The organism is Pseudomonas sp. Z003-0.4C(8344-21) (assembly GCF_900104975.1).
Taxonomy (GTDB): Bacteria; Pseudomonadota; Gammaproteobacteria; order Pseudomonadales; family Pseudomonadaceae; genus Aquipseudomonas; species Aquipseudomonas granadensis.
This window is the reverse complement of sequence record NZ_LT629756.1, coordinates 4613835-4669782: the sequence shown is the minus strand read 5'-3', so window position 1 is coordinate 4669782 and position 55948 is coordinate 4613835. Positions and strand designations below refer to the sequence as shown.

Annotated in this window: 59 protein-coding genes and 1 pseudogene (1 of these 60 running past the window's edge); 53 read left to right on the top strand and 7 right to left on the bottom strand. The window is 60.7% G+C overall.

Translation table 11 applies throughout. From position 1 onward, the window contains the following. The first annotated feature begins 38 nt into the window (after positions 1-38). The 27 genes from BLU24_RS21070 (at position 39) to BLU24_RS20940 (ending at position 27082) form a co-directional block, all read left to right on the top strand. Positions 39-890: a flagellin domain-containing protein gene (locus tag BLU24_RS21070; protein WP_073472782.1), complete on the top strand. Its 852-nt coding sequence runs from the start codon at positions 39-41 to the stop codon at positions 888-890. A gap of 72 nt (positions 891-962) precedes the next feature. Next, positions 963-1319, top strand: coding sequence for a flagellar protein FlaG (locus BLU24_RS21065; protein ID WP_041479011.1), 357 nt, complete (start codon positions 963-965; stop codon positions 1317-1319). Positions 1320-1401: 82 nt separating this feature from the next. Then, the gene (fliD, locus tag BLU24_RS21060; RefSeq protein ID WP_093103483.1) at positions 1402-2850 is read left to right on the top strand and encodes a flagellar filament capping protein FliD; all 1449 of its coding nucleotides are present in this window, start codon (positions 1402-1404) and stop codon (positions 2848-2850) included. Between the two features lie 130 nt (positions 2851-2980). After that, on the top strand, positions 2981-3379 hold the full coding sequence (gene fliS / locus BLU24_RS21055) for a flagellar export chaperone FliS (protein WP_090282350.1): 399 nt from the start codon (positions 2981-2983) through the stop codon (positions 3377-3379). Positions 3380-3390: 11 nt separating this feature from the next. Next, positions 3391-3687, top strand: coding sequence for a hypothetical protein (locus tag BLU24_RS21050; RefSeq protein ID WP_016771085.1), 297 nt, complete (start codon positions 3391-3393; stop codon positions 3685-3687). Between the two features lie 172 nt (positions 3688-3859). Beyond that, positions 3860-5335 (top strand): sigma-54 dependent transcriptional regulator, encoded by a 1476-nt coding sequence (locus BLU24_RS21045; RefSeq protein ID WP_090282351.1) that lies wholly within the window; start codon positions 3860-3862, stop codon positions 5333-5335. 110 nt (positions 5336-5445) lie between these two features. Further along, positions 5446-6657 carry a sensor histidine kinase gene (locus BLU24_RS21040; RefSeq protein ID WP_093103480.1) on the top strand — a complete coding sequence of 404 codons (1212 nt, stop codon included), beginning with the start codon at positions 5446-5448 and terminating at the stop codon, positions 6655-6657. Positions 6658-6662: 5 nt separating this feature from the next. Then, entirely contained in the window at positions 6663-8045 is a 1383-nt protein-coding gene (locus BLU24_RS21035; RefSeq protein WP_093103477.1) for a sigma-54-dependent transcriptional regulator, read from the top strand. Positions 8046-8173: 128 nt separating this feature from the next. Further along, on the top strand, positions 8174-8503 hold the full coding sequence (gene fliE, locus BLU24_RS21030) for a flagellar hook-basal body complex protein FliE (RefSeq protein WP_090282354.1): 330 nt from the start codon (positions 8174-8176) through the stop codon (positions 8501-8503). Between the two features lie 15 nt (positions 8504-8518). Beyond that, the gene (fliF, locus tag BLU24_RS21025) at positions 8519-10306 is read left to right on the top strand and encodes a flagellar basal-body MS-ring/collar protein FliF (protein WP_093103474.1); all 1788 of its coding nucleotides are present in this window, start codon (positions 8519-8521) and stop codon (positions 10304-10306) included. Beyond that, positions 10299-11318, top strand: a complete 1020-nt coding sequence (gene fliG / locus BLU24_RS21020; protein ID WP_016984305.1) for a flagellar motor switch protein FliG — start codon at positions 10299-10301, stop codon at positions 11316-11318. Before fliF ends, fliG begins: the two co-directional genes overlap by 8 nt. 4 nt (positions 11319-11322) lie before the next feature. Beyond that, positions 11323-12129: a flagellar assembly protein FliH gene (fliH, locus tag BLU24_RS21015; RefSeq protein ID WP_093103471.1), complete on the top strand. Its 807-nt coding sequence runs from the start codon at positions 11323-11325 to the stop codon at positions 12127-12129. Continuing rightward, on the top strand, positions 12119-13477 hold the full coding sequence (fliI, locus tag BLU24_RS21010; protein ID WP_093103468.1) for a flagellar protein export ATPase FliI: 1359 nt from the start codon (positions 12119-12121) through the stop codon (positions 13475-13477). The genes fliH and fliI overlap by 11 nt, the downstream gene beginning before the upstream one ends. A 6-nt stretch (positions 13478-13483) precedes the next feature. Continuing rightward, a complete protein-coding gene (gene fliJ, locus BLU24_RS21005) occupies positions 13484-13933 on the top strand; it encodes a flagellar export protein FliJ (RefSeq protein ID WP_090282358.1) in 450 nt (149 codons plus the stop codon). A 198-nt stretch (positions 13934-14131) separates the two neighbouring features. Beyond that, the gene (locus BLU24_RS21000) at positions 14132-14437 is read left to right on the top strand and encodes an STAS domain-containing protein (protein WP_093103465.1); all 306 of its coding nucleotides are present in this window, start codon (positions 14132-14134) and stop codon (positions 14435-14437) included. Positions 14438-14442: 5 nt separating this feature from the next. Further along, a complete protein-coding gene (locus BLU24_RS20995) occupies positions 14443-16146 on the top strand; it encodes an ATP-binding SpoIIE family protein phosphatase (protein ID WP_093103462.1) in 1704 nt (567 codons plus the stop codon). A 30-nt stretch (positions 16147-16176) separates the two neighbouring features. Further along, the gene (locus BLU24_RS20990; protein ID WP_093103459.1) at positions 16177-16524 is read left to right on the top strand and encodes an Hpt domain-containing protein; all 348 of its coding nucleotides are present in this window, start codon (positions 16177-16179) and stop codon (positions 16522-16524) included. 104 nt (positions 16525-16628) lie between these two features. After that, complete coding sequence (locus BLU24_RS20985) at positions 16629-17999, top strand: flagellar hook-length control protein FliK (protein ID WP_093103456.1); 1371 nt, start codon at positions 16629-16631, stop codon at positions 17997-17999. Positions 18000-18335: 336 nt separating this feature from the next. Beyond that, positions 18336-18839 carry a flagellar basal body-associated protein FliL gene (gene fliL, locus BLU24_RS20980; RefSeq protein WP_093103454.1) on the top strand — a complete coding sequence of 168 codons (504 nt, stop codon included), beginning with the start codon at positions 18336-18338 and terminating at the stop codon, positions 18837-18839. Between the two features lie 9 nt (positions 18840-18848). Beyond that, positions 18849-19817, top strand: a complete 969-nt coding sequence (gene fliM, locus BLU24_RS20975; RefSeq protein ID WP_003222890.1) for a flagellar motor switch protein FliM — start codon at positions 18849-18851, stop codon at positions 19815-19817. Positions 19818-19872: 55 nt separating this feature from the next. After that, on the top strand, positions 19873-20331 hold the full coding sequence (gene fliN / locus BLU24_RS20970; protein WP_016771070.1) for a flagellar motor switch protein FliN: 459 nt from the start codon (positions 19873-19875) through the stop codon (positions 20329-20331). Then, on the top strand, positions 20332-20784 hold the full coding sequence (fliO, locus tag BLU24_RS20965) for a flagellar biosynthetic protein FliO (protein WP_093103451.1): 453 nt from the start codon (positions 20332-20334) through the stop codon (positions 20782-20784). Continuing rightward, positions 20784-21542 (top strand): flagellar type III secretion system pore protein FliP, encoded by a 759-nt coding sequence (gene fliP, locus BLU24_RS20960; protein WP_093103448.1) that lies wholly within the window; start codon positions 20784-20786, stop codon positions 21540-21542. Before fliO ends, fliP begins: the two co-directional genes overlap by 1 nt. After that, a complete protein-coding gene (gene fliQ / locus BLU24_RS20955; RefSeq protein ID WP_016771067.1) occupies positions 21539-21808 on the top strand; it encodes a flagellar biosynthesis protein FliQ in 270 nt (89 codons plus the stop codon). Before fliP ends, fliQ begins: the two co-directional genes overlap by 4 nt. A 3-nt stretch (positions 21809-21811) precedes the next feature. Then, positions 21812-22597 carry a flagellar biosynthetic protein FliR gene (fliR, locus tag BLU24_RS20950; RefSeq protein WP_093103445.1) on the top strand — a complete coding sequence of 262 codons (786 nt, stop codon included), beginning with the start codon at positions 21812-21814 and terminating at the stop codon, positions 22595-22597. A 3-nt stretch (positions 22598-22600) separates the two neighbouring features. Beyond that, the gene (gene flhB, locus BLU24_RS20945) at positions 22601-23740 is read left to right on the top strand and encodes a flagellar biosynthesis protein FlhB (protein ID WP_093103443.1); all 1140 of its coding nucleotides are present in this window, start codon (positions 22601-22603) and stop codon (positions 23738-23740) included. Positions 23741-23956: 216 nt separating this feature from the next. Continuing rightward, positions 23957-27082 carry an Ig-like domain-containing protein gene (locus tag BLU24_RS20940; RefSeq protein ID WP_093103441.1) on the top strand — a complete coding sequence of 1042 codons (3126 nt, stop codon included), beginning with the start codon at positions 23957-23959 and terminating at the stop codon, positions 27080-27082. A 179-nt stretch (positions 27083-27261) separates the two neighbouring features. Here BLU24_RS20940 and BLU24_RS20935 read toward each other — a convergent pair whose 3' ends face one another. Next, positions 27262-27621 (bottom strand): DUF6124 family protein, encoded by a 360-nt coding sequence (locus tag BLU24_RS20935; protein ID WP_093103438.1) that lies wholly within the window; start codon positions 27619-27621, stop codon positions 27262-27264. Between the two features lie 520 nt (positions 27622-28141). Here BLU24_RS20935 and flhA point away from each other — a divergent pair. The 14 genes from flhA to BLU24_RS20865 all read left to right on the top strand — a co-directional run bounded on the left by flhA (position 28142) and on the right by BLU24_RS20865 (position 42641). Beyond that, complete coding sequence (gene flhA, locus BLU24_RS20930) at positions 28142-30271, top strand: flagellar biosynthesis protein FlhA (RefSeq protein ID WP_093103435.1); 2130 nt, start codon at positions 28142-28144, stop codon at positions 30269-30271. 11 nt (positions 30272-30282) lie between these two features. Next, on the top strand, positions 30283-31623 hold the full coding sequence (flhF, locus tag BLU24_RS20925; protein WP_090282373.1) for a flagellar biosynthesis protein FlhF: 1341 nt from the start codon (positions 30283-30285) through the stop codon (positions 31621-31623). 116 nt (positions 31624-31739) lie between these two features. After that, a complete protein-coding gene (gene fleN / locus BLU24_RS20920) occupies positions 31740-32570 on the top strand; it encodes a flagellar synthesis regulator FleN (RefSeq protein ID WP_016771060.1) in 831 nt (276 codons plus the stop codon). After that, the gene (gene fliA / locus BLU24_RS20915; RefSeq protein WP_090282374.1) at positions 32567-33307 is read left to right on the top strand and encodes an RNA polymerase sigma factor FliA; all 741 of its coding nucleotides are present in this window, start codon (positions 32567-32569) and stop codon (positions 33305-33307) included. The genes fleN and fliA overlap by 4 nt, the downstream gene beginning before the upstream one ends. Positions 33308-33474: 167 nt before the next feature. Then, positions 33475-33846: a chemotaxis response regulator CheY gene (locus BLU24_RS20910; RefSeq protein ID WP_024012118.1), complete on the top strand. Its 372-nt coding sequence runs from the start codon at positions 33475-33477 to the stop codon at positions 33844-33846. A gap of 17 nt (positions 33847-33863) precedes the next feature. Beyond that, positions 33864-34652, top strand: a complete 789-nt coding sequence (locus tag BLU24_RS20905; RefSeq protein ID WP_042607546.1) for a protein phosphatase CheZ — start codon at positions 33864-33866, stop codon at positions 34650-34652. A gap of 54 nt (positions 34653-34706) precedes the next feature. Next, on the top strand, positions 34707-36977 hold the full coding sequence (locus tag BLU24_RS20900) for a chemotaxis protein CheA (protein WP_093103432.1): 2271 nt from the start codon (positions 34707-34709) through the stop codon (positions 36975-36977). Between the two features lie 49 nt (positions 36978-37026). Next, the gene (locus BLU24_RS20895; RefSeq protein ID WP_093103429.1) at positions 37027-38160 is read left to right on the top strand and encodes a protein-glutamate methylesterase/protein-glutamine glutaminase; all 1134 of its coding nucleotides are present in this window, start codon (positions 37027-37029) and stop codon (positions 38158-38160) included. Beyond that, positions 38160-38900: a flagellar motor protein gene (locus BLU24_RS20890; RefSeq protein WP_090282377.1), complete on the top strand. Its 741-nt coding sequence runs from the start codon at positions 38160-38162 to the stop codon at positions 38898-38900. Before BLU24_RS20895 ends, BLU24_RS20890 begins: the two co-directional genes overlap by 1 nt. 15 nt (positions 38901-38915) lie before the next feature. Next, on the top strand, positions 38916-39806 hold the full coding sequence (gene motD, locus BLU24_RS20885) for a flagellar motor protein MotD (RefSeq protein ID WP_042607549.1): 891 nt from the start codon (positions 38916-38918) through the stop codon (positions 39804-39806). Positions 39807-39849: 43 nt separating this feature from the next. Continuing rightward, entirely contained in the window at positions 39850-40638 is a 789-nt protein-coding gene (locus BLU24_RS20880) for a ParA family protein (RefSeq protein ID WP_093103426.1), read from the top strand. Between the two features lie 91 nt (positions 40639-40729). Then, the gene (locus BLU24_RS20875; RefSeq protein ID WP_093103423.1) at positions 40730-41671 is read left to right on the top strand and encodes a CheW domain-containing protein; all 942 of its coding nucleotides are present in this window, start codon (positions 40730-40732) and stop codon (positions 41669-41671) included. Between the two features lie 90 nt (positions 41672-41761). After that, positions 41762-42247 (top strand): chemotaxis protein CheW, encoded by a 486-nt coding sequence (locus tag BLU24_RS20870; protein WP_090282380.1) that lies wholly within the window; start codon positions 41762-41764, stop codon positions 42245-42247. Position 42248: 1 nt separating this feature from the next. After that, positions 42249-42641, top strand: coding sequence for a DUF2802 domain-containing protein (locus BLU24_RS20865; protein WP_093103420.1), 393 nt, complete (start codon positions 42249-42251; stop codon positions 42639-42641). 433 nt (positions 42642-43074) lie between these two features. Here the strand turns inward: BLU24_RS20865 and BLU24_RS20860 are convergent, their stop codons facing one another. The 3 genes from BLU24_RS20860 to fliK all read right to left on the bottom strand — a co-directional run bounded on the left by BLU24_RS20860 (position 43075) and on the right by fliK (position 45463). Then, the gene (locus BLU24_RS20860) at positions 43075-43431 is read right to left on the bottom strand and encodes a hypothetical protein (RefSeq protein ID WP_093103418.1); all 357 of its coding nucleotides are present in this window, start codon (positions 43429-43431) and stop codon (positions 43075-43077) included. A gap of 131 nt (positions 43432-43562) precedes the next feature. Beyond that, complete coding sequence (locus BLU24_RS20855) at positions 43563-43892, bottom strand: EscU/YscU/HrcU family type III secretion system export apparatus switch protein (protein WP_093103416.1); 330 nt, start codon at positions 43890-43892, stop codon at positions 43563-43565. Continuing rightward, complete coding sequence (fliK, locus tag BLU24_RS20850; protein ID WP_093103414.1) at positions 43889-45463, bottom strand: flagellar hook-length control protein FliK; 1575 nt, start codon at positions 45461-45463, stop codon at positions 43889-43891. Before fliK ends, BLU24_RS20855 begins: the two co-directional genes overlap by 4 nt. A 197-nt stretch (positions 45464-45660) precedes the next feature. On the opposite strand from fliK, the gene ccmA reads away from it, so the two are divergent. From ccmA to BLU24_RS20800, 10 genes are all read left to right on the top strand, one after another. Beyond that, on the top strand, positions 45661-46296 hold the full coding sequence (gene ccmA, locus BLU24_RS20845; RefSeq protein WP_090282383.1) for a cytochrome c biogenesis heme-transporting ATPase CcmA: 636 nt from the start codon (positions 45661-45663) through the stop codon (positions 46294-46296). After that, the gene (ccmB, locus tag BLU24_RS20840) at positions 46293-46961 is read left to right on the top strand and encodes a heme exporter protein CcmB (protein WP_093103412.1); all 669 of its coding nucleotides are present in this window, start codon (positions 46293-46295) and stop codon (positions 46959-46961) included. The genes ccmA and ccmB overlap by 4 nt, the downstream gene beginning before the upstream one ends. A 91-nt stretch (positions 46962-47052) precedes the next feature. Next, entirely contained in the window at positions 47053-47808 is a 756-nt protein-coding gene (locus BLU24_RS20835; protein WP_090282385.1) for a heme ABC transporter permease, read from the top strand. Further along, complete coding sequence (gene ccmD / locus BLU24_RS20830; protein WP_007939192.1) at positions 47805-47981, top strand: heme exporter protein CcmD; 177 nt, start codon at positions 47805-47807, stop codon at positions 47979-47981. Before BLU24_RS20835 ends, ccmD begins: the two co-directional genes overlap by 4 nt. Further along, positions 47978-48433 carry a cytochrome c maturation protein CcmE gene (ccmE, locus tag BLU24_RS20825; protein ID WP_093103410.1) on the top strand — a complete coding sequence of 152 codons (456 nt, stop codon included), beginning with the start codon at positions 47978-47980 and terminating at the stop codon, positions 48431-48433. Before ccmD ends, ccmE begins: the two co-directional genes overlap by 4 nt. Before the next feature lies 1 nt (position 48434). Then, positions 48435-50423, top strand: a complete 1989-nt coding sequence (locus BLU24_RS20820; RefSeq protein ID WP_093103408.1) for a heme lyase CcmF/NrfE family subunit — start codon at positions 48435-48437, stop codon at positions 50421-50423. Next, positions 50420-50956, top strand: a complete 537-nt coding sequence (locus BLU24_RS20815; RefSeq protein WP_093103405.1) for a DsbE family thiol:disulfide interchange protein — start codon at positions 50420-50422, stop codon at positions 50954-50956. The genes BLU24_RS20820 and BLU24_RS20815 overlap by 4 nt, the downstream gene beginning before the upstream one ends. Next, on the top strand, positions 50953-51423 hold the full coding sequence (locus tag BLU24_RS20810) for a cytochrome c-type biogenesis protein (RefSeq protein WP_093103402.1): 471 nt from the start codon (positions 50953-50955) through the stop codon (positions 51421-51423). Before BLU24_RS20815 ends, BLU24_RS20810 begins: the two co-directional genes overlap by 4 nt. Next, positions 51420-52619 carry a c-type cytochrome biogenesis protein CcmI gene (ccmI, locus tag BLU24_RS20805; protein ID WP_093103400.1) on the top strand — a complete coding sequence of 400 codons (1200 nt, stop codon included), beginning with the start codon at positions 51420-51422 and terminating at the stop codon, positions 52617-52619. The genes BLU24_RS20810 and ccmI overlap by 4 nt, the downstream gene beginning before the upstream one ends. Positions 52620-52643: 24 nt before the next feature. Beyond that, positions 52644-53048, top strand: coding sequence for a hypothetical protein (locus BLU24_RS20800; protein ID WP_093103397.1), 405 nt, complete (start codon positions 52644-52646; stop codon positions 53046-53048). 43 nt (positions 53049-53091) lie between these two features. Here BLU24_RS20800 and BLU24_RS20795 read toward each other — a convergent pair. Next, a pseudogene (locus BLU24_RS20795) lies at positions 53092-53666 on the bottom strand (PIN domain-containing protein). Then, positions 53663-54130 carry a helix-turn-helix domain-containing protein gene (locus BLU24_RS20790; protein WP_093103395.1) on the bottom strand — a complete coding sequence of 156 codons (468 nt, stop codon included), beginning with the start codon at positions 54128-54130 and terminating at the stop codon, positions 53663-53665. Before BLU24_RS20790 ends, BLU24_RS20795 begins: the two are co-directional and overlap by 4 nt. Positions 54131-54314: 184 nt before the next feature. Between BLU24_RS20790 and BLU24_RS20785 the strand changes: the two genes are divergently transcribed. Both BLU24_RS20785 and BLU24_RS20780 read left to right on the top strand, forming a co-directional pair. Then, entirely contained in the window at positions 54315-54527 is a 213-nt protein-coding gene (locus BLU24_RS20785) for a type II toxin-antitoxin system HicA family toxin (protein ID WP_093103393.1), read from the top strand. Next, positions 54527-54931: a type II toxin-antitoxin system HicB family antitoxin gene (locus BLU24_RS20780; protein WP_093103390.1), complete on the top strand. Its 405-nt coding sequence runs from the start codon at positions 54527-54529 to the stop codon at positions 54929-54931. Before BLU24_RS20785 ends, BLU24_RS20780 begins: the two co-directional genes overlap by 1 nt. A gap of 110 nt (positions 54932-55041) precedes the next feature. Here the strand turns inward: BLU24_RS20780 and BLU24_RS20775 are convergent, their stop codons facing one another. Further along, a protein-coding gene (locus BLU24_RS20775; RefSeq protein WP_093103388.1) for an MFS transporter crosses the window boundary here: on the bottom strand, positions 55042-55948 show its 3' portion. The gene runs 290 nt beyond the window's last position; only the last 907 of its 1197 coding nucleotides appear in the window; its start codon lies off the right edge, out of view; it ends in the stop codon at positions 55042-55044.

The following is a 55948-nucleotide window of genomic DNA, read 5'->3' as shown; positions in this document are numbered from 1 at the left end:
GCCGGAAGCCGCAGTACCCAACCAACGAGGAATTCGTCATGGCTTTAACAGTAAACACCAACACCACATCGTTGAACGTTCAGAAAAACCTGAACCGCGCTTCCGACGCTCTGTCGACTTCGATGCAACGCCTGTCTTCCGGCCTGAAAATCAACAGCGCTAAAGACGACGCTGCCGGCCTGCAGATCTCCAACCGTATGTCCTCGCAGATCCGCGGTAACACCCAGGCCATCCAGAACGCCAACGACGGTATCTCCGTTGCCCAGACCGCTGAAGGCGCTCTGCAAGCGACTACCGACATCCTGCAGCGTATGCGTGAACTGGCTGTTAAAGCCCGTAACGGTACCAACGGCACTGCTGACCAGACCGCTACCAACGCTGAATTCGCTCAGATGTCCGACGAGATCACCCGTATCTCGGCTTCGACCAACCTGAACGGCAAAAACCTGCTGGACGGTTCGGCTGGTACTGTGACCCTGCAAGTGGGTGCAAACACCGGTTCGGCTAACCACATCGACCTGGTACTGAGCTCCAAGTTCGACGCCGTCAGCCTGTCTGTTGGCAGCGGCACTGTGGTACTGACCGGCGCCAGCCCTTCTGACGCTGCCGTTGCCATCGACAGCGCGATCACTGCAATCGACGCAGCTATCGCTAACATCGGTGCAACCCGTGCCAGCCTGGGTGCTTCGCAAAACCGTCTGACCAGCACCATCCAGAACCTGCAGAACATCACTGAAAACACCACCGCTGCTCAGGGTCGTGTACAGGACACCGACTTCGCCGCTGAAACTGCTAACCTGACCAAGCAGCAGACTCTGCAGCAAGCTTCGACCTCCGTACTGGCCCAAGCCAACCAACTGCCTTCCGCTGTACTGAAGCTGCTTCAGTAATTCGGATCGAGTTTAAGCGGGGGAGTGCGCTTGTCGTGCTCTCTCGCTTTTTTACGTTAAGAGGTGATGGGCATGGACATGAGCGTAAAGCTTAACGTGTCTTATCCGGCTCCCAAGCCAGTGACACCGGTTGCTGACAAACCGTCAGAGCTGCCTAAAGTCCAAAAGACTGAAGCACCGGTCGCTGCCAAGGATCAGGATTCGGACGGCGCCAAGTTGAAACTGGCGGTGCAAGAGATCGAAAAGTTCGTCCAGTCGATCAAGCGTAATCTGGAGTTCTCGATTGACGAGCATTCCGGCAAAGTCATCGTCAAGGTGATCGCAAGCGAGACAGGTGAAGTCGTTCGACAGATTCCTTCCGCCGAAGCCCTCAAGCTGGCGGACAGCCTCGCCAACGCAAGTCACGTGTTGTTCGACGCCAAAGTCTGATAAATGGCATGAATAGTGTTTGTTCGTTCCCAAGACGCCTTTAACGGTCAAAAGAATGGCAACAATCTGAAGGGAGATGCACATGGCAAGTCCAATTCTACCGGGTTCCGGACTGGGTTCTGGCCTGGACATCGGCGCGATCGTGACTGCGCTGGTCAACGCCGACAAGTCTGCCAAGCAGACACAGATCGATACCGCGACCAAAACCAACAGCCTGAAGATTTCCGGCGTCGGTTCGCTGAAAAGTGCATTGGCGGCATACCAGAAAGCAATGGGTGATCTGAACAAGGCAACGAGCCCGGCGTTTGCCGGTTTTACTGCGACTTCGGACACGCCGACTGTTGTCGGTGCCACATCGGATAAAACCGCCGTACCGGGTACGTATAGCGTCGTTGTGAAAAATCTGGCCACCGGCTCGAAAGTCGCCAGTGCCGCCTTCGCCGGCGGGGCCGCCAGTGCCATTCCGAGTGGTACTCTGAAAATCAGTCAGAATGGCATTGATTACAATGTCGCGATTCCGGCCAATGCCACCTTGCAGTCCACGCGCGATGCGATCAACACCGCGCAGGCCAGCAACGGTATTTCGGCCAACATCGTGACCGACAGCACCGGTTCGTCGCGACTGGTGCTCAGCTCGAACAAGACGGGTGCCGGCATGGACCTGAAGGTCAGCGGGATCGCTGGTCTGGAGATCGATGGCACCCAGGAAATGGGCAGCAGCCCGGCGGCCGGTGCGTCCGGTGCTGTCGGTAAGCTGGCGATGGATGCCAGTCTGACCATCGACGGCCTGGCCGTTACCAGCAAGACCAATACCGTGACCGGTGCAATCAGCGGCATGACCCTGAATCTGGTCACCGCAAGTCCAGTCGTCGGTGGCGTGGCAACACCGTCTACCGTGTCGGTCGCTACCAATACCGCCGGGATTCAGACGTCGCTGCAGTCGTTCATCGACTCCTATAACACCTTGAAGAAAACCATCGACACCTTGTCCAAGGCAACGCCGGACGCGGATGGCAATCTGACCGTTTCGGCAGCGTTCACGGGTGACGCTCTGCCGCGTTCGCTGATGGCGGACGTGCGCGCTCAGTTGACCGATCCAGGGGCGGGCGGAGCAGGGCAATTGTCCGTACTGTCGCAGATGGGTGTGTTGACTGACAGCAAGACTGGTTTGCTCACGCTCGACACTGCCGTGTTCAACAAGCGTATGGAAACCCCGGGCATGGCTGGCCAGGTCCAGCAATTGTTCAGCGGTACCGACGCGAAAAACGGTCTGTTGGCACGCATGAGCGCGGCGGTCGATCCCTACGTCAAGACGGGCGGGCTGCTCGATCAGCGCAGTTCCAATCTGACCAACCTGACGAGCAGCTTGCAGAAGCAGCAGGTGGCGCTCGACTTGCGCGTCGCCAACCTGACCACGACGTTGACCGCCAAGTACAACGCCATGGACTTGCTGGTAGGGCAGATGAAAGCGACGGCGAGCAACATCACCTCGTTCTTCAGCTCGCTGAACGCGCAGCAGTCCGCGAAGTAACCGTTGGTAACGACAAAAACCCGGCTACGCTAGCTCAGCGTGTGCCGGGTTTTTGTCTTTTGATCTAAAGTTTTCAGGCTCGTTGGCGATACACTGGTTATACGAGTCATTGTGGCAAATGAGGTAGAACATGAACCCGATGTTAGCCCTTCGGCAGTATCAGAAAGTCGGTGCCCATGCGCAGACATCCGAAGCGAGCCCGCACCGTCTGGTGCAAATGTTGATGGAAGGTGGCCTGGCCCGTATCGCTCAGGCCAAAGGCGCCATCGAGCGCAAGGACATTCCTGGCAAGTGCACGTCGATCAGCAAGGCGATCGGCATTGTCAGCGGTCTGCGCGAAGGTCTCGACCTGGAAAACAACGCCGAAGCGCTGGCCGACCTGGATGGCCTGTACATTTACATGATGAAGCGTCTCGCCGAGGCGAACATCAGCAGTGACCCGCGCATTCTCGACGAGGTTGCCGGCTTGCTGAGCACGGTCAAGGAAGGCTGGGACGCCATCGCGCCTGTGCCTGCTCCGCAGTTCTGAAGGAGAGCGTCATGAGTCTTGTATTGCAGCGAATTGCCGATACCCGTGAAGCGCTGGTCGGTGCTCTGGCCGAACGCAATTGGGAAGCCATCGGCGAGTTGGATCTGGCGTGCCGGTCCTGCATGGAAGACGTCATGGCGGAAGCCTCGCTGGACGAAGTCGCCTTGCGCGACAACCTCGAAGAGCTGCTGTTCGTTTACAAGGAGCTTCTCGAAGTGGCCATGGGCGAGCGGCAGGCGATAGCCAACGAGATGTCGCAGATCACCCAAGCGCAAAAAGCGGCCAAGGTTTACCATCTGTTTGGTTGATTAACCGTCAGTTAATCCAGGCATATGCGCCATAAATTTGACTGTGCACGGTTTTTTGACTTAACTAGTGGCTATTATCAGATTTAGGGCGTCTACAGGCACATGGTGTCCTGCAAGCGTCTCGCTTGCCCCATTTTTCGGGCATTGAGTTGACTAGGGAAGTTGCTATTGCATGTGGCGTGAAACCAAAATTCTGCTGATCGATGACGATAGCGTCCGCCGCCGCGACCTGGCGGTGATTCTGAATTTTCTTGGCGAAGAAAATTTACCCTGCGGCAGCCATGACTGGCAGCAGGCAGTCGGCTCTTTGTCGTCTAGTCGTGAGGTCATTTGCGTACTGATCGGGACCGTCAATGCTCCTGGTGCGCTTTTGGGCTTGTTAAAGACACTCTCAACCTGGGATGAGTTCCTTCCGGTTTTGTTGATGGGCGATAATTCTTCCGTCGACTTGCCTGAAGACCAGCGCCGCCGGGTGCTTTCGACCCTTGAAATGCCGCCCAGCTACAGCAAATTGCTCGATTCGCTGCACCGTGCCCAGGTCTATCGCGAGATGTACGACCAGGCCCGCGAGCGCGGTCGTCATCGTGAACCCAATCTGTTCCGCAGCCTCGTCGGCACCAGCCGGGCGATTCAGCATGTGCGTCAGATGATGCAGCAGGTCGCCGACACCGACGCCAGCGTGCTGATCCTCGGCGAATCCGGCACCGGCAAGGAAGTGGTCGCGCGCAACCTGCACTACCATTCCAAGCGTCGTGACGCGCCGTTCGTGCCGGTCAACTGCGGGGCGATCCCGGCAGAGCTGCTGGAAAGCGAACTGTTCGGCCACGAGAAGGGCGCTTTCACCGGGGCGATCACCAGCCGTGCCGGGCGCTTCGAGCTGGCCAACGGCGGTACGCTGTTCCTCGATGAAATCGGCGACATGCCGCTGCCGATGCAGGTCAAACTGCTGCGCGTGCTGCAGGAGCGCACCTTCGAGCGCGTGGGCAGCAACAAGACCCAGAGCGTCGACGTGCGGATCATTGCGGCGACGCACAAGAATCTCGAAACCATGATCGAGATCGGCAGCTTCCGCGAAGACCTCTACTACCGCCTGAACGTGTTCCCGATCGAGATGGCGCCGCTGCGTGAGCGCGTCGAAGACATCCCGTTGCTGATGAACGAACTGATCTCGCGCATGGAACATGAAAAGCGCGGTTCGATCCGTTTCAATTCGGCAGCGATCATGTCGCTGTGCCGTCACGGCTGGCCGGGCAACGTCCGCGAACTGGCCAACCTCGTTGAGCGCATGGCGATCATGCACCCGTACGGGGTGATCGGCGTGGTCGAGTTGCCGAAGAAATTCCGCTACGTCGATGACGAAGACGAGCAGATGGTCGACAGCCTGCGCAGCGATCTGGAAGAGCGCGTGGCCATCAACGGCCACACGCCGGATTTCAGCGCCAACGCATTGCTGCCGCCAGAAGGTCTGGATCTCAAGGACTACCTCGGTGGTCTGGAGCAGGGTCTGATCCAGCAGGCGCTGGACGATGCCAACGGCATCGTGGCGCGGGCGGCGGAACGCCTGCGTATCCGTCGTACCACGCTGGTTGAGAAGATGCGCAAGTACGGCATGAGCCGGGCCGGAGGAGACGAACAGGCGGATGATTGACGCCTGTTTTGCAAGTGCTTCATCTATAAGCGCTTTTTTTTAGGCACGGGTATTGCTACAGCCCTCGCAACGTTCCGTTTCACTGACGGTCAGCCAAGCGAGAGAGCACAATGCCCCAAGCCGCCCAGATCTCTTCTGCCTCCAATATCGTGGGGCAACCCTCGTCCGTAGAGCAGGCAAGCCGTCAGGGCCTTGAGCAGGCGTTCGAGCTGTTCAACCAGATGTCCAGCCAGTTGACCGACTCCTACAGCATGCTCGAAGCGCGGGTGACTGAGCTCAAGGGCGAGCTGGCCGTGGTCAGCGCTCAGCGCATGCAGGAGCTGGCGGAAAAGGAACGCCTGGCCAACCGTCTGCAAAATCTTCTTGATCTGTTGCCCGGTGGCGTCATCGTCATCGACGGCCACGGTATTGTCTGCGAAGCCAATCCGGCCGCCATCGAATTGCTCGGCCTGCCGCTGGAAGGCGAGTTGTGGCGCCAGGTGATCGCCCGCTGCTTCGCACCGCGCGAAGACGATGGTCACGAAATCTCGCTGAAAAACGGTCGACGTCTGTCGATTGCCACCCGTTCGCTGGATGCCGAGCCGGGGCAGTTGGTGCTGCTCAACGATTTGACGCAAACCCGTCATCTGCAGGATCAACTGGCGCGCCACGAACGTCTGTCATCACTCGGACGCATGGTCGCTTCGCTGGCCCACCAGATTCGCACTCCGTTGTCCGCCGCGCTGCTGTATGCCAGCCATTTGACCGAGCAGGAGCTGCCGGTCGCCACGCAGCAGCGTTTCGCCGGGCGCCTGAAAGAGCGCCTGCATGAGCTGGAGCATCAGGTGCGCGACATGCTGGTGTTCGCGCGCGGCGAGTTACCGCTGACCGATCGCCTCACTCCCAATGCGTTGATGCAGGCGCTGCAAGCCGCGGCGCTGACCCATGTGCAGGACTTGCCGATCCGCTGGCAGTGCGACAGCCATGCCGGCGAGCTGCTATGCAATCGCGACACGCTGGTCGGGGCGCTGTTGAATCTGATCGAAAACGCGATTCAGGCCAGCCCCGGCGCAGTCCGTCTGAAAGTCCATTGCTACACCCGCGACAACACGCTGCGCCTGAGCATCAGCGACAGTGGCAGCGGTATCGAACCGGCCGTACTGGCGCGGCTTGGCGAACCGTTTTTCACCACTAAAGTCACCGGCACCGGCCTCGGCCTGACCGTGGTCAAGGCAGTGGCGCGGGCGCATCAGGGAGAATTGCGGCTGCGTTCGCGGGTCGGCCGCGGCACCTGCGCGCAGGTGATCCTGCCATTGTTTACTGCCGCACAAGGAGTTGAGTGACTGCCATGGGCATCAAGGTGTTGCTGGTCGAAGATGACCGTTCGTTGCGCGAAGCGCTGGCCGATACGCTGTTACTGGCCGGGCACGATTACCGCGCGGTCGGTTGCGCCGAAGATGCATTGACGGCCGTGGCACACGAAGCGTTCAGCCTGGTGGTCAGTGACGTCAATATGCCGGGCATGGATGGCCATCAATTGCTCGCACTGCTGCGCGCGCGTCAGCCGCAATTGCCGGTGCTGCTGATGACCGCCCACGGTGCGGTCGAACGCGCCGTCGACGCGATGCGTCAGGGCGCGGCGGATTATCTGGTCAAGCCGTTCGAACCCAAGGCGCTGCTCGATCTGGTGGCGCGGCATGCGCTCGGCAGCATCGGTGGCGTTGAAGCTGAAGGGCCGATAGCCGTCGAGCCGGCCAGCGCGCAGTTGCTCGATCTCGCCGCGCGGGTGGCGCGCAGCGATTCCACGGTATTGATCTCCGGCGAGTCCGGCACCGGCAAAGAAGTGCTGGCGCGCTACATTCATCAGCAGTCGCACCGCGCCAATCAACCGTTCATTGCGATCAACTGCGCGGCGATCCCCGACAACATGCTTGAAGCGACGTTGTTCGGTCATGAGAAGGGGTCGTTTACCGGCGCCATCGCCGCCCAGCCCGGCAAGTTCGAACAGGCCGACGGCGGCACCATTTTGCTCGATGAGATTTCGGAAATGCCCCTTGGCCTGCAAGCCAAGTTGCTGCGCGTCCTGCAGGAGCGTGAAGTCGAGCGCGTCGGCGCACGCAAGCCGATCACCCTGGATATCCGCGTGGTCGCCACGACCAACCGTGATCTGGCGGGCGAAGTGGCGGCGGGGCGCTTCCGTGAGGATCTGTTTTACCGCCTGTCGGTTTTCCCCCTGGCCTGGCGTCCACTTCGCGAGCGCACTGCCGATATCCTGCCGCTGGCAGAAAGATTGTTGGCCAAACACGTCAATAAAATGAAGCACGCCGCAGCAAGACTTTCGCCTGAAGCGCAAGCATGTCTCACGGCCTACCCATGGCCAGGCAATGTGCGTGAACTGGATAACGCCATTCAACGGGCGCTGATCCTGCAGCAGGGCGGGTTGATTCAGCCGCAGGATTTCTGCCTCGCTGGTGCGCTGCCGGTTGCAGCTTTGCCGGTCACTGCGCCGGCGATTCGAGAGCTTGAAGTCGAAGCGGATTCGTCCGGTGCGCTGGGCGATGACCTGCGCCGTCGGGAGTTTCAGATGATCATCGACACCCTGCGGGCCGAGCGCGGCCGACGCAAGGAAGCAGCGGAAAAACTCGGCATCAGCCCGCGTACCCTGCGCTACAAACTGGCGCAGATGCGCGATGCCGGGATGGACGTTGAAGGCTATCTGTTCGCCACTTGAATCACCGCGCAAACAATCAAAATGCTTTTCTCAAAGGGGTGCCCATTAGCTGGCACCCTTGTTGCTAATACCTGTGTACCCGCCGAGTGAAGTGTCAAAAAATTGCGGGCCGCCCAAGAGAGTAGACCATGAGCCAAGGTATTGAATTTAATCGGTTGATGATGGACATGCAGGCCATGAAAGTGGATGCCATGTCTGCGCGCAAATCGACCGCCGCTGTTCCTGAACTGGCGGGCAGCAGCTTTTCCGACATGCTCGGTCAAGCGATCAACAAAGTCAGCGATACCCAACAGGCGTCGACTCAACTGGCCAACGCATTCGAGGTCGGCAAGAGCGGCGTCGATCTGACCGACGTGATGGTCGCGTCGCAGAAAGCCAGCGTGTCGTTCCAGGCTCTGACCCAGGTGCGCAACAAACTGGTTCAGGCGTATCAAGACATCATGCAGATGCCGGTATAAGGGCGAGATTGAGTCATGGCAGAAGCAGTCGCTGATAACGTTCCGGCCAAGGCCACCCCGATCGACGGTAAACCGCCGCTGTTCGGCCTGTCCTTTCTGGAAAACCTTTCCCAGATGACCGTGCTGCGTCAGGTCGGCCTGTTGGTCGGTCTGGCGGCGAGCGTGGCGATTGGCTTTGCCGTGGTGCTGTGGTCGCAGCAGCCGGATTACCGTCCTTTGTACGGCAGCCTCGCCGGCCTGGACGCCAAGCAGGTCATGGAAACCCTGGCCGCCGCTGACATCCCTTACAACGTAGAACCCAATTCCGGCGCCTTGCTGGTCAAGGCCGACGATCTGTCCCGTGCGCGGATGAAACTCGCAGCCGCTGGTGTCACTCCCAGCGACGGCAACATCGGTTTCGAAATCCTCGACAAGGAACAAGGTCTGGGCACCAGCCAGTTCATGGAAGCGACCCGTTATCGTCGCGGCCTCGAAGGTGAACTGGCGCGGACCATTTCCAGCCTGAACAACGTCAAGGGTGCCCGCGTGCACCTGGCGATTCCCAAAAGTTCGGTGTTCGTGCGTGACGAGCGCAAGCCGAGCGCTTCGGTACTGGTCGAGCTGTACAGCGGTCGTTCGCTGGAGCCTGGCCAGGTGGTAGCGATCATCAATCTGGTGGCGACGTCCGTTCCCGAGTTGAGCAAATCGCAGATCACTGTCGTCGATCAGAAGGGCAACCTGCTCTCCGATCAGGCGGAAAATTCCGAAATGACCATGGCCGGCAAGCAGTTCGATTACAGCCGCCGCATGGAAAGCATGCTCACCCAGCGCGTGCACAATATTCTGCAACCGGTACTGGGCAACGATCGCTACAAGGCTGAAGTCTCCGCCGACATCGATTTCAGTGCCGTCGAATCGACCGCCGAGCAGTTCAACCCGGATCAACCGGCGTTGCGCAGCGAGCAGTCGGTCAACGAACAACGCACCGCCAGCAATGGCCCGCAAGGTGTGCCGGGTGCCCTGAGCAACCAGCCACCGTCGCCAGCCTCGGCACCGCAATCCACCGGCGGCGCTGCTGCTCCGGCGGGGATGATCCAGCCAGGTCAGCCATTGGTCGATGCCAACGGTCAGCAGATCATGGACCCGGCCACCGGCCAGCCGATGCTCGCGCCGTACCCGGCGGACAAGCGTCAACAATCCACCAAGAACTTCGAGCTCGACCGTTCGATCAGCCACACCAAACAGCAACAGGGCCGTCTCAATCGCCTGTCGGTGTCGGTAGTGGTCGACGATCAGGTCAAGGTCAACGCGGCCAACGGCGAAACCAGCCGTGCGCCGTGGACCGCCGACGAATTGGCGCGCTTCACCCGTCTGGTGCAGGACGCCGTCGGTTTCGACGCCAGCCGTGGCGACAGCGTCAGCGTGATCAACATGCCGTTCTCCGCCGAGCGCGGCGAAGTGATTGCCGATATTCCGTTCTACTCCCAGCCATGGTTCTGGGACATCGTCAAACAAGTGCTGGGTGTGCTGTTCATCCTGGTGCTGGTGTTTGGTGTGCTGCGTCCGGTGCTCAACAACATCACCGGCGGTGGCAAAGGCAAGGAGCTGGCCGGTCTGGGCAGCGACGTGGAACTCGGTGGCATGGGCGGCCTGGACGGCGAACTGGCCAACGACCGCGTAAGCCTCGGTGGTCCGCAGAGCATTCTGTTGCCGAGCCCGAGCGAGGGTTATGACGCGCAGCTGAATGCAATCAAGAGTCTGGTAGCTGAAGACCCGGGTCGCGTGGCTCAGGTCGTGAAAGAGTGGATTAACGCAGATGAGTGATAACCGAGCCGCCACCCTCAAACTGACCAAGGTCGACAAAGCCGCGATTCTGCTGCTGTCCCTCGGTTCGACCGATGCTGCGCAAGTGCTGCGTCACATGGGCCCGAAAGAAGTGCAGCGGGTCGGCGTGGCCATGGCGCAGATGGGCAATGTCCATCGCGAGCAGGTCGAACAGGTCATGAGCGAGTTCGTCGACATCGTCGGCGATCAGACCAGCCTCGGCGTCGGCTCTGACGACTACGTGCGCAAAATGCTCACCCAGGCGCTGGGCGAAGACAAGGCCAACGGCCTCATCGACCGCATCCTGCTCGGTGGCAACACCAGTGGCCTGGACAGTCTGAAATGGATGGAGCCGCGCGCGGTCGCCGACGTCATCCGTTACGAACACCCGCAGATCCAGGCGATCGTGGTCGCGTACCTCGACCCGGATCAGGCCGGTGAAGTGCTCGGCAACTTCGACCACAAGGTGCGTCTGGACATCATCCTGCGCGTCTCGTCGTTGAACACCGTGCAGCCCGCGGCATTGAAAGAGCTCAACCAGATTCTCGAGAAGCAGTTCTCCGGCAACTCGAATGCCTCGCGCACCACCCTGGGTGGCATCAAGCGTGCGGCCGACATCATGAACTTCCTCGACAGCTCGATCGAAGGCCAGCTCATGGACTCGATCCGCGAAGTCGACGAAGACCTGTCCGGTCAGATCGAAGACCTCATGTTCGTGTTCAACAACCTGGCGGACGTCGACGACCGCGGAATTCAGGCGCTGCTGCGCGAAGTGTCGTCCGACGTGTTGGTGCTGGCCCTCAAGGGTTCGGACGAAGGCGTCAAGGAAAAGATTTTCAAGAACATGTCCAAGCGTGCCGCCGAACTGTTGCGCGACGACCTCGAAGCCAAGGGCCCGGTGCGCGTCAGCGACGTCGAAACCGCGCAGAAGGAAATCCTCACCATTGCCCGCCGCATGGCCGAAGCCGGCGAGATTGTGCTCGGTGGCAAGGGCGGCGAGGAAATGATCTAAGCCCATGGACAAGCCTGACGAGTCTGTGACGGATCTGATCCGCGCCCGCGATGTTCGTGGTTTCGAATCCTGGGCGCTGCCCAGCTTCGACCCGCCAAAACCGGAACCCGAGCCCGAGCCGGAGCCCGAGCCGCCGGAAATGGAAGAAGTGCCGCTGGAAGAAGTCCAGCCACTGACCCTGGAAGAACTCGAAAGCATCCGCCAGGAGGCTTACAACGAGGGCTTCGCCATTGGCGAAAAGGAAGGTTTTCACAGCGCCACGCTGAAGGTGCGTCAAGAAGCGGAAGTGGCGCTGGCGGCGAAACTCGCCAGCCTCGAGCAACTGATGGCGCACCTGTTCGAGCCGATCGCCGAGCAGGACACGCAGATCGAAAAGTCGCTGGTCGACCTCGTGCAACACATCACCAAGCAGGTGATCAAGCGCGAACTGGCGATCGATTCAAGCCAGATCGAACACGTCATGCGCGACGCCCTCAAGCTGTTGCCGCTGGGCGTCGACAACGTGCGCCTGTACGTCAATCCGCAGGATTTCGAACAGGCGAAAAGCCTGCGCGAGCGCCACGAAGAAACCTGGCGCATCGTCGAAGACGAAGCGCTGATGCCGGGTGGCTGCCGGGTTGAAACCGCGCACAGCCGCATCGATGCGAGCATCGAGACCCGCGTTGCGCAGGTCATGGACAAGCTGTTCGACCAGTTGCACGAGCAGGCCTTGCACCCGGCCGAGGCCGACCTGAGTCTGGACATTCCCGACGACATCAAGCCGACGGCTGTTGCCGAAGAGCCGCTCGCGGACCACCCCGATGCGCCTTGAACGCACCAGCTTCGCCAAGCGCCTGAGCACCTACGCCGAGGCCACCGAAATGGCCGGCGCGCCGATTCTCGAAGGGCGTCTGCTGCGCATGGTCGGCCTCACGCTCGAAGCCGAAGGCCTGCGTGCGGCCATGGGCACGCGCTGCCTGGTGATCAATGACGACAGCTATCACCCCTCGCAGGTCGAAGCAGAAGTCATGGGCTTTTCCGGCAGCAAAGTCTTTCTGATGCCGGTCGGCAGCGTCGCCGGGATTGCCCCGGGCGCCCGCGTGGTGCCGCTGGCCGAGACCGGTCGCTTGCCGATGGGCATGAGCATGCTCGGTCGCGTGCTCGATGGCGCCGGTCGCGCGCTGGACGGCAAGGGCGGCATGAAAGCCGAAGACTGGGTGCCGATGGATGGCCCGACGATCAACCCGCTCAACCGTGACCCGATCAGCGTGCCGCTGGACGTCGGTATCCGTTGCATCAACGGTTTGTTGACGGTCGGTCGAGGCCAGCGTCTGGGCCTGTTCGCCGGTACCGGCGTCGGTAAATCGGTACTGCTGGGCATGATGACCCGCTTCACCGAAGCCGACATTATCGTCGTCGGCCTGATCGGCGAGCGGGGTCGCGAAGTCAAGGAATTCATTGAGCACAGCCTGGGGGAAGAAGGCCTCAAGCGTTCCGTGGTGGTGGCCTCACCGGCGGACGATGCGCCGCTGATGCGTCTGCGCGCGGCGATGTACTGCACGCGCATCGCCGAGTATTTTCGCGACAAGGGCAAGAATGTCCTGTTGCTGATGGACTCGCTGACCCGTTTCGCCCAGGCCCAGCGGGAAATTGCCCTGGCCATCGGCGAGCCGCCAGCGACCAAGGGTTATCCGCCATCGGTATTTGCCAAACTGCCGAAACTGGTCGAGCGGGCCGGTAACGCAGAGAAGGGCGGCGGCTCGATCACCGCGTTCTACACCGTGCTTTCCGAGGGTGACGACCAGCAGGACCCGATTGCCGACTCGGCGCGAGGCGTGCTCGACGGGCACATCGTGCTGTCCCGGCGCCTGGCCGAGGAAGGGCACTACCCGGCCATCGATATCGAAGCGTCGATCAGCCGGGTGATGCCAGCGGTGGTCTCGCCGGAACATATGCAGCGTGCGCAGTATTTCAAACAATTGTGGTCGCGCTATCAGCAGAGCCGCGACCTGATCAGCGTTGGCGCCTACGTCGCCGGCGGCGATCGCGAGACCGATCTGGCGATTTCCCTGCAACCGCAACTGGTCCGCTATCAGCGCCAGGGCCTCAACGACAAGATCACCATGGGCGAAAGCCAGGCCTACCTCGAGACCTTGTTCGCTCCGGCGGCGGGCGGGTAAGCGGTCATGGCCGTCAGCCGCGCCGCGCGCCTGGCACCGGTGGTGGAAATGGCCGAGAAGGCCGAGAAAACCGCCGTGCAACGCATGGCTTATTTCCAGGGGCAGGTGACAGTCGCCGAGAGCAAGCTCGCCGACCTCAATGCCTTTCGTCTGGATTACTCGCAGCAATGGATCGTGCGCGGCAGCACCGGCGTGTCCGGTCAATGGCTGCTCGGGTTTCAGGGCTTTCTGGCGCAGCTCGACACCGCCGTCGACCAGCAGCGCCAGAGTCTGGTCTGGCACCAGAACAACCTCGACAAGGCACGCAATGAGTGGCAACAGGCGTTCGCTCGCGTCGAGGGTTTGCGCAAACTGGTCCAGCGTTACCGCGACGAGGCGCAGCGTCTGGAAGACAAGCGCGAGCAGAAGTTACTGGATGAATTGTCCCAGCGCCTGCCGCGGCGTGATGCCTTCTAGACTTTACCCAAATCCCCTGTGCGAGCCTGCTCGCGAAAGCGCCGTGTCAGTCAACCCTGTAGTCAACTGACAGGATGCTTTCGCGAGCAGGCTCGCTCCCACACTTGTTCCCACATAGGATCAACCGTTGCGCCTTGCCCCATCACCATCCAGGTGCTAAACCTTGTACAGGTTCGTCAATGACAAGGAAGCCAGTCAATGTCAGTCGTTACAGAAGTATCACCCGATGGTCAAAAACTCACGATCGCGATCAAGGGGCGGTTCGATTTCGGTCGCCATCAGGAATTTCGCGAGTCGTATGAGCGACTTGCAAAGAAGCCCGAATCCATTGTGATTGACCTGAAAGAAGCCACCTACCTCGACAGCTCCGCGCTAGGCATGTTGCTTTTGTTGCGTGACCACGCCGGCGGTGATAACTCGGATGTGCAGGTGATTAACAGCAACTCCGACGTGCGCAAGATCCTCGCCATCTCCAACTTCGACAAACTGTTCGACATCAGTTGACGGCCATGCAGGCGCAAGAGCCGCTGACCGTGCTGATCGCCGAAGACAGCGCTGCCGATCGGTTGCTGCTGTCGACCATCGTCCGTCGTCAGGGCCATCACGTGCTGACAGCAGCGAACGGTGCCGAGGCGGTCGACACCTTCAAGCGGCAACATCCGGATCTGGTCCTGATGGACGCGCTGATGCCAGTGATGGACGGCTTCGAAGCCGCGCGCCTGATCAAGGCACTGGCAGGCGAGACGCTGGTACCCATCATTTTCCTCACCTCGCTGACCGAAAGCGAAGCGTTGGTCCGCTGCCTGGAGGCGGGCGGTGACGACTTTCTGGCGAAGCCGTACAACCAGGTGATCCTCGCCGCCAAAATCAAGGCAATGGATCGCTTGCGTCGTTTGCAGGCAACGGTCCTGCAGCAACGCGACCAGATTGCCCGACACCACGATTATCTGCTCAACGAACAGCGCGTCGCCAAAGCGGTGTTCGACAAGGTTGCGCATTCCGGTTGCCTGAGCGCGCCGAACATTCGTTATCTGCAATCGCCCTACGCGCTGTTCAACGGTGACCTGCTGCTGGCGGCCTACACACCGGCCGGTGACATGCACGTCATGCTCGGTGACTTCACTGGCCACGGCTTGCCGGCGGCGGTCGGGGCGATGCCGCTGGCCGAAGTGTTTTACGGGATGACCGCCAAAGGCTACGGCCTGGCTGAAACCCTGCGTGAGATGAACGCCAAGCTCAAGCGCATTCTGCCGGTGGACATGTTCTGCTGCGCCACACTGCTCTGTTTGAGTTTCCAGAGCCGTTCGGTGGAGGTGTGGAATGGCGGCATGCCGGACGGTTATCTGCACCGCATGGCCACCGGCGAGCGGGTGCCGTTGCCATCCGGACATTTACCGCTGGGCATTCTCAGCGCCGAGACCTTCGACGACCGCACCGACGTGTATCCGATGGCCATCGATGATCGGGTGTTCCTGTTGTCGGACGGGGTCATCGATACCGGCGATGGCAATGACCAGTTGTTCGGCGTCGAGCGCTTGCAGCAGGTGTTCGCCGCCAATCGACAGGCAGATCGCTTGTTCGAGGACATCGAGCAAGCGCTGCGCGATTTCGGTGGCGAGGCGCGTGACGACGTCAGCATGGTCGAGGTCAGCCTGCTCGAATCTGCGCCGGGGCAAAATCTGGCGCCGGTCTATTCCGACAGTGGGCAATCGAGCCCGCTGGACTGGTCGGTGAGTTTCGAATTCCGTGGTGCCACGCTCAAGCGCTTCAATCCTTTGCCGTATCTGTTGCAACTGTTGCAGGAGGTGCACGGGCTGCGCGCACAAAGTGGCGCGCTCTACAGCGTGCTGGCCGAGTTGTATTCCAATGCGCTGGAGCATGGCGTGCTCGGCCTGGACTCCAGCCTCAAGCGCGATGCGGCGGGTTTTGCGCTTTATTATCAGCAACGCAATGACCGCCTCGAAGCGCTGCAGGATGGATTTGTCCGGGTGCATCTGCAGGTGCATCCGCGCGGCGCGGGTGGTGGTCTGCTGATTCGGGTCGAGGACAGCGGCAAGGGTTTCGATGTAGCCAGGGTCATGGAGCGGCCGCTGGAAGGGCTCCGTCTGTCGGGTCGCGGTGTCGGCCTGGTCCGGCAATTGGGGCATAACGCCTGCTGGGCGGACGACGGTCGTAGTGCCTGCGTGGAGTTTTTCTGGGGGATTGAGGCATAATCCGCCCATTCTTGATCAAGGAGTGAGCAAGTGACTGACATACATGTAGATCGTGATGCGCTGAGCGTATTGCGTGAAGTGATGGAGGAGGGTTATCCAGAGCTTCTGGAGACTTTTCTGGCAGATTCCGAAAGTCGCCTGGCAGAACTGCGCAATGCAGCGGACGCCAAGGCGTTGGCGGAAGTTGCCCATAGCTTCAAGGGCAGCGCCAGTAATATGGGCGCGGTTCGACTGGCTGCGTTATGCCAGGATCTGGAGTCGAACGCCAAAGACAAGACGCCAGAAGCGCGCGCGCAGCTGGTTGCCAGAATTGCCGGTGAGTTCGCTGACGTGCGTCCTGTGTACGAAGGCGAAAAGCACCACGCCCATACCCACTGATCCGGCCGTCCGGCGCTTTTCCCAAGCGCCGGCAAGATCTGGCCCGGCACTTGCAGATAACTCCGCAACTGTACCTACGATCCCAGTGCAGCGGAGACCGTTTCATGCCTGCGACCCCCAACATCCTCATTCAGAATGCCGCTCAGGCCAAGGCGCAAGCCGCCTCGGCCAAAACGCCGGCAATGGCCGCAGACACCGGGGATAAAGCCTCCAGCTTCGCCAAAGTGTTCGCTGATCAGGGTCCGAACAAGCCCGTCGCCAGCGCTGACAATTCGCCCAAACCGGCGCGCGACAAGGTCGCCGATAGCAGCGGCAAAAAAGACCTCGGCAAGGATCCGTCTGCCGCTGCGCAGCCGGCGGTTGCCGATAGCGGCAACGACTTGCCTGCCGATAAAGCCGCAGCCAGCGATTACACTTCCGCCGATAGCGATGCCAACTCGGACGCTCCGCAGACTCCAGTCGTAGAAGCTCCGCCGGTTGATCCTGCGCTGGATCCGGCATTGGTTGCCGCTGCGCAACCGCTGATCGCCGCGCCTGTCGTGCAGACGCCTGCCGTCGTCGCCACTGCGCAGCCGGAAGCCGAGACGCCTGCATTGGTCGCTCTGCCGGGCATGGTCAAAGATCCGGCGGTTACCCCCGCCAGCGATTTCGATCCGTCCGCCGACCCGCTCGATTCGCTGCCGGCCGTGCGCATGGCGATGGAGCAGGGCGGGCATATTTCCGCCGCCAGCCAGGCGCAACCGAAAGCCTCGCCGGCCCAGGCTCAGGCCGACGGTGAATTGACTGCGGCACAAAATTTCGCGGCCGGCATGGCCAGCATGCTCGACGTGCAATCCGACAAGGACAGCACCAGCCAGGGCGGCGAGAAAGCGTTCAGCGGCTTGATCGACGATGGCCTCAAGGACCTGACATCAGCGACCAGCGATACCCGCGTCGATGACTTCGCCAACCGCTTGGCGGCACTGACCCAGGCCGCCACGCCGAAGACCGCCAATGCAGTGCCGGTGAATCAGCCGATCGCCATGCACCAGAGCGGCTGGACTGAAGAAGTGGTCAACCGCGTCATGTATCTGTCGAGCGCCAATCTCAAAGCGGCGGACATTCAGCTGCAACCGGCCGAACTCGGGCGTCTGGACATCCGCGTGAATATGGTCCCGGACCAGCAGACGCAGGTGACGTTCATGAGTGCGCACCCAAGCGTACGTGAAGCGCTCGACAGCCAGATGCATCGCCTGCGCGACATGTTCAACCAGCAGGGCATGGGCCAGGTCGACGTCAATGTCGCCGACCAGAACCGTGGCTGGCAGGGCCAGCAAGGCCAGGAGCAGGCGCAGCAGAACCAGAGCGGCCGCACCAGCGCTGCCGGCGGTCGCCTCGATTCGGTGGACGAAGAACCGGCACCGGCCAGCGTGACTGAAGTGGCAGCGCAGACCACCAGCGTGATTGGCAGCAGCGCGGTCGACTATTACGCCTGACTGCTTCAGATCAAGAGCCCCTCACCCTAGCCCTCTCCCAGAGGGAGAGGGGACTGATTGGGGAATGCTCAGGATGTGCGCCGTCCTGATCGTTTTGCGCTGAATCCAGTTGAGGCGCGCCCCTTGTCATCCGACTCGGAATCGACTCGGTCTTTCAGGTCAATGCATAACCAAAACCCGACTCAATCTGCTCCCTCTCCCTCCGGGAGAGGGCTGGGGTGAGGGTGGCTTTTTGACTTTGGCGTTGTCTGCGCACCCTCCGACACTTCTGGCATAACACTTGCTCTTGCCTAGCCGTGCAACTGTAAAACCCCCGATTAGTGACGGATTATTGGCATGGCGAAGAGCGAAGCAGCAGCGGTAAAAGACCCGGCAACCAAAGGCAAACTCAAGCTGATCATTGTGATCGTGCTGGCCTTGCTGTTGGCCATCGGTGCGTCCGTAGGGGCGACCTGGTTCTTCATGCACAGCGCCCAGAGCAAACCTGCCGAGGCCGCCGAAGCTGCGCCGGTCGGCAAGCAGCCGGCGATCTTCGAGCCGATGGCGCCGGCCTTCGTAGCCAACTACAACCAGAACGGCCGTCAGCGCTACATGCAGGTGAGCATCACCATGCTGGCGCGTAACCAGGCCGATCTGGATGCGCTCAAAGTGCACATGCCGGTGATCCGCAACAACCTGGTGATGCTCTTCTCCGGTCAGGATTTCGCCACGCTGGCGACCCCGGTCGGGCAAGAGATGTTGCGCCAGAAGGCCACCGCCAGCGTTCAGGAAGTGGCGCAGAAAGAGCTGGGCAAGGTGGTCATCGAACAGTTGCTTTTCACTAATTTCGTATTGCAGTAGGAACACGACATGGCCGTGCAGGATCTGCTGTCCCAGGATGAAATCGACGCGCTGTTGCATGGCGTCGACGATGGTCTGGTACAGACCGATAACGCTGCCGAACCCGGCAGTGTCAAAAGCTACGACCTGACCAGCCAGGATCGCATCGTCCGTGGACGCATGCCGACCCTGGAAATGATCAACGAGCGTTTCGCCCGCTACACCCGCATCAGCATGTTCAACATGCTGCGCCGCTCGGCGGACGTTGCCGTCGGCGGCGTGCAGGTGATGAAATTCGGCGAATACGTGCACTCGCTGTACGTGCCGACCAGCCTCAACCTGGTCAAGATCAAACCGTTGCGTGGCACCGCGCTGTTCATCCTCGACGCCAAACTGGTGTTCAAGCTGGTGGACAACTTCTTCGGCGGCGACGGCCGTCACGCGAAGATCGAAGGGCGTGAATTCACCCCGACCGAACTGCGCGTGGTGCGCATGGTGCTGGAACAGGCGTTCGTCGATCTGAAAGAAGCCTGGCAGGCGATCATGGAAGTCAACTTCGAGTACATCAACTCGGAAGTGAACCCGGCCATGGCCAACATCGTCGGCCCGAGCGAAGCGATCGTTGTCTCCACCTTCCACATCGAGCTCGATGGCGGTGGCGGTGATCTGCACGTCACGATGCCGTATTCGATGATCGAGCCAGTGCGCGAAATGCTCGACGCCGGTTTCCAGTCCGACCTCGACGACCAGGACGAGCGCTGGGTCAATGCCCTGCGCCAGGACGTGCTCGATGTCGACGTGCCGATCGGCGCCACCGTGGCCCGTCGCCAGTTGAAACTGCGCGACATCCTGCACATGCAGCCGGGTGACGTGATCCCGGTCGAGATGCCGGAAGACATGATCATGCGCGCCAACGGCGTGCCGGCCTTCAAGGTCAAGATGGGCTCGCACAAAGGCAACCTCGCGTTGCAAGTGATCGAGCCGATCGAGCGTCGCTGAGGCGACGCTTTCAACCCCCGCATTTAACCGAATTGTTGCCCGCCGAGGACACATGATGAACGACGATATGAACGCGCAGGACGATCAGGCACTGGCCGATGAATGGGCTGCGGCCCTGGAAGAAACCGGTGACGCCGGCCAGGCTGACATTGATGCGCTGCTGGCCGCCGACGCCGGTACTTCGAGCTCCAATCGCCTGCCGATGGAAGAATTCGGCAGCGTGCCGAAAAACAACGACCCGGTAACCCTCGACGGCCCGAACCTGGACGTGATTCTCGACATCCCGGTATCGATCTCGATGGAAGTCGGCAGCACCGACATCAACATCCGCAACCTGCTGCAACTCAACCAGGGTTCGGTGATCGAGCTTGATCGTCTGGCCGGCGAGCCGCTGGACGTGTTGGTTAACGGCACCCTGATCGCCCACGGCGAAGTCGTAGTGGTCAACGAAAAGTTCGGCATCCGCCTGACCGACGTGATCAGCCCAAGCGAACGCATCAAGAAGCTGCGCTGAGTGAAACGTTTTCTCTGGGCATTGCTGGCCTTGCCGCTGAGCGTGCTGGCCGCCGAGCCGAGCGCTTCCACTGCTGCGCCTGCCGCCACCGCGCCGATGGTCAACAGCGGCGTGGCCGGGCAATTGACGCAATTGGTGTTCGGCCTGCTGCTGGTGCTGGGCCTGATCTTCTTCCTCGCCTGGCTGTTGCGTCGGGTGCAGCAGGCAGGTCCGGCGGGCAAGGGCCAGGTGATCGAGCTGATCGGTTCGCGCGCGCTCGGCCCGCGTGACCGGTTGATGCTGGTGCAGGTTGGCAACGAGCAGATTCTGCTCGGCCTCAGCCCCGGCAGCATCACTGCGCTGCATGTACTCAAAGAGCCGGTCGAAGTGCCCACCGCCAGCGAAAAAGCCACACCGGAATTTGCCCAGCATCTGCTGAAGATTCTCGGCAAGGATCAGAAGGATACGAAGTAATGGCTGCGCTCCGCATCGTCTTGACGCTGGCCCTGATGCTGGCCGCGCCGTTGGCATTGGCTGCCGATCCGTTGTCGATCCCGGCGATCACCCTCGGCACCAACGCCGAGGGCGCGCAGGAATACTCGGTCAGCCTGCAGATTCTGCTGATCATGACCGCCCTGAGTTTTATTCCGGCGGCCGTGATCCTGATGACCAGTTTCACGCGGATCATCATTGTCTTCTCGATCCTGCGTCAGGCCCTCGGCCTGCAGCAGACGCCGTCGAACCAGATCCTCACCGGCATGGCGCTGTTCCTCACCCTGTTCATCATGGCCCCGGTGTTCGATCGGGTGAACAAGGACGCGCTGCAACCGTATCTGGCCGAAACCCTCACCGCGCAGCAAGCGGTGGAAAAGGCCCAGGTGCCGATCAAGGACTTCATGCTCGCCCAGACCCGCACCAGCGATCTGGAGCTGTTCATGCGCTTGTCCAAGCGCACCGACATCGCCACTCCGGATCAGGCACCGCTGACCATTCTGGTGCCGGCGTTCGTCACCTCCGAGCTTAAAACCGCGTTCCAGATCGGCTTCATGATCTTCATCCCGTTTCTGATCATCGACCTCGTCGTCGCGAGTGTGCTGATGGCCATGGGTATGATGATGCTCTCGCCGCTGATCATTTCGCTGCCGTTCAAGATCATGCTGTTCGTGCTGGTCGATGGCTGGGCGCTGATCATCGGCACCCTCGCCAGCAGTTTTGGAGGTGTTTCGCCATGACGCCGGAAGTCGCGGTCGATATCTTTCGTGAAGCGCTGTGGCTGACCACCATGATGGTCGCCATTCTGGTGGTGCCGAGCCTGTTGGTCGGCCTGCTGGTGTCGATGTTTCAGGCCGCGACGCAGATCAACGAACAGACCTTGAGCTTTCTGCCGCGTCTTTTGGTGATGCTGGTGACGCTGATCATCGGCGGTCCGTGGATCGTGCAGACGTTCATGGAATACATCATCCAGCTGTACAAAAACATTCCGATGGTCATCGGCTAAGCCATGCAATCGCTGCTTCAGCTGACCGACACCCAGATCAGCACCTGGGTGGCGTCGTTCATGTTGCCGCTGTTTCGCGTCGCCTCGATGCTGATGGTCATGCCGATCTTCGGCACCACCCTGATTCCACGGCGCGTGCGCCTGTATTTTGCAGTGGCGATCACGGTGGTGATTACCCCGGCGCTGCCACCGATGCCAGCTGTCAGCCCGCTGGATCTGAGCGGCCTGCTGCTGATCGCCGAGCAGATTCTGGTCGGCGCGGTACTGGGTTTTTCCCTGCAATTGTTCTTTCAGGCATTTGCCGTGGCCGGGCAGATCGTCGCGATCCAGATGGGCATGGGCTTCGCCTCGATGATCGACCCCACCAACGGCGTTTCGGTGGCGGTGATCGGGCAGTTCTTCACCATGCTGGTGACGCTGTTGTTCCTGTCGATGAACGGCCATCTGGTGGTCTTCGAAGTCCTCACTGAAAGCTTCACCACGCTGCCGGTCGGCGGCGGTCTGATGACCGCTCACTACTGGGAACTGGCCGGCAAGCTCGGCTGGGTGCTCGGCGCCGCGTTGTTGCTGGTGTTGCCGGCGGTGACCGCGCTGCTGGTGGTCAACATCGCCTTCGGCGTGATGACCCGCGCCGCGCCGCAACTGAACATTTTCTCGATCGGTTTTCCGCTGACCCTGGTGCTCGGCCTGTTCATTGTCTGGGTCGGGCTGGCGGACATTCTCAACCAGTATCAGCCGCTGGCCAGCGAGGCCTTGCGGTTGCTACGTGAACTGGCACAGGCGCGCTGAGTCATGGCAGAGAGCGAAAGCGGTCAGGACAAAACAGAAGACCCCACGGAGAAACGCAAAAAGGACTCCCGTGAAAAGGGTGAGATTGCCCGCTCCAAAGAGCTCAACACCCTCGCCGTGATGATGGCTGGTGCCGCGGCATTGCTGATCTTCGGCGGCATGCTCGCGCAAGAATTGATGGAGCTGATGCGCCTGAACTTCAGCCTGTCCCGCGAAGTGGTGATGGATCAGGGCGCCATGGGCCGCTTCTTGATGCAGTCGGGCCTGATGGCGCTGCTGGCGATTCAGCCGGTGATGATCACCTTGTTGATCGCCGCCATCGTCGGCCCAATCTCCCTCGGCGGCTGGCTGTTCGCCGCCGGTTCGCTGGCCCCCAAGTTCAGCCGGATGAACCCGGCCGCCGGCCTGAAACGGATGTTCTCGTTCAAGGCCGTGGTCGAACTGCTCAAGGCGCTGGCCAAGTTTCTGATCACCCTCGGTGTGGCGCTGCTGGTGCTGTCGGCCGACGTCGATGACCTGTTGCGCATTGCCCATGAGCCGCTGGATCAGGCGATCATTCACAGCGTGTTGCTGGTCGGCTGGAGTACCTTGTGGCTGGCCTGCGGCCTGATCATCATTGCCGCTGTCGACGTGCCGGTGCAGCTGTGGGAAGCGCACAAGAAACTGCTGATGACCAAGCAGGAAGTGCGTGACGAACACAAGGATCAGGAAGGCCGCCCGGAAGTCAAACAGCGCATCCGCCAGACCCAGCGCGAAATGTCCCAGCGCCGCATGATGGCCGCGATTCCCGACGCCGACGTGGTCATCACCAACCCGACCCACTACGCCGTCGCGCTCAAATACGACTCGGAGAAGGGCGGCGCACCGGTGCTGCTGGCCAAGGGCAGCGACTTCCTCGCCCTGAAAATCCGCGAAATCGCCGTCGCCAACAACGTCATGCTCCTCGAATCGCCGGGCCTGGCGCGCTCGATCTACTACTCCACCGAGCTGGATCAGGAGATTCCTGGCGGGCTGTATCTGGCGGTGGCGCAGGTGCTGGCGTACGTCTATCAGATCCGCCAGTACCGAGCCGGCAAGGGCAAGCGGCCTGACCCGCTGAAGGATGACTTGCCGATTCCGCCGGATTTGCGTCGCGATTCCTGACGTTGCTGCGCAGGCATTGGTCTGAGATCTCCCTTCACTGTCAACTCTTACAGGTGCGCTCGCGAACGACAAAGTTTCCTCCTGCTTCGTCAGCGCCGTTCGTCTGAAACCTGCGCGCACCTGTTAGTTCTGACAGTGGTCGGATGTTTGCGTCAAGTATCCAATGTCCTCTGCAGATCCCTGGCAAACCGCTACGGATTTTTCAGGAGCAGGGCGATGACTGGTTTGATGGAGATGCCGATTGAGGACGTTATCGACGATACGCAACATGACGTCGTTCCTTTCGATCCAAGCGGAGGGCTGGGCCTTTTTTCCCTCTTTCCGCCCAATATTCCCGGGCAGTTTACTGATATCGTTTTTCCACCGGCGCAAGTCGGGGTCAACCGCCCCATGCTTTTTACCAGTGCCAAGGGGCTGCGGGTGCTGGTGCAGGCCTATCTGAATATGGCCAAAGACGACACGATTGGTCTCTACATTGATCAGAATTTGGTCGATACGGCGGTATTGCCGGCTGATCACGGTGATCATGACGTCGTGATGCATATTCCCGCGGACAAAGTGCTGCCTGGCGTGCACACCCTGCGCTACGCGATTTCGCGCAAAAGCGGTCAGCCGCCTGAAGGGGCGCAACTCGAGGTCTGGTTCAAGATCGATCCTCCGGGCGGCATCGATCCCGAGCCGGATATGCCCGGCCATCAGCGTCTCAAACCGGCTCAACTGCCGTTCAAAGAGGGGGAGGTCATTGACAAGGATGCCGCTGCAAACGGCTTTATAGCGACCATCCCCCCCTGGCTATTCATGACAGAGGGGGACGTATTGATCCTCTCGTTCCACGGCGTTGAAGTCGCCCCTTACACGGTAAAGGGGAGCGACGTCGGAAAAGCAATCAGTGTGCTCGTTACGAAAGAAAATATTGAGCATGCGGGGCCCGCCAATCCCGCCGTAGTGGTCTATCAGATTAAAGATCAGGTGGAAAACGTCAGCGATTTCTCGGAGCGCGCGACGGTCATCAGCGATCCGGCGAATGTCTGGCTTGGTCCGGTAGTCGTCCCTCTTGCCAATGAAGATAAGGTCAGCCTTGATGAGGTTGGACTCGATGATCTGGGGGCTCAGATCATTACGCGCCCTGGCTTTGCGCTGAAGGAGAAACTACTGCTTCGATGGAAGGCCAAGACACAAAGCGGTGAAGTGGTCGAGCACAGTGAAGAGCAGACGATTACTCGTCTCGGCATTCAGTCTTTCAATATTCCTAATAGCGTTTTAAAGGCCAGCGCGCCCGGGCAGGTGCAAGTGGATTACCTGCGCATCAAGGCAGATGGCCCAGATGATCGCTCCCAGGTCTACATCTTCGCGTTGCTTGGGAAAACGTTGCGACTGCCCGCTCCGAAAATAGCGGATCTGGTTGGCGGTACCCTCGACCCCGCGCTGAGCCTGACCACGGTGTTTTGCGGTCCCGATGCCCGGATAAAGAAGGGCTTCAGAGTCACACTGACCTGGATGGGCACCAGTGCCTCCGGCCGTCCGCACTTGTATCAGGCTTACCGCGACGTCAGTGACCGGTTGGTTGGCCGCGCCATCCCCTTCAGCGTGACCACCGAAGATATCGCGCCATTGATCAGAGGGTCGGTCCGTGTGTCGTATCACGTCAGTCATGCCACGTTGAAACCTGCGTTGGCTTCTGAAGTGACGACTGCGCGCATCGGGGAGCTTGTTCCTGCCCTGCCTGCGCCGAAAGTGGATGGCATCATTGCCGACGTGCTCAATCCGTTGCATGTGCCGCATGGCACGGATATCCGGATTGCGGCGGCCGCCTATACCCTTTTGGGCGATGTGGTGCATGTGGAAGGTCGAGGAGATGCGGGCGGGATGGGCTACCGGGACTCCTTGCCGATCGAGCAAATGCCGGTCGACGAGCCGCTCCGGTTCAGGCTGGACTGGGATACCATCGAGCTTAATCGGGAGCAGTTCTTCAATCTGCTTTGGTGGATCGAGCGGCCAGACGAACTGCCTAAGTCATCCGCATTGCTCGAGTTTTATATCGGAGACCCGGCGCAGTCGTTGCAGCCGCCTACGGTTCGCCGCGCTCCGGATGGCGTGCTTGACCCGTTGGAAAACCATGAAGGCGTCAGAGCACGCATACAGATAGCCAGTCCACGCCCGGGTGATCAGGTTCGGCTACTGGTTAAAGGCGCGCCTGGAGAAGGTTCGCCGACGTTTGAACCGCAACCGTTGAATGTAGACAAAGCATTTTTTTCTCTGCCGCCGTCATTCATTGCGCACAATCTTGGAGAACAGGTTGAGCTGCGCTCCGAGCTGATCAGAAACGGTAAGACGGTGCAATCCAGACCTTTGATGTTGCAAGTGAAAACAATCAGCGACATGGATCCCGCCCTGACCCATCCGCAGATTGTGGAAGCGGGGGCTGTGCCGTTTATCGATCTGAGAATTATCAAGACTGATCTCACGTGCGTGGTGAAGCCACCGCTGCCGATTGCTGTGGCCGGGCAGCGGGTCTGGCTCACTGTCACCAGTGAAGGGTCCGAGCCATTACCGTTGCGCGCCGGTATCGTATTGACTGCTGAAGAAATCACTCAGGGCATCAGCGTCAAGGCTGACCGCAGCTGGTTCTATGCGCTCAAGGATCTCGCTACCTGTGAGTTGACCTGCAAAATAGCGTTGCGCAGCACGGACACCGAGGACTCTGCGCTGAAGCTTCCGGTGGTGAAGTACACGGTGAAGGTTACGGAGGCGCTGGCGATCAATACCGCCACTATGTTGCTCAATGGCGTAAAAGTGGTGGGTGGTACAGCCTACGGATTACGCGAGCGGGAGGTCGTAAACAACGTGCAGGTGCGCGTGCCAACGGGCGGCCGAACGCCCTATACCTATCAATCGGCTAATGCTGGCATAGCGACGGTTGACGCCAATGGCAAGGTTGCCGGTAGGCATAACGGAACGACCACCATCACCGTGATGGATGCCCATCAGCAAAAGGTTTCGTATTCCGTGCAAGTGACGAATGTTTATCGGCTTGGAATGAGCGAGGCGTTCATGACGGCAGCCGAGGCGCATTCCTGGCTTAGCCAATCCGGAGCCACCCGTATTTACAACGATAACCGGCCGCTCGGCGCGGGCCACCTGCAGGCGAATTTCGTCGACTTGACTCCCCTGTTCGGTGCAAGAGGGACATATTATGGCCGTTTTTTCGCTATTAACCTTTCCTTTGCCACTCCCTACGTCGTCTATTACGAACTGTTGGATAACGGAGTTCTGGCGGGCGCAAGCTTATCAGTCGCGGGCAACGCGGTCCGTAAACGGTGGATGGCTTATCACTTGACCTGACGTACATGAGACTTGTCAGGCGCCGGGAGAGTTTTCCCGTGCGCCTCTATATTTTGATCGTTCCTACGCGTAGCAAAGGAATGCCTTAACGGACGCTCACCGTTCGGCCTCTGGAGGGGACGCGGAGCGTCCCGGGCTGCATTCCCACGCAGAGTGTGGGAACGATCATGGGGGCGCGGCTACTGCGGCAGCTCCAGATTATCCAGCGCCCGACTCACCGCCAATTCCCCAAGCATGATCAATTGCGCAATCCCCAGCAGCGTTCTGCGTTGCGAGGCGGGGATGAGATTGGCGAAGTCATTGGCGATGGTTCTGGCCGAGGCGAGGGTTTCGCAGGCGTTGGCCAGCAGTTCTTCGTTTTTGAAATCCGCGGTCACGGCGTACATCGTGCGTTTTTTACGCGGCGGTGGCGGCGAGCCGGGCGGGCAGAGGTAGTGGTCGAGGGCGCGGTCGGCGGCGTCGTGGAGCTTGGTGGAGTCGAGGGATTCGTAGGGGGAGGTGGGGTCGGTTGCGGGTGGGTTGGGGGTTGGTTTGGTCATGGCAAAACTCCGTGGTTGATTTAGCCGCCACGGCTTATCGCTAAACAAGTATAGGTGGCGGCTGTACGCAGGTTAGCGATCCGGGTCACAGAAACCCCGGGTAGACCCGAAGGTCTCCCACGCACAGCCACCATTGCATCAAGTGCAGGTAATCAATTGCACTGGAACCGGCGTTGCTGCGTCTGTTAGAGGCGGATCGCTAAACCCGATCGCTGATTCGTCAGCGACCGGACCACAATAGAACCCGACCCCAAAGCGCACAAGCCGGCGGATTCTGGCTTGGCTGTAGGCAATGGCGCAAGGATTTGTAGCCTTGAGACCGTGTCTGCAGGTGTCTTTTAAACCGCTTCGTTTAAATCAAGAAATTTGTGCCGGACATGAGGGCCTCTTCGCGAGCAGGCTCGCTCCTACACTGGCCGTGTTTTTCAGTCCTTTGCAAAAGTTGGAAGGCTTCTTGCAATAGCCGCCCTGCGCCCGTTCGGGGCGTCAAAAGTTTGCTTTAAAGGAACGGGGAAAACCGGTGGATCGCTCTCAGTTATTCAACACTGCTCGCACAAACGTTGCCGACCTCAGTCGAGGCAATCTGGGTGTGCCGTTGTTGCTGCTGGTGATGCTGGCGATGATGATGTTGCCGGTGCCGCCGTTCCTGCTCGACGTCTTCTTTACCTTCAACATCGCGCTGTCGATCGTGGTCCTGCTGGTCTGCGTGTATGCGCTGCGGCCGCTGGATTTCGCCGTGTTCCCGACCATTCTGCTGGTCGCGACGCTGTTGCGACTGGCACTGAACGTGGCCTCGACGCGGGTGGTGATGCTCCACGGTCAGGACGGCCATGCCGCAGCCGGTAAAGTGATCCAGGCCTTCGGTGAGGTGGTGATCGGCGGTAACTACGTGGTCGGTATCGTGGTGTTCGCGATCCTGATGATCATCAACTTCGTCGTGGTGACCAAGGGTGCCGGGCGGATTTCCGAGGTGAGCGCGCGCTTCACCCTCGATGCGATGCCCGGCAAACAAATGGCGATTGACGCCGACCTCAACGCCGGCCTGATCGACCAGAATCAAGCCAAGTCGCGCCGTCAGGAAGTCGCCCAGGAGGCGGAGTTCTACGGTTCGATGGACGGTGCCAGCAAGTTCGTCCGCGGTGACGCCATCGCCGGCCTGCTGATTCTGTTCATCAACCTCATCGGCGGCATGGCCGTGGGTATCTTCCAGCACGGCATGAGTTTCGGCGATGCGGGCAAGGTTTACGCCTTGCTGACCATCGGTGACGGTTTGGTGGCGCAATTGCCATCACTGTTGTTATCAACAGCGGCGGCGATCATGGTGACCCGTGCTTCCGGCTCGGAAGACATGGGCAAGCAGATCAACCGGCAGATGTTCGCCTCGCCGAAAGCGCTGGCCGTGGCCGCAGGTTTGATGGCGGTGATGGGCCTGGTGCCGGGCATGCCGCATTTCTCTTTCCTGAGCATGGCCGCGCTGGCCGCTGGCGGCGCCTACCTGTTCTGGAAAAAGCAGAACGTCGCCAAGGTCGTGGCGCTGGAAGAGGTCAAGCGTCAGCAGGAACTGCTGCCGTCGCCTGCCCGCGCCATGGAAACCAAGGAACTGGGCTGGGACGACGTCACGCCGATCGACATGATCGGCCTGGAAGTCGGCTACCGCCTGATTCCGCTGGTGGACCGCAATCAGGGTGGGCAGTTGCTGGCGCGGATCAAGGGCGTGCGCAAGAAGCTCTCGCAGGATCTGGGCTTCCTGATGCCGACCGTGCACATCCGTGACAACCTCGATCTGGCGCCGAGTGCTTATCGCCTGACGCTGATGGGCGTGATCCTGGCGGAGGCCGAGATCTACCCGGATCGCGAGCTGGCGATCAACCCGGGCCAGGTCTACGGCTCGCTCAACGGTATCAACGCCAAAGATCCGGCTTTTGGTCTGGAGGCGGTGTGGATCGAAATCAGCCAGCGCGCCCAGGCGCAATCGCTTGGCTACACCGTGGTCGACGCCAGCACCGTGGTTGCGACGCACTTGAACCAGATTCTGTACAAGCACTCCAGTGAGCTGATCGGCCACGAAGAAGTCCAGCAACTCATGCAATTGCTGGCCAAGAGCTCGCCGAAACTGGCTGAAGAGTTGGTGCCGGGTGTGGTTTCGCTGTCGCAGTTGCTCAAAGTGCTGCAGGCGTTGCTTGCCGAACACGTGCCGGTGCGCGATATCCGCAGCATCGCCGAAGCCATCGCCAACAACGCCGCCAAGAGTCAAGATACCGCCGCGCTGGTGGCTGCCGTGCGGGTCGGCGTATCCCGTGCAATCGTCCAAAGCATTGTAGGCACTGAGTCCGAGCTGCCTGTGATCACATTGGAACCAAGGTTGGAACAGATATTGCTCAATAGTCTGCAGAAGGCAGGACAAGGCTCGGAAGAGGGCGTTCTGCTGGAGCCAAGCATGGCCGAGAAGCTGCAACGTTCGTTGATCGAAGCGGCGCAGCGTCAGGAAATGCAAGGTCAGCCGGTGATCCTGTTGGTTGCCGGCCCGATCCGCGCGATGCTCTCGCGCTTCGGCCGCCTCGCCGTCCCCGGACTGCATGTGCTGGCCTACCAGGAAATACCGGACAACAAGCAAGTGACCATCGTTGCGACAGTAGGGCCCAACGGCTGAGGTAGTGGTTTATGCAAGTTAAGCGTTTTTTCGCCGCCGATATGCGTCAGGCCATGAAGCTGGTTCGCGATGAGCTGGGCGCTGATGCCGCCATCATCGGTAACCGCCGCATTGCCGGCGGCGTCGAGTTGACGGCAGCACTGGATTACAAATTGTCGGCGCTGGCGCCACGGGTTCCGAACATGGAACTCGAGGACGAGCTGCGCAAGACCCAGTCGCGCATCGTCACCGCACAGGCCGAATTGAGCCTGCGTGGCGAAGCCGACGGCAACACCAATCAGCAGTTGTTCGCCGGGCTGCCGTTGACGGCCGGCCTGCCGCTGACCGCTGCCGAACCGTTGACCGAGCCGACCTACGCTGCACCGGCGCGTCCGGCCGCAGCGCCTGCGCAGGCTTCGGCGGGCGTCGATCCGCGTGCGCTGGATTCGATGCGTTTTGAGTTGAACAGCCTGCGCGAACTGATGGAAGTGCAGCTCGGCACGCTGGCGTGGAATCAGCTGCAGGGCAGCCGCCCGGCGCAAGCCAATCTGTATCGCCGTCTGCAGCGCATCGGCCTGTCCGGCCCGCTGTCGCGTGATCTGCTGTCGATGATCACCGATATCGAAGAGCCGCGTCAGGCCTGGCGCATGTTGCTCGCGCATCTGGCGCGGATGATTGCCGTACCGGAAGTCGAGCCGCTGGAAGAGGGCGGTGTGATTGCGATGGTCGGCCCGGCGGGCATGGGCAAGACCACCACGCTGGCCAAGCTGGCGGCGCGTTATGTGCTCAAGTACGGCGCGCAGAATGTGGCGCTGGTGAGCATGGACAGCTTCCGCATCGGTGCGCAGGAACAACTCAAGACCCTGGGGCGCATTCTCAATGTGCCGGTGACCCACGTCGATCCGGGCCAGTCGCTGGTGCAGGCGCTCGATCCGCTGCTGCGCAAGCGCGTGGTGCTGATCGATACCGCCGGCCTGCAGGCCAGCGATCCGGCGCTGCGCATGCAGCTGGAAAGTCTGGCCGGGCGGGGCATTCGCTCAAAAAATTATCTGGTCCTGGCAACCACCAGCCAGAAACAGGTTCTAACCGCCGCTTATCATAGTTACAAGCGTTGCGGGCTGGCCGGCTGCATTCTGACTAAACTGGATGAAACAGCCAGTCTTGGTGAAGTGTTGAGCCTGGCGATCAGTCATGAATTGCCGGTCGCGTACCTGACCGATGGCCCACGGATTCCGGATGATCTGCATCTGCCGCGCCGTCATCAACTGGTCAGCCGCGCCGTCAGCGTGCAAATGCAGGAAGAACCCAGCGAAGAAGCCATGGCTGACATGTTCGCTGATATCTATCACAGCCCGACCAAGCAGGTTGGCTGAGGTAATCATGAACAGTTTTTGTACCTACATCGATGGTCTGCCACGCATTGTTCCGATCCGGAACGCGCAGCCAGTAATGTGGCCTCCGTCTATGCAAGACAAGGTAAAGAAATAACATGGGCAGCATGCATCCCGTACAGGTGATCGCGGTGACCGGCGGCAAAGGTGGCGTCGGCAAGACTAACGTGTCAGTGAACTTGTCGCTGGCGCTGGCAGAGCTTGGCCGTCGGGTCATGCTGCTGGACGCCGACCTCGGTCTGGCGAACGTCGACGTTCTGCTGGGGCTGACCCCCAAACGCACGCTGGCCGACGTGATCGAAGGCCGCTGTGAACTGCGCGACGTGCTGTTGCAGGGCCCGGGCGGGATTCGCATCGTGCCGGCGGCGTCCGGCACGCAGAGCATGGTCCACCTGAGCCCGGCGCAGCACGCCGGCCTGATTCAGGCGTTCAGCGACATCGGCGACAATCTCGACGTGCTGGTGATCGACACCGCTGCGGGCATTGGTGACTCGGTGGTCAGTTTCGTCCGCGCCGCGCAGGAAGTGTTGCTGGTGGTGTGTGACGAGCCGACCTCGATCACCGACGCCTACGCACTGATCAAATTGCTCAACCGCGATTACGGCATGAACCGCTTCCGCGTCCTCGCCAACATGGCGCAGAGCCCGCAGGAAGGGCGCAACCTGTTCGCCAAGTTGACCAAGGTCACGGACCGTTTCCTTGACGTCGCCCTACAATACGTAGGCGCCGTCCCGTATGACGAAAGCGTGCGCAAGGCCGTGCAGAAACAACGCGCCGTCTACGAAGCCTTTCCACGCTCCAAGTGCGCCCTGGCCTTCAAGGCCATCGCGCAGAAGGTCGACACGTGGCCGTTGCCGGCCAACCCGCGCGGCCACCTGGAGTTTTTCGTCGAGCGTCTCGTGCAGCAAACCGCAGGGCCTGTGATATGACCGCCAGTGGCATGAATCTTTACAAGAAGTCGGCGCGTGACGCGCAGTACGAGTTGATCGAGCGTTACGCGCCACTGGTCAAGCGCATTGCCTATCACTTGCTGGCACGTTTGCCGGCCAGTGTGCAGGTCGAAGACCTGATCCAGGCCGGTATGATCGGCCTGCTCGAAGTGTCGACCAAATACGACGCCAGCAAGGGCGCCAGTTTCGAAACGTACGCGGGCATTCGAATCCGCGGCGCGATGCTCGATGAAGTGCGCAAAGGGGATTGGGCGCCACGCTCGGTCCACCGCAATACCCGGATGGTCAGCGACGCAATTCGCTCGATTGAAGCTAAAACCGGCCGTGACGCTAAAGATCACGAGGTTGCGGCCGAACTCCAATTGAGTCTCGACGATTATTACGGGATTCTGAATGACACTTTGGGCAGCCGCCTGTTCAGTTTCGACGACCTCTTGCAGGACGGCGAACACGAAGGGCTGCACGAGGATGGCGCCAGTGCTCATATGGAGCCGTCACGCGATCTGGAAGATGAACGCTTCCAGACGGCGCTGGCGGACGCGATTGCCAATTTGCCGGAGCGTGAGCGACTGGTGTTGGCGCTGTACTATGACGAAGAGCTGAACCTCAAGGAGATCGGTGAAGTCCTTGGCGTCAGTGAATCGCGGGTCAGCCAGTTACACAGCCAGTGCGCGGCCCGTTTGCGGGGGCGTTTGGGGGAGTGGCGAGCGCGCTGAAGGCAGTGTGGGGACACTGCGAAACGAGGCTGGTGCGGTGATGAGCGGCGCCGGTCTCGATCCGTTGTGCTCCAGACAAACTTTAAGTGCTGCGCCGATTGATTGAAGTGGCGCGTCCAGGTGCTGGGCGCGTTTAAGACTGCTTGGAGGTCGAATTGAACAAAGACATGAAAATCCTCATCGTTGATGACTTCTCAACGATGCGGCGGATCATCAAGAACCTGCTGCGCGATCTTGGGTTCACCAACACCGTCGAGGCCGACGATGGCACCACTGCCATTCCGGTGCTCAACAGCGGCAGCATCGACTTTCTGGTAACGGACTGGAACATGCCGGGCATGACCGGTATCGACCTGCTGCGCCACGTGCGCGCCGATGAAAAACTCAAGCACCTGCCAGTGTTGATGGTGACCGCTGAAGCCAAGCGTGAGCAGATCATCGAAGCCGCTCAGGCCGGTGTGAACGGCTACGTGGTCAAACCTTTCACGGCTCAGGCGTTGAAAGACAAAATCGAGAAGATTTTCGAACGCATCGGCTGAGAACGCGCGGGGGAGCTATGGAGCATAACGAATCTTCACAGGGCGATTTTGAATCGACCCTGAAAAAACACGCGGTCGAACTGGTCGAGAGCCTTGAAAAAGGCAGGTTCGGCGACGCGGTGCAACTGATCCATGAGCTCAATCAGACCCGTGACCGTGGCCTGTATCAGGAAGTGGGCAAGCTCACGCGTGAACTGCACAGTGCGATCGTCAATTTCCAGATCGATCCGCACATGCCGCAGGCCGAGGAAGTGTCGCAAATCACCGACGCCACCGAACGCCTGGGCTATGTGGTCAAGCTGACGGAAGCCGCGGCCAACCGCACCATGGATCTGGTGGAAAGCGCCACGCCAGTGGTCAACAGTCTGGCCGATGAAGCCCAGACGTTGAGCGCCGATTGGGGTCGCTTCATGCGTCGCGAGGTCGGGGCTGAAGAGTTCCGCGAGCTGGCGCGCCGGGTCGACGGTTTTCTGTCACGCAGCAGCACGGACAACCGTGCGGTGTCGAGCAATCTCAACGACATCCTGCTGGCCCAGGATTACCAGGACCTCACCGGTCAGGTGATCAAGCGCGTGACCCAACTGGTCACCGAAGTCGAAAGCAATCTGCTCAAACTCGTCCTCATGGCCAGTCAGGTCGACCGCTTTGCGGGCATCGAACATGACCGTGCCGCGATGCTTGCCGAAAAAGATCCACAAAAACATCTCTCGCAGGGTGAAGGTCCGCAGATTCATGCCGATAAACGAGAAGACGTTGTGTCCGGTCAGGACGATGTGGACGATTTGTTATCCAGCCTTGGATTCTAGATTTTCGGAATTTCGGGTTTTTTGGGTTTTTAGACCTGTAGGAGCACCCCATTAATGAGCTTCGGCGCCGATGAAGAGATCCTTCAGGATTTCCTGGTTGAGGCCGGCGAGATTCTTGAGCAACTGTCCGAACAACTGGTCGAGCTGGAAAGCCGCCCGGATGACGCAGACCTGCTCAACGCAATTTTTCGCGGTTTCCACACTGTAAAAGGGGGCGCCGGCTTCCTTCAGCTCAATGAGCTGGTGGAGTGCTGTCACATCGCCGAAAACGTGTTCGACATCCTCCGTAAGGGTGAGCGTCGCGTTGATGCAGAACTGATGGACGTCGTGCTCGAAGCACTGGACGCGGTGAACAGCATGTTCAGCGAAGTCCGCGAGCGTGCACCGATCACCGCCGCCACGCCAGAACTGCTGGCCGCGCTGGCGCGTCTGGCCGAGCCGCAAAGCGCCGACGAAGCCCCAGCTTCGCCAGTGGCTGAGATGATCGAGGAACTGGTCGTCGAAGGCGACGCATCCGGCGACATCACCGATAACGAATTCGAGCAGTTGCTGGACTCGCTGAACGCCGTCAAGGCCGAAGCCGAAGCCCCGGCCGCTGCGGCCCCTGCGCCGGCCGCCGATGTGCCGGCCAGCGATGAAATCACCGACGCCGAGTTCGAGTCGTTGCTCGATCAGTTGCACGGCAAAGGTCAGTTTGCGGCTGACGCAGTCGCACCGACCGCCGCGGCTCCTGCCGCACCGGCCAAAGGCGACAGCTCCGACATCACCGACGACGAATTCGAAGCTCTGCTTGATCAGCTGCACGGCAAGGGCAACTTCGCCGTCGATGCGCTGGAATCGGCGATCGCTTCGGCCCCGGCTGCACCTGCTGCACCGGCCGCCGCCGCAGCCGGCAGCGACCTGATCAGCGACCACGAATTCGAATCGCTGCTCGACGAATTGCACGGCAAAGGCAAGTTTGACGCCAGCGCCGCGACGGCTGGCTCCGCATCAAGCGTTGCCACGCCGGCCGCCAAGGCTCCGGCTGCTGCCGTTGCTGCGCCAAAAGCTGCGCCGAAGCCTGAACCCAAAGCCGAAGCGCCAAAACCGGCCGCTGCTGCACCGGCTCCGGCCCGTGCGCCTGCCTCGCCACCGCCTGAAAAACCGGCCAGCGAAGCCGAGACCACCGTGCGCGTCGACACTGCGCGTCTCGACGAAATCATGAACATGGTCGGCGAGCTGGTGCTGGTGCGTAACCGTCTGGTGCGCCTGGGCCTCAACAGCGGCGACGAAGCCATGTCCAAGGCCGTGTCGAACCTCGACGTGGTCACCGCTGACCTGCAGACCGCCGTGATGAAAACGCGGATGCAGCCGATCAAGAAGGTCTTCGGGCGCTTCCCGCGTCTGGTCCGCGACCTCGCGCGTCAGCTCAAGAAAGAGATCAACCTGGAACTGGTGGGTGAAGAAACCGACCTCGACAAAAACCTTGTCGAGGCCCTGGCCGACCCGCTGGTCCACTTGGTGCGCAACGCTGTCGACCACGGCATCGAGTCGCCGGAAGAACGCGAAGCCTCGGGCAAGGCCCGTGGCGGTCGTGTGGTGCTGGCGGCCGAGCAGGAAGGCGACCATATCCTGCTGTCGATTTCCGATGACGGCAAAGGCATGGACCCGAACGTGCTGCGTGCGATCGCGGTAAAACGCGGCGTGATGGACAAGGACGCGGCCGATCGCCTGAGCGATACCGAGTGCTACAACCTGATTTTCGCTCCGGGGTTCTCGACCAAGACCGAGATTTCCGACGTGTCCGGCCGCGGTGTCGGCATGGACGTGGTGAAGACCAAGATTTCCCAGCTCAACGGTTCGATCAATATCTACTCGACCAAGGGCCAGGGCTCGAAGATCGTCATCAAGGTGCCATTGACCCTGGCGATCATGCCGACGCTGATGGTCATGCTCGGCAACCAGGCGTTCGCGTTCCCGTTGGTCAACGTCAACGAGATCTTCCACCTCGACCTGTCGACCACCAACGTCGTCGACGGTCAGGAAGTGGTAATCGTGCGAGACAAGGCGCTGCCACTGTTCTACCTCAAGCGCTGGCTGGTCAGCTCCGCCGCTCACGAAGAGCAGCGTGAAGGCCACGTGGTGATCCTTTCGGTGGGCACCCAGCGGATCGGCTTCGTCGTCGATCAACTGGTCGGCCAGGAAGAAGTGGTCATCAAGCCATTGGGCAAAATGCTGCAGGGCACTCCGGGCATGTCCGGCGCCACCATCACCGGTGACGGCCGCATTGCACTGATTCTCGATGTTCCAAGCATGCTCAAGCGTTACGCCGCACGGCGTATTTGAATCCGGGGCGGCGGGGCGCTGACGTCCCGCTGCACCTAATGGAGTGTTTATGGCAGTCAAAGTCCTGGTGGTGGACGATTCGGGGTTTTTCCGCCGCCGCGTCTCGGAAATTCTTTCAGCGGACCCGAGCATCCAGGTGGTCGGCACCGCAACCAACGGTAAAGAGGCGATCGATCAGGCGCTGGCGCTCAAGCCGGACGTGATCACCATGGACTACGAGATGCCGATGATGGACGGCATCACGGCGGTGCGGCACATCATGCAGCGCTGCCCGACCCCGGTGTTGATGTTCTCCTCGCTGACTCACGAAGGCGCGCGGGTGACCCTCGATGCGCTGGACGCCGGCGCGGTGGATTTCCTGCCGAAGAATTTCGAAGACATCTCGCGCAATCCCGAGAAGGTCAAGCAACTGCTGTGCGAGAAGGTTCACAGCATTTCGCGCAGCAACCGTCGTTTCAGTGCCTACAGCGCCCCGGCGCCTGCCGCTGCGCCAGCACCGACGCCTGCGCCTTCGACTGCGTCGAGCTACAGCAGCCACAGCAGCCCTGTTCCGGCGCGTCCGGCACCTGCGCCTGCTCGTGCATCCGCTGCAAGCGCTTCATCAGTAGCACCGAAACGCAAAGCCTACAAACTGCTTGCCATCGGTACATCGACCGGCGGCCCGGTAGCCCTGCAACGCGTGCTCACGCAGTTGCCGGCGAACTTCCCGGCGCCGATCGTGCTGATCCAGCACATGCCAGCGGCGTTCACCAAGGCTTTTGCCGAACGCCTCGACAAGCTCTGCCGCATCAGCGTCAAGGAAGCCGAGGACGGCGACATCCTGCGTCCGGGCCTGGCGTTGCTGGCACCGGGTGGCAAGCAAATGATGATCGACGGCCGTGGCGCGGTGAAAATCCTCCCGGGCGACGAGCGTCTGAACTACAAACCTTGCGTGGACATCACTTTCGGCTCGGCGGCGAAATCCTACGGCGACAAAGTGTTGGCGGTGGTGTTGACCGGCATGGGCGCGGACGGCCGCGAAGGCGCGCGTCTGCTCAAGCAGGGCGGCAGCGCGGTGTGGGCGCAGGACGAGGCCAGCTGCGTGATTTACGGCATGCCGATGGCCATCGTCAAAGCCGATCTGGCGGACGCGGTGTATAGCCTCGATGACATGGGTAAACACATCGTCGAGGCGTGTCTCTGATGGATGTTCTCAGCCTTATCGGCCTGATCATGGCGTTCGTCGCCATCATCGGCGGCAACTACCTTGAGGGCGGCCACCTCGGTGCGCTGGCCAACGGCCCGGCGGCGCTGATCGTACTCGGCGGCACCGTCGGCGCGGCGCTGCTGCAATCGCCCATGAGCGCGTTCAAACGCGCCATGCAGATTCTGGCGTGGATCTTCTTCCCGCCGCGGGTCGACCTGGCCGGCGGTATCGACCGCGTGGTCAACTGGAGCCTCACCGCCCGCAAGGAAGGCTTGCTCGGGCTTGAAGGCGTCGCCGATGCCGAACCTGACGCCTACTCGCGCAAAGGCCTGCAATTGCTGGTCGACGGTGCCGAGCCGGAAGCCATTCGCAGCATTCTCGAAGTGGATTTCTACACTCAGGAATCCCGCGATATCGAAGCGGCCAAGGTTTTTGAAAGCATGGGCGGCTACGCGCCGACCATCGGCATCATCGGTGCGGTGATGGGCCTGATTCACGTCATGGGCAACCTGGCCGATCCGTCGCAGCTGGGCAACGGCATTGCCGTGGCATTCGTCGCGACGATCTATGGCGTGGCCAGTGCCAACCTGATCCTGTTGCCGGTGGCCGCCAAGCTGAAGTCAATCGCATTGCGGCAGTCGCGTTATCGCGAAATGTTGCTGGAAGGAATCCTGTCGATCGCCGAAGGTGAAAACCCGCGCTCTATCGAGTTGAAGCTTCAGGGCTTCATGGATTGATGGGGGAAATGGACCATGGCTCGTCGCAGGCACCAGGAAGAACACGTTAACCACGAGCGCTGGCTCGTGTCGTACGCCGACTTCATCACATTGCTGTTCGCGTTCTTCGTGGTGATGTACTCGATCTCGTCGATCAACGAAGGCAAGTACAAAGTCATTTCCGAAGCGCTGATCGGGGTGTTTACCGACTCCGATCGCTCGCTCAAACCGATACCGATCGGCGACGAACGGCCGAAAACCGTGACCCCGGCCAAGCCGCTGGTCAAGGATGCCGAGCAGGTCGACGCAGGCATCGCTGGCGCCAGCGATCCGCTGAAGAGCATCGCCGATGACATCAGCGCCGCGTTCGGTGATTTGATCAGCTCCAACCAGATGACCGTGCGCGGCAACGAACTGTGGGTCGAGATCGAACTCAACTCCAGCCTGTTGTTCGGCAGTGGCGACGCGATGCCGAGTGACATCGCGTTCAACATCATCGACAAGGTCGCGGCGATCCTGAAACCGTTCGACAACCCGATCCACGTCGAAGGCTTCACTGATGATCAACCGATCCGCACCGCACAGTACCCGACCAACTGGGAACTGTCCTCGGCGCGTTCGGCGAGCATCGTGCGCATGCTGGCGATGCAGGGCGTAAACCCTGGTCGGCTCGCTTCGGTGGGTTACGGTGAGTTCCAGCCGGTGGCCAATAACGCTACGGTCGAAGGCCGGGCGAAGAATCGTCGTGTGGTGCTGGTGGTCTCGCGCAATCTTGATGTGCGCCGCAGCCTGACGGGCACCGGAACGGCGAATGCGCAACCGGATGCCGCACTCAAGCGGGCTGGCACACAAACTGCACCGACCCCGGTCAAGACGCCGGGACGCGAGAGTGCCGTCAATTCTCCGTCGCCCGCATTAACACGCTGAAGCATGTCTCGGCCGAGCCAACTGGCCGGGAGGAACGAACTGAATGAGAGTCTGGGCAGTCGCCAATCAAAAGGGTGGTGTCGGTAAAACTACATCTTCCATCGCTTTAGCCGGGTTGCTGGCCGAGGCGGGCAAGCGCGTGGTTGTGGTCGATCTTGACCCGCACGGCTCGATGACCAGCTATTTCGGCTACGATCCCGACAGTCTGGAACACAGCAACTACGACCTGTTTCTGCACAAGGGCAGCGTGCCGCAAGGCCTGCCGGGGCAGTTGCTGTTGTCGACCAGCGACGAACGCATTTCGCTGTTGCCGTCGAGCACCGCACTGGCCACCCTTGAGCGTCAGTCGCCGGGGCAAAGTGGTCTGGGCCTGGTGATCGCCAAGAGTCTGGCGCAGCTGTGGCAGGACTTCGATTACGCCATCATCGACAGCCCGCCGTTGCTCGGCGTGCTGATGGTCAACGCCCTCGCGGCGAGCCAGCAACTGGTGATCCCGGTGCAGACCGAACACCTCGCCGTCAAAGGCCTGGAACGTATGGTCAACACCCTGGCGATGATCAACCGCTCGCGCAAACAGGCGCTGCCATTCAGCATCGTGCCGACCTTGTTCGACCGTCGCACGCAAGCCTCGATGCACACCTTGCGTGTGCTGCGTGACAAATTCCCCGACGAGATCTGGCAGGGTTACATCCCGGTCGACACGCGTCTGCGCGACGCCAGCCGCGCCGGTGTCACGCCTTCGCAGTTTGACGGCAAGAGCCGTGGCGTGCTGGCTTACCGCGCGCTGCTCAAGCACTTGCTCGCGCAGCAACTTGTTCCGCAGGTGGCCTGAACATGATCTCCATTTGCTTGCCCGAACCCTGTGGGAGCGAGCCTGCTCGCGAAGCAGGCGACGCGGTTTCCCTGCCAGGCGCTGATCACCGATGAACCGCCCAGTGAAACTCACCTCACGTCCGCAACGCGCCTTGCAGTCTTATCTGGAAGACTTGCTGCTGGATGTGCCCGACGAGTTGGCGCCGCCAGTCGCGCAGCAGACCCAGCCTGAAATCGTCGAAAGCACCGAGGTCATGGACGAGTTCCAGGCCGCCGTGCTGGAAGAGCAGGCCCGCGATGCGCAGCAAGCCGCCCGACCTGCCGCTGCGCCCGTTGTCACGCCAGTGGCCAAGGCACCGGTGGCTTTGCTCGAAGAGCCGCGCGCCGTGGTCTCGACCCTGGCGCCGCTGCTGCAAACCCAATTACTGAAAGTACCGGAGCCGGAAATCCCTGCGCCGGCCCCGGTTGTCGAAGAACCAGAAGAACCACAAGTGCTGGTGCCGCCGCTGGTCGAAGTGCACCTGCCGCCGAACAACCCGCCGCCGCCGGTGGAAACCGACGGGCGTCCGGCGTGGGCTGCAGAAGCCTTCGAATGTCTGCTGTTCGACGTCGCCGGACTGACCTTGGCGGTGCCGCTGGTGTGCCTTGGTTCGATCTATTCGCTGGCCGGTCAGGAGTTGACGCCGCTGTTCGGTCAGCCGGAATGGTTCCTCGGGATTCTGCCGAGCCAGGCCGGCAACCTGAAGGTGCTCGACACCGCGCGCTGGGTCATGCCGGATCGCTACCGCGATGATTTCCGCCAGGGCTTGCAGTACGTGATTTCGGTGCAGGGTTACGAGTGGGGCCTGGCGGTGCATCAGGTCAGCCGCTCGTTGCGCCTGGACCCGAATGAAATCAAATGGAGAAGTCACCGGGGTCAGCGGCCATGGCTCGCCGGCACCGTGATCGAGCACATGTGTGCATTGCTTGATGTCTCCGCGCTGGCCGAGTTGATCGCCAGCGGCGGAGCAAAGCACATGAGCGGCAACAAGCCGCTACATAAACCGACTTAGCAGCCGACATAACTATCAGGCGATGGCATTGTTCAATGCCACCACACAGAACACACACCGCCCGGGGCGGTTTTTTCGAGGGGTCAGGGTATGAGTAGTCAGGCGTCGAATGCAAAAGGTTCTGAAGATCCGATCCTGCAATGGGTGACCTTCAAGCTGGATAACGAAACCTACGGCATCAACGTGATGCGCGTGCAGGAAGTGTTGCGCTACACCGAGATCGCGCCAGTGCCGGGTGCGCCAAGCTACGTGCTGGGCATCATCAACCTGCGCGGTAACGTGGTCACCGTGATCGACACCCGTCAGCGCTTCGGCCTGAGCACCGGTGAGATCAGCGACAACACCCGTATCGTCATCATCGAAGCCGACAAGCAGGTGGTCGGGATCATGGTCGACAGCGTGGCCGAAGTGGTTTACTTGCGTCAGTCGGAAATCGAAACCGCACCGAACGTCGGTAACGAAGAATCGGCCAAGTTCATCCAGGGCGTGTGCAACAAGAACAACGAATTGCTGATCCTGGTCGAGCTGGACAAGATGATGAGCGAAGAAGAGTGGTCGGAACTGGAGAGCATCTGATTTGATTCTCGAGGTTGCAGTCATTGTCCTGTTCCTGTTCTGGGCAGGCACGCTGGCGATGTTCGTCTCGTACATCAAGGCGCAGCGGGTAATCGCTGCGCAGCAGGCCCAGGGCGATGCGCTGCGTGATCAGCGCATCAAGGACCTGGCCAAGCGTGTCGACGACTACCAGAACGGCAACGTGCGCATGGGCGAAGCCCTGCACGAACTGCGCGCGGTGGTCAGCCCCTTGCCGGACAAAATCGTTGCCCTGGAACAGCGCGACCCGTCGAGCCTGTCATTCGCCCAGGCGGCGAAACTGGTGGGCATGGGTGCGAGTGTTGACGAACTGACTCAGTCCTGCGGCTTGACCCAGGCTGAGGCGGAATTGATGCGCAAGTTGCACAAAAACTGATTGTCGTACCGGGATCGTTCCCACGCTCTGCGTGGGAACGATCAGTGAAAGCAGCTAAGAGCGTTCAGCCTCCAGCGGCAAGCAAGATCAAAAGATTGCAGCCTTCGGCAGCTTCTACATTGGGATTCGCATTTCCCTGTAGAAGCTGCCGAAGGCTGCGATCTTTTGCTTTTAAGGCTTGAGACGTATTCCAGCCCCGGAGTTGATGCGCAAGGGGCATAAAAGCAGCTGGAAGTTCAAGGCTCCAGGCAGCGAGAAACAAAAAGCTGTGGCCCCTCAGCGTCCGGTCACCTGAACGTTTACGGTGGCCGGGCACAATGCTGAGGGCTTACCCGTTTTTGAGCGACAAACGAAGCTTTGGTGGTGGTCTCTAACCCTGCGGTGCAAGCGATCATGCTGAGACGCTTCGCATCCGTTTCAGAGTTTTATTCTTTCATTTATTTGGGGGCTCGCCCCATTTCCAATGAAGCGGGTAATTGTCGGTCTCTGCCCCGCTCGATTCATCACGGGCAAAGTGGTCGTAGGACTTCTCAGTTTGTAGCTGTACCTCCACATACCAATGAGTAACGAAGCGGGGAACTTGGTACCGCATAGTTGTGGCCCCGTCTCGCTGGCCTAGACTCACCACCCTTACTGTATCCAAAGGCGCGCATGTTCCTTCAAAAGTCGCCACGCCTCCCGTGCTCCTGTAGAGATCTCCGCCAGGTAGAACGAGGTTGCCGTATGGATCGGTCACGCGAGTGATTGCCAGTGGGATAGATGTTTTTGAGGTGCTGCTGTCGTTGTTCATGATGACTCCTGTCTGGGTAGTTGATGCGGAGTCATTCAAACCTATAGGCGATGAGCATGGCTACTGTCAGATCTGACAGTCCCAACGAGCGGACTGGTGAAAATCAGCTTAATGATACGGATGTCCGATGTTCAGTAATCATCCCCGCGATCGGTCACATCCTTCTCGACCATCGGCGCATTCGGGTCCTGCCCCTGCGGGAATTTCCCCTTCAGATTCCACGCAAACGCGATGATCTCGGCGATCGTGCGGTACAGCTCTTCGGGGATGCTGTCGCCCAGTTCCATGCGGGCCAACAGCCGCACCAGTTCGGCATTCTCGTAAATCGGCACTTCGCAATCGCGGGCGATGCGCAGAATCTCTTCGGCCAGCTCTTCGTCGCCCTTGGCGGTGAGGGTCGGGGCGTGGTTGCCGTCGTATTTGAGGGCGATGGCCTGGCGTGGGGCAGTGGAATCGTTCATGCGGTTTCGTCGACCCAGCGGTGCTCGAGGCGGGTTTGGTTGCCTTGCGGCGGGGTGCCGTGGTGGCAGTCGATGTCGCCGACATTCAGCCCGCGATCGAGCAGGCGTTGACGCAGGGCGAACAGGTTGTTTTCGATCAGGTCAGCGGTGTACGGCCGCTCGGCCCAGAGTTGCCCGGACAGGCTGCCGGTCACCAGTTGCGCCTGAATCTGCAGCGGCCCGAGCGGTTCCATGTCGAACGCGAGATCGACCCTCCACAATTGCTGTTTCGGCTCGCGCTCGTCGCGGCGCTCGTTTGCTTGCGGCTCGCGTTCCGGCGCTTCTTCGCGTTGGAACTTGACCTGCAACGGCACGATGTCCTGCAGGTTGCGCATGGGGATTTCCAGTTGCCAGGTGCTGAGCAGGCGCCCATCGTCGGTGACACCGGTCTGTTCCAGGCTCGACAGCTGGTGGCTTTGCAGGCGCGACACCGCAGCAGCGGCGAGGCGCAGCAACTGTTCCAGATCGCCTTCGCCGTCCTGGCTTTGCAGCAAGCGTTCGGGCAGCGGGAAGCTGCTCGGCACCGGTTTGGCGCTGACCTGACCGAGCATGCCGAGGGCGTTGCGCACAAAACTCGGCAGCGCTTGCGCCAGGGTGTTGGCGGCGATGATCGCGTTGAAACTGGTGCTGCTCGGCAGGCCCGGCGTCAACTGCGCGATCAGCTTGAGCAGATCGGCTTTCATGTCCAGCGCAAGGCTCGGGTTTTGTCCGGTCAGCAGTTTGGTCTCAAGGAACACGCCACTGTTGGCCAGGGCCAGCGCCACGCCTTTGGCGGTGCTCAGTTGTTGCACATCCGGCAGACTGGCGAGCAATTTGTCGACCACCGCGCGCAAATCGGCGGAGGTCTGATCGGTCGCCGGCGGCAGGTTTTGCAGCGCGTTCAGCAGGCCGCTCAACGAGGCCTGGCGACTTTGCTGGCCGAGCAGTTGCTGACTCACTGCCAGTTGTTCCTGACGGTTGCTCAAGGGCACGAATTTCAAGGTTTGCGTGTCTTCGACGATGGCTGACAGCAGGGTGCCGATGCGCAGCGGTTGCGGGCTGTCGATGGTCAATGTACTGCCGCTCAACGCGGTGTTGAGCAGGCTGACCATCGAGCGAAACACCGTCGCTTGTCCCGGTGTCTGCGGCAGAACCTGCGAGGTCAGCACCTTGCCTTGTAGCAGCGTGCCGACCGGCAACTGCGCGGTATCGAGGCGGGTGAGGGCGGCGACGTTGCTGGCGATCGCCTGTTGCACCGTGATCGCCAGATTGCCCGCCGATGGCTGAGTGATCGCCAGGTTGGTGCCTTGCGGCAAGGGCAGATTGCTGGTCGCTTGCACGGTGGTCTGGCGGCCGCCGTCGACGGTCACCTTGAGCAGCAATTCAAAGGTCTGGTCGGCCTGCTTGAGCGACAACACCTCGGCCTTGGCGCTCTGCCCGCTGCCGATCAAACCTTCAACCGGGGTCAGCAGCTTGAGCAGTTCGCCGACCTGCGGGCGCACGGTCGCCGCAGAGGCGGGCGGCAGCGGGAGGATGTTGATTTCGCCTGTCATACGCGGACACAACCTGAGGAAATTGCGCTCTTGAGAGTAAGGCACGGCATGTATAATGCCGCGCGTCGTGCGCTTCGTTGAAAAAACATAGCAATTGTTTGATCCAGCTCGCCAGTTCGAGCCTTCAATACAGCTATGCTGCCTCTCTTTAACGGCCGCGCCAGAGCCGACTTGAACCGTATAAGGCCCGTGATCCCTTGACCAGTCCTGTCCTGCAAACCATTGCCCTGGCGTGTGAACGTGATCTGCGGCTGCTCTTCGAGAACTTCGAATTGCGCCTGGCCGGTGGCGACATGGTGCAGATCAGCGGTCCCAACGGCAGCGGCAAAACCAGTCTGTTACGTCTGCTGGCCGGTCTGATGCAACCGACCGACGGCCAGGTCCTGCTCAACGGTCAGCCACTGACCGAACAACGCCACGAACTCGCCCGCAACCTGCTGTGGATCGGCCACGCCGCCGGGATCAAGGATCTGCTGACGGCGGAAGAAAACCTGTCCTGGCTCTGCGCCCTGCATCAGCCCGCCGAGCGCGAGGCGATCTGGCAAGCACTGGCAGCAGTAGGATTGCGCGGTTTCGAAGATGTTCCCTGCCACAATCTGTCGGCCGGTCAGCAACGTCGCGTGGCATTGGCGCGGTTGTATCTGGACAGCCCGCCGCTGTGGATTCTCGACGAGCCGTTCACCGCCCTCGACAAGCAGGGCGTCGCGCAACTCGAAGAGCACTTGGCGGGCCACTGCGAACGCGGTGGTCTGGTGGTGCTGACCACGCACCACACGTTGAGCCGGATGCCGGCCGGTTATCGCGATATCGATCTGGGGAAATGGGCCGTATGAGTGTGTTCGGCCTGCTGCTGGCCCGTGAGTCCCGACTGCTGTTTCGCCGCCCGGCGGAGCTGGCCAATCCGCTGATTTTCTTCGCCATCGTCATTGCCTTGTTCCCGCTGGCCGTCGGCCCGGAAACTCAGGTCTTGCAAAACCTGTCCCCGGGGTTAGTCTGGGTGGCGGCGTTATTGTCGGTCCTGCTGTCGCTGGACGGACTGTTTCGCAGTGACTTCGAAGACGGCTCGCTGGAACAGTGGGTCCTTTCGTCGCACCCGCTGCCGCTTCTAGTCCTGGCCAAGGTGCTGGCACACTGGCTTTTCTCCGGTCTGGCACTGGTGCTGCTCTCGCCGTTGCTGGCGCTGATGCTCGGTTTGCCGACCGCCTGCCTGCCGGTTTTGCTGTTGTCGTTGCTGCTGGGCACACCGGTACTGAGCTTGCTCGGCGCGGTGGGCGCGGCGTTGACGGTGGGATTGAAACGCGGCGGCCTGTTGCTGGCGCTGCTGATTCTGCCGTTGTACATCCCGGTGTTGATCCTCGGCAGTGGCGCCTTGCAGGCCGCCTTGCAAGGCATGCCGGCGACCGGGTATCTGCTGTGGCTGGGTAGCCTGACCGCCCTGGCGATCACCCTGACACCGTTTGCAATAGCGGCTGGCCTGAAGATCAGCGTCGGCGAATAATAATGAGGTCTGGTTAAAATTTAACCACTTTGTCGAAAAGAATGACCCGCGCCAGCTCACATCGAGGAGCGGCACCCGTGATGGAAACAACATGAACTGGACCTGGTTTCACAAGCTCGGCTCGCCCAAATGGTTTTACGGCATCAGCAGCAAGTTGCTGCCGTGGCTGAGCATCGCCGCGTTGCTGCTGATCGCGGTCGGCGTCGTCTGGGGCCTGGCCTTCGCGCCGCCGGACTATCAGCAAGGCAACAGCTTCCGCATCATCTACATCCACGTACCTGCGGCGATGCTCGCTCAGTCGATCTACGTGATGCTGGCGGTGTGCGGCGTGGTCGGGCTGGTGTGGAAAATGAAACTGGCCGATGTCGCCCTGCAATGCGCCGCGCCGATCGGTGCGTGGATGACCGCCGTGGCGCTGGTCACCGGGGCGATCTGGGGCAAACCGACCTGGGGTTCGTGGTGGGTGTGGGACGCGCGACTGACTTCGATGCTGATTCTGCTGTTCCTGTATTTCGGCGTGATCGCGCTGGGCAACGCGATCAGTAACCGCGACAGCGCCGCCAAGGCCTGCGCCGTGCTGGCCATTGTCGGCGTGATCAACATTCCGATCATCAAATACTCGGTGGAGTGGTGGAACACCCTGCACCAGGGCGCGACGTTCACCCTTACCGAAAAACCAGCGATGCCGGCGGAAATGTGGCTGCCGCTGCTGCTGACGGTCCTGGGTTTCTACTGCTTCTTCGGCGCCGTGCTGTTGCTGCGCATGCGCCTCGAAGTGCTCAAGCGCGAAGCCCGCGCCAGTTGGGTCAAAGCCGAAGTGCAGCACAGTCTGGAGGTCGCTCGATGAGTTTCGCGTCATTCGGCGACTTTCTCGCCATGGGCCATCACGGCCTGTATGTCTGGTCGGCCTACGGCATCTGTCTGGCGGTGCTGGCTCTCAACGTGGCGGCGCCGATCCTGGCCCGCAAGCGCTATCTGCAACAAGAGGCGCGTCGTCTGCGCCGGGAGAACGGCCAGTGAATCCGCTGCGCAAGAAACGTCTGATCATCATTCTGGCCATTCTGGTCGGGGTCGGCGCTGCCGTCGGCCTGGCCCTCAGTGCCCTGCAGCAGAACATCAATCTGTTCTACACCCCGACGCAGATCGCCAACGGCGAAGCGCCGCAGGACACGCGCATCCGGGCCGGCGGCATGGTCGAGAAGGGCTCGCTGCAACGTTCAAAGGACTCGCTGGACGTCAAATTCGTCGTTACCGATTTCAACAAGTCCGTGACCATCGCCTACCGCGGCATCCTCCCGGACCTGTTCCGCGAAGGGCAGGGCATCGTTGCCCTTGGCAAGCTCAACGCCGACGGTGTGGTGATAGCCGATGAAGTGCTGGCCAAGCACGACGAGAAGTACATGCCGCCAGAAGTGACCAAAGCGCTGAAAGACAGCGGTCAATCCGCGCCAACCCCTGCGAAGGAGGGCTGACATGACCTCGGCGATATTCATTCCTGAGCTGGGTCATCTGGCGATGATTCTGGCCCTGTGTTTTGCCCTGGTGCAGGCCGTGGTGCCGTTGCTCGGCGCCTGGCGCGGCGACCGTTTGTGGATGAGCCTGGCGCAACCGGCGGCGTGGGGCCAGTTTGCCTTTCTGCTGTTTGCCTTCGGCATCCTCACCTACGCGTTCATGACCGACGATTTCTCGGTGGCCTATGTGGCGATGAACTCCAACAGCGCGCTGCCGTGGTACTACAAATTCAGCGCGGTGTGGGGCGCTCATGAAGGCTCGCTGCTGTTGTGGGCGTTGATCCTCGGCGGCTGGACCTTCGCCGTGTCGGTGTTCTCGCGGCAGTTGCCGCAAGTCATGCTCGCCCGCGTACTGGCGGTGATGGGCATGATCAGCACCGGTTTCCTGCTGTTCCTGATCCTGACCTCGAACCCGTTCGCGCGGATCCTGCCGCAGATTCCGGCCGACGGTCGCGACCTCAATCCACTGCTGCAGGACATCGGCTTGATCGTGCATCCGCCGATGCTCTATATGGGCTATGTCGGCTTCTCGGTCGCCTTCGCCTTCGCCATCGCTGCATTGCTCGGCGGGCGCCTCGATGCTGCCTGGGCACGCTGGTCGCGGCCATGGACCATCGTCGCGTGGGCGTTCCTCGGCATCGGCATTACCCTCGGTTCGTGGTGGGCGTATTACGAACTCGGCTGGGGCGGCTGGTGGTTCTGGGACCCGGTGGAAAACGCCTCGTTCATGCCATGGCTGGTCGGCACCGCACTGATTCACTCGCTGGCGGTGACGGAAAAACGCGGCGTGTTCAAGAGCTGGACGGTGTTGCTGGCGATTGCCGCGTTCTCGCTGAGCCTGCTGGGCACGTTCCTTGTGCGTTCCGGCGTGCTGACATCGGTCCACGCGTTCGCTTCCGATCCTGAGCGCGGCGTGTTTATTCTGATCTTCCTGCTGTTCGTCGTCGGTGGTTCGCTGACCCTGTTCGCTCTGCGCGCACCGGTGGTGAAAAGTCAGGTTGGCTTCAATCTGTGGTCGCGGGAAACCCTGCTGCTGGGCAACAACCTGGTGCTGGTCGTGGCCGCGTCGATGATTCTGCTCGGCACGCTGTACCCGCTGATACTTGATGCCCTCAGTGGCGCGAAAATGTCGGTCGGCCCGCCGTATTTCAATGCGCTGTTCATTCCGTTGATGGCGTTGCTGATGCTGGTCATGGCGGTCGGCGTGATCGTGCGCTGGAAGGACACCCCGGTGAAGTGGCTGGCGAGCATGCTCACCCCGGTGTTGCTCGGCAGCGTCGCGCTGGCGGTAATTGCCGGTGTCGCTTACGGCGATTTCAACTGGGCGGTGATTGCGACGTTCCTGCTGGCGGCGTGGGTGCTGCTCGCAGGTGTTCGCGACCTGTTCGACAAGACTCGCCACAAGGGCCTGATCAAAGGCCTGCCGACGCTGACCCGCAGCTATTGGGGCATGCAGATCGCTCACCTCGGTATTGCCGTGTGCGCGCTCGGCGTGGTGTTGTCAAGCCAGAACAGTGCCGAACGCGACCTGCGTCTGGCGCCGGGCGAGTCAATGGACCTGGCCGGTTATCACTTCGTTTTCGACGGTGCCAAGCACTTCGAGGGGCCGAACTTCACTTCCGACAAAGGCACCGTTCGGGTGATTCGCGACGGCAAGGAAATCAGCGTGCTGCACCCGGAAAAACGTTTGTACACCGTGCAGAACTCGGTGATGACCGAAGCCGGGATCGACGCCGGTTTCACCCGCGACATTTACGTCGCCCTTGGCGAGCCGCTGGATAACGGCGCCTGGGCGGTCCGCGTACACGTCAAACCGTTCGTGCGCTGGATCTGGTTCGGCGGCCTGCTCACAGGCTTCGGTGGATTGCTGGCAGCGCTGGATCGGCGTTATCGGGTCAAAGTGAAAAGCAAAGTGCGTGAAGCGCTGGGTATGACAGGAGCGGCGGCATGAGACGTTGGTTGATGTTGGTGCCGCTGGCGATTTTCCTGTTGGTGGCGGTGTTTCTGTATCGCGGTCTGTACCTCGATCCGGCGGAGCTGCCATCGGCGATGATCAACAAGCCGTTCCCGGAGTTTTCCCTGCCGAGCGTGCAGGGCGACAAGACCTTGACCAAGGCTGACATCCTCGGCAAACCGGCGCTGGTCAATGTCTGGGGTACCTGGTGCATCTCTTGCCGGGTCGAGCATCCGGTGCTGAACAAACTCGCCGAGCGCGGCGTGGTGATCTACGGCATCAACTACAAGGACACCAACGCCGACGCGTTGAAATGGCTGGCCGAGTTTCACAATCCGTATGCGCTGGATATTCGTGACGACGAGGGTTCGCTGGGCCTGAATCTTGGCGTTTATGGCGCCCCCGAAACCTTCTTCATCGACGCCAAAGGCATCATCCGCGACAAGTTTGTCGGGGTGATTGACGAGCAGGTCTGGCGCGAAAAACTCGCGGCCAAATATCAGGCGCTGGTCGACGAGGCCAAGCCATGAAGCGTTTTCTCGCTGCGGTGGTGTTGGGCTTGAGTCTGGTCGGTGTCGCGCATGCGGCCATCGACACCTACGAATTTGCCAAAGAAGGCGATCGTGAGCGTTTCCGCGAACTGACCAAGGAACTGCGCTGCCCCAAATGCCAGAACCAGGACATCGCCGACTCCAACGCGCCGATTGCCGCCGACCTGCGCAAAGAGATTTTCCGCATGCTCGGCGAGGGCAAGGACAACCAGCAGATCATCGATTTCATGGTCGATCGCTACGGTGATTTCGTCCGCTACAAACCAGCGCTCAACGCCAGGACCGCATTGCTCTGGTTCGGCCCGGCCGGCCTGCTGCTGGGCGGTTTCGTGGTGATTGCAGTGATCGTCCGCCGGCGTCGCGGGCAACGTGCCGCAACGCCGTCATCGCTGTCCATCGAAGAGCGTCAGCGCCTCGACCAACTGTTGGATAAAACCCAAGAATGATTGATTTCTGGCTTGCCGCAGGGCTGTTGCTTCTGGTCGCCCTGAGTTTTCTGCTGATTCCGGTGCTGCGTGGCCGTCGCGCCCAACGCGAGGAGGATCGCACCGCCCTCAATGTGGCCCTGTATCAGGAACGTGTCGCCGAGTTGCAAGCGCAGCAGGCTGAAGGCGTGCTCGACGCTGCGCAAATGGACAGCGGTCGCGCCGAAGCGGCGCGGGAGCTGCTGGCGGATACCGAAGGGGTTGCCGCGCCGCGTGTGTCGAAGCTGGGCAAGCCGTTGCCGTTGCTTGCGGCCGTGCTGGTGCCGCTGCTGGGCCTGGGCTTGTACTTGCATTTCGGCGCTGCCGACAAGGTTGAGCTGACCCGCGAATTTGCCCAGGCGCCGCAGTCGATGGAGGAGATGACCCAGCGTCTGGAACGTGCGGTAGCCGCGCAACCGGATTCCGCCGAAGGCCTGTATTTCCTCGGTCGTACTTACATGGCGCAGGAGCGCCCGGCGGACGCGGCGAAGATGTTCGAACGGGCCGCTGGCCTTGCCGGTCGCCAACCGGAACTGCTCGGCCAGTGGGCGCAGGCGCAGTATTTTGCCGATGGCAAAAAATGGTCGTCGAAGATCCAGACGCTGACCGACGAAGCGCTCAAGGCTGATCCGAAGGAAGTCACCAGTCTCGGCCTGCTCGGCATCGCTGCGTTTGAAGGCGAGCGTTATCAGGAAGCCATCGATTACTGGAACCGCCTGCTCGCGCAACTGCCACCGGAGGATAACTCTCGTGCGGCATTGCAAGGCGGGATCCAGCGTGCCGCCGAACGCCTGCAAGCTAGCGGTGGCAAGGTCGCTCAAGCACCCACGCCGAAGGGTGCAATGCTGACAGTCAGCGTTGACCTGGCCAGCGAACTCAAAGGCAAGGTACAACCGGGCGACAGCGTGTTCATTTTCGCCCGCGCTACGTCCGGCCCACCGGCACCGCTGGCGGCCAAACGCCTGACCGTGGCCGACCTGCCGGTGACCGTCGAACTCGGCGATGCCGATGCGATGATGCCGCAGTTGAAACTGTCCAACTTTCCCGAAGTCCAACTGGTTGCGCGCATTTCCCGCGCCGGCCAACCCACTGCCGGTGAATGGGTCGGTCGCAGCGGCCCACTGGCCAGCAGCACCACCGCGCCACAAAAACTGACCATCGACAGCCCGGACCAATAACCGGAACCACAGGAAAGCACCGCCATGCACACCATCGCCCGTATCACAGTCCTCACACTGGCCCTGGGCTTGAGTGCATGTGCGGTCCAGCGACCGGAACCGACCACCGACCTGCCTCCCATCCCACCGTCGCAACCGAGCCCGACCCCGTCGACCTCACCGACCCCGGGCAAGAGCATCCCGGCCAAACCGTCGAAACCGGTGCCCCGCACCTCCGCCAGCTTCGCCCCGCCACCGGGCGGCAACAGCCATTGGGACCAGAAGCTCGGCGTGTACGTGCTCGACGACCAGTCCAACACCTTCTACCGCCAGCGCACCTACTACCGCTGGAACAACGGCTGGAGCCGCGCCGTCAGCCCCAACGGCCCATGGGAAGACACCGACATCCACGGCGTGCCACCGGGCTTGGGCAAGCAGTTCGGGCAGTGAGGCAAAACGGCGATCCTGGGATCGCCTTTTTTTTGCCGAATTTTCAGAGAGTCGCACGATACTTGCTCAGTGAACTTACTGACTGGTCCAGGCCTTGGCGTTGCAAAAGAGCAAGGAAACAATCCACATCCATCGTTGGGGTCTTGAGGTGTTGACGCTGTTTTTGGGCAGCCGCAATGACCGCGGATGAATCCAGATGAAAAAGGTTTTCGACAAACTCATCCGGGTGTTGGGCTTCGATGCCAAAGGGCTCAAGAGAGCGGATGGGAAAGTCTTTCAGGTTGAAGGTCACGATGACGTCCGCGCCACACCGGATAGCTGCAGCAAGGACATGGCGATCATCATCACGGGCAGGCTCAGTCCGACGATCAGATCTTCATAGCTATCAACACATGCATCCGGAATAGCGAGGTCCATCAGTTGCGATGTGCGATCCAGTTGCTCGATCGTCAGATCAGGCCGGTTTTTCAACAGATTGCGCTTCCATTCGCAATGAATTTCCTCAGTCCAGCGCGCTCGATACAGGCCGGACAACGCGAGCCACATCAGAAAGTCTCGCAGCGGGGCGGGGTATAAAACACATGCATCGTATACAGCGGTAAAAGAGGAGTGCCTCACTCGTATCCTGTCCTTAGCGCCTGTGCCTGCTCTGCGAGAAGCCTCATTGCCTGCTCGCTGGCGGTGTCTCGCCGGGCTTTATATTCCATCAGATCGGCAAAACGCACACGTCGGTGCTTGCCGGTTTTGTGGTAGGAAATCTCACCGCTCTCCAGCAGTTTGATCATGTGCGGACGTGAGACATTGAGCAGGTCGGCGGCATCTTGAGTGGTCAGCTCAGCGTGGATCGGTACGACCTTCACAGCGTTGCCCTGCGCCAGCGCCGCGAGGATATCGCTCAGCAAGCGCAGCGCGGATGTAGGCAGCTCGACGACATGGGCTTCGTTCTGATCATCAAAAATCTGGATTTTTTGAGTTTCAAAGCCTGTTGCGAGAAAAGCGGTCAAAGCACGCTGGCCTGCGATCGCGGCTTTGACTTCACGTTCTACCGGGAGGTTGATGGCAGAGGGGATAGCGATGGACATAAGACAGTTCCAGCATTCGATGGATGATGCATGAACGGTATTCGAATTAAACGAAAATCGCAATAAACGAAACAGGCGCCACGAACATTTTGTAAAACGACCAACCGTCACTCCACGCCATTTTGTGCTTGAGTAAATATAACTCTAGGGTTACTTTTTAAGGACCAAGGCAAGGAGGCGCCGGGTGCAGAGCAGGTTATTGATCAAGGAGCTTGAAGACGCAGGCTGGACGCTGGATCGGGTGACTGGCAGTCATCACATTTTCAGGCACCGTTACAACCCGAACACGATTCCCGTGCCCCATCCGAAAAAGGATTTACCGGTGGGGATGGTCAAGAGCATCAGGCGGCGTGCCGGGTTGTACAACCCGCCAGCCCGTTATGAAGGAGATCCGTAATGCAATATCCAATCTGCATTGAGTGGGGTGATGAAAATACTGCCATCGGTATTCAGATCCCCGATATCCCGGGTGCCGTGACGGCGGGGGACACGTTCGAGGATGCCTACAACGCTGCCGTTGAAGTTGCCCACATCATGCTGCAGGAGATTGCCGCGGCAGGAGAGCCGATTCCGCTGCCGACGTCGGCGTCGGCTCATCGCAGCAATCCGGATTTTGCCGAGATGGGCTGGGGCATGCTGGAGCTGGATATCTCGCCGTACCTGGGCAAGACCGAGAAGGTCAACGTCACGCTGCCCGGTTATGTGATACAGCGCATTGACCGCTATGTGCGTGAACATAACGTCAAAAGCCGCTCCTCGTTTCTGGCGGATGCGGCGATGGAGAAACTGGTTCGATACTAACGCTCGGGCAATTGTGGGAGCGAGCCTGCTCGCGAAAGCGCTGTGTCAGTCAGCGTAAATCTCGTCTGAACTGACGCCTTCGCGAGCAGGCTCGTTCCTACTGAATCACCTCACGACGCGATTTTTCGTTGCGTCAGCGAAGCGTTTTGCGATGCGCTCAGGAAACGCACCAACGCCAACAGCGGGAACACGCTGCCGACAATCACGATCCACAACCAGCCGCCATGTTCGTACACCGCGCTGGCGACCGACGAGCCGAACGCGCCGCCGATGAAGATGCTGGTCATGTACAGCGCGTTCAGGCGGCCACGGCTTTTGGCGTCCAGCGAATACACCGCGCGTTGGCCGAGGACCATGTTCATCTGCACGCAGAAATCCAGCACTACGCCAGTGACCGCCAGGCCGATGACGCTGTACACCGGGTGGATGAAAGCGGGCAGAAAGCTCAGGCTGGCAAACAGCATGGCCAGCAGCGAGGCGATGCGGGTGTGGCCGGCGTCGGCGAGGCGTCCACTGATCGGCGCGGCGATGGCACCGATGGCGCCGACCAGGGCGAAGATTGCGATTTCGCTTTGCGACAGGCCGTGATTGCGCGCCAGCTCCAGCGGCACGGCGGTCCAGAACAGGCTGAACGTGGCGAACATGCAGCCCTGATAAAACGCACGCTGACGCAGCACCGGTTGCTGACGCAGCAACGTCCACAGCGAGCCGATCAGTTGCCCGTAGGTCGCGCTGTGATCCGGTTGACGCTTGGGCACGGTCATCGCCAGCACCACGCTGATCGCGGCCATCAACCCGGCGGCGATCATGAACATCGCGCGCCAACCGAGATGATCGGCGACCACGCTCGACACCGGCCGGGCCAACAGAATACCCAGCAGCAAACCGCCCATGATCCCGCCGACCACGCGGCCTCGGGATTCTTCCGGCGCCAGATGCGCGGCCAGCGGAATCAGGACTTGCACCGACACCGAGCTGAACCCCACCAGCAACGAAATCAGCAAAAACACATTCGGC

Bases quoted from the DNA above. Each gene is read 5' to 3' on its own strand.
- BLU24_RS21070 (WP_073472782.1), top strand. From the start codon at position 39: ATGGCTTTAACAGTAAACACCAACACCACATCGTTGAACGTTCAGAAA.
- BLU24_RS21065 (WP_041479011.1), top strand. From the start codon at position 963: ATGGACATGAGCGTAAAGCTTAACGTGTCTTATCCGGCTCCCAAGCCA.
- fliD (WP_093103483.1), top strand. From the start codon at position 1,402: ATGGCAAGTCCAATTCTACCGGGTTCCGGACTGGGTTCTGGCCTGGAC.
- fliS (WP_090282350.1), top strand. From the start codon at position 2,981: ATGAACCCGATGTTAGCCCTTCGGCAGTATCAGAAAGTCGGTGCCCAT.
- BLU24_RS21050 (WP_016771085.1), top strand. From the start codon at position 3,391: ATGAGTCTTGTATTGCAGCGAATTGCCGATACCCGTGAAGCGCTGGTC.
- BLU24_RS21045 (WP_090282351.1), top strand. From the start codon at position 3,860: ATGTGGCGTGAAACCAAAATTCTGCTGATCGATGACGATAGCGTCCGC.
- BLU24_RS21040 (WP_093103480.1), top strand. From the start codon at position 5,446: ATGCCCCAAGCCGCCCAGATCTCTTCTGCCTCCAATATCGTGGGGCAA.
- BLU24_RS21035 (WP_093103477.1), top strand. From the start codon at position 6,663: ATGGGCATCAAGGTGTTGCTGGTCGAAGATGACCGTTCGTTGCGCGAA.
- fliE (WP_090282354.1), top strand. From the start codon at position 8,174: ATGAGCCAAGGTATTGAATTTAATCGGTTGATGATGGACATGCAGGCC.
- fliF (WP_093103474.1), top strand. From the start codon at position 8,519: ATGGCAGAAGCAGTCGCTGATAACGTTCCGGCCAAGGCCACCCCGATC.
- fliG (WP_016984305.1), top strand. From the start codon at position 10,299: ATGAGTGATAACCGAGCCGCCACCCTCAAACTGACCAAGGTCGACAAA.
- fliH (WP_093103471.1), top strand. From the start codon at position 11,323: ATGGACAAGCCTGACGAGTCTGTGACGGATCTGATCCGCGCCCGCGAT.
- fliI (WP_093103468.1), top strand. From the start codon at position 12,119: ATGCGCCTTGAACGCACCAGCTTCGCCAAGCGCCTGAGCACCTACGCC.
- fliJ (WP_090282358.1), top strand. From the start codon at position 13,484: ATGGCCGTCAGCCGCGCCGCGCGCCTGGCACCGGTGGTGGAAATGGCC.
- BLU24_RS21000 (WP_093103465.1), top strand. From the start codon at position 14,132: ATGTCAGTCGTTACAGAAGTATCACCCGATGGTCAAAAACTCACGATC.
- BLU24_RS20995 (WP_093103462.1), top strand. From the start codon at position 14,443: ATGCAGGCGCAAGAGCCGCTGACCGTGCTGATCGCCGAAGACAGCGCT.
- BLU24_RS20985 (WP_093103456.1), top strand. From the start codon at position 16,629: ATGCCTGCGACCCCCAACATCCTCATTCAGAATGCCGCTCAGGCCAAG.
- fliL (WP_093103454.1), top strand. From the start codon at position 18,336: ATGGCGAAGAGCGAAGCAGCAGCGGTAAAAGACCCGGCAACCAAAGGC.
- fliM (WP_003222890.1), top strand. From the start codon at position 18,849: ATGGCCGTGCAGGATCTGCTGTCCCAGGATGAAATCGACGCGCTGTTG.
- fliN (WP_016771070.1), top strand. From the start codon at position 19,873: ATGAACGACGATATGAACGCGCAGGACGATCAGGCACTGGCCGATGAA.
- fliP (WP_093103448.1), top strand. From the start codon at position 20,784: ATGGCTGCGCTCCGCATCGTCTTGACGCTGGCCCTGATGCTGGCCGCG.
- fliQ (WP_016771067.1), top strand. From the start codon at position 21,539: ATGACGCCGGAAGTCGCGGTCGATATCTTTCGTGAAGCGCTGTGGCTG.
- fliR (WP_093103445.1), top strand. From the start codon at position 21,812: ATGCAATCGCTGCTTCAGCTGACCGACACCCAGATCAGCACCTGGGTG.
- flhB (WP_093103443.1), top strand. From the start codon at position 22,601: ATGGCAGAGAGCGAAAGCGGTCAGGACAAAACAGAAGACCCCACGGAG.
- BLU24_RS20940 (WP_093103441.1), top strand. From the start codon at position 23,957: ATGACTGGTTTGATGGAGATGCCGATTGAGGACGTTATCGACGATACG.
- BLU24_RS20935 (WP_093103438.1), bottom strand. From the start codon at position 27,621: ATGACCAAACCAACCCCCAACCCACCCGCAACCGACCCCACCTCCCCC.
- flhF (WP_090282373.1), top strand. From the start codon at position 30,283: ATGCAAGTTAAGCGTTTTTTCGCCGCCGATATGCGTCAGGCCATGAAG.
- fleN (WP_016771060.1), top strand. From the start codon at position 31,740: ATGGGCAGCATGCATCCCGTACAGGTGATCGCGGTGACCGGCGGCAAA.
- fliA (WP_090282374.1), top strand. From the start codon at position 32,567: ATGACCGCCAGTGGCATGAATCTTTACAAGAAGTCGGCGCGTGACGCG.
- BLU24_RS20910 (WP_024012118.1), top strand. From the start codon at position 33,475: ATGAAAATCCTCATCGTTGATGACTTCTCAACGATGCGGCGGATCATC.
- BLU24_RS20905 (WP_042607546.1), top strand. From the start codon at position 33,864: ATGGAGCATAACGAATCTTCACAGGGCGATTTTGAATCGACCCTGAAA.
- BLU24_RS20900 (WP_093103432.1), top strand. From the start codon at position 34,707: ATGAGCTTCGGCGCCGATGAAGAGATCCTTCAGGATTTCCTGGTTGAG.
- BLU24_RS20895 (WP_093103429.1), top strand. From the start codon at position 37,027: ATGGCAGTCAAAGTCCTGGTGGTGGACGATTCGGGGTTTTTCCGCCGC.
- BLU24_RS20890 (WP_090282377.1), top strand. From the start codon at position 38,160: ATGGATGTTCTCAGCCTTATCGGCCTGATCATGGCGTTCGTCGCCATC.
- motD (WP_042607549.1), top strand. From the start codon at position 38,916: ATGGCTCGTCGCAGGCACCAGGAAGAACACGTTAACCACGAGCGCTGG.
- BLU24_RS20880 (WP_093103426.1), top strand. From the start codon at position 39,850: ATGAGAGTCTGGGCAGTCGCCAATCAAAAGGGTGGTGTCGGTAAAACT.
- BLU24_RS20875 (WP_093103423.1), top strand. From the start codon at position 40,730: ATGAACCGCCCAGTGAAACTCACCTCACGTCCGCAACGCGCCTTGCAG.
- BLU24_RS20870 (WP_090282380.1), top strand. From the start codon at position 41,762: ATGAGTAGTCAGGCGTCGAATGCAAAAGGTTCTGAAGATCCGATCCTG.
- BLU24_RS20860 (WP_093103418.1), bottom strand. From the start codon at position 43,431: ATGAACAACGACAGCAGCACCTCAAAAACATCTATCCCACTGGCAATC.
- BLU24_RS20855 (WP_093103416.1), bottom strand. From the start codon at position 43,892: ATGAACGATTCCACTGCCCCACGCCAGGCCATCGCCCTCAAATACGAC.
- fliK (WP_093103414.1), bottom strand. From the start codon at position 45,463: ATGACAGGCGAAATCAACATCCTCCCGCTGCCGCCCGCCTCTGCGGCG.
- ccmB (WP_093103412.1), top strand. From the start codon at position 46,293: ATGAGTGTGTTCGGCCTGCTGCTGGCCCGTGAGTCCCGACTGCTGTTT.
- BLU24_RS20835 (WP_090282385.1), top strand. From the start codon at position 47,053: ATGAACTGGACCTGGTTTCACAAGCTCGGCTCGCCCAAATGGTTTTAC.
- ccmD (WP_007939192.1), top strand. From the start codon at position 47,805: ATGAGTTTCGCGTCATTCGGCGACTTTCTCGCCATGGGCCATCACGGC.
- BLU24_RS20820 (WP_093103408.1), top strand. From the start codon at position 48,435: ATGACCTCGGCGATATTCATTCCTGAGCTGGGTCATCTGGCGATGATT.
- BLU24_RS20815 (WP_093103405.1), top strand. From the start codon at position 50,420: ATGAGACGTTGGTTGATGTTGGTGCCGCTGGCGATTTTCCTGTTGGTG.
- BLU24_RS20810 (WP_093103402.1), top strand. From the start codon at position 50,953: ATGAAGCGTTTTCTCGCTGCGGTGGTGTTGGGCTTGAGTCTGGTCGGT.
- ccmI (WP_093103400.1), top strand. From the start codon at position 51,420: ATGATTGATTTCTGGCTTGCCGCAGGGCTGTTGCTTCTGGTCGCCCTG.
- BLU24_RS20800 (WP_093103397.1), top strand. From the start codon at position 52,644: ATGCACACCATCGCCCGTATCACAGTCCTCACACTGGCCCTGGGCTTG.
- BLU24_RS20790 (WP_093103395.1), bottom strand. From the start codon at position 54,130: ATGTCCATCGCTATCCCCTCTGCCATCAACCTCCCGGTAGAACGTGAA.
- BLU24_RS20780 (WP_093103390.1), top strand. From the start codon at position 54,527: ATGCAATATCCAATCTGCATTGAGTGGGGTGATGAAAATACTGCCATC.